This window comes from Pseudovibrio exalbescens, from assembly GCF_028737195.1.
In the GTDB taxonomy this organism is placed as follows: domain Bacteria; phylum Pseudomonadota; class Alphaproteobacteria; order Rhizobiales; family Stappiaceae; genus Pseudovibrio; species Pseudovibrio zosterae.
Window position 1 is genome coordinate 286103 of the sequence record NZ_JAQZAJ010000005.1, and the last position, 57671, is coordinate 343773.

Genomic DNA, 57671 nt, shown 5'->3' on the forward strand with positions numbered 1-57671 from the left:
CCGGGCGTCTTGCGCGGGATCTGGATGAGGCACACGCCCTCGTTCTCAGGGCCATAAACGAGCTTGAAGCCCTGGGATACCTAAAGGCAAGCCAGCAGGATGAGCGCTCGGCGAGAAAAACCATCGCACTCGCGGCACCCCTGCCGGCAGATGCCGGTTAAACGCCCACTAGAAACTTGGGTTCGCTGGCACCGCCGTGCTTCCTCATGCGCTCCACGGTTTCTTCCGACATGATGATCTCGTTCAACGCCGCCTGATCAGTGACGGTCATTGACAGGCCGACCTGGTTGCCGCCCGCTGGGTCGAGATAGCTGGAAATGTCGGTTGCCACGCTTTTGAAGCGCTCAACACGGGTGTCATGAGCCTCTACCCAGGCCTTGGGGTCTTCAGCCTGCATGGTCACAATCAGTTTCAACATGGTCTTTCCTCCGCGCTTGGTCCTGCGCGCACGGCACAGGGCACATGGAAATTGAAGCTGGCCAATCGTAACGCAACGGAGCTTAAACTCAACTCCACAATGCCGCTAGGGCGCACATTGGGTTGCGCGCAGGCTTAGCGCCGTCCCTCAAAGAAGCGCGTCAGTAACAGCGCGGCGTCCTGTTCCGCAAGGCCGCTGTAGACCTCCGGCGCATGGTGGCATGTGGCTTGTGTAAAGAATCGAGCCCCGTGATCGACCCCGCCGCCTTTCTCATCTGCGGCCCCATAGTACAAGCGGCGGATGCGGGCAAACGAGATGGCCCCGGCGCACATTGTACAGGGCTCCAACGTCACGTAGAGATCACAGCCTTCCAAGCGCTGAGACTCCAGCTTTGTGCCCGCTTCGCGAATGGCCAGCACCTCCGCGTGGGCGGTTGGGTCGTTGAGTTCCAGCGTGCGGTTTCCAGCGCGGGCAATCACCTCGCCATCCTTGACGATGACACAGCCTATGGGCACTTCACCACGCGCTTCTGCTGCGCGGGCTTCATCCAGGGCCAAATCCATGTAGCCGGAATATCGCGGGCTGTTCATCATGGCCGCAAGCTAGCCTGTGTTGAAACCGCTGTCATCAGACACAAATGTTGCAGAACCGCTTACCCCCGTGCATTTTTTGCTTAAATTTGGCCTGTGGCCTTGTGCAACAGTTGCCTTATTTCTTGCGTCTGCTATGACGCGGCGACCACAATTTAAATTCAGGGCACACAGAGCGCAAAGTGGCAGGTTTTATCCTCAGCCAGCGCGGACCCTCTTCGGCCACGGCGGCCAACATTCTAGACAGGCCAGAAAATGACCAAGCGCTTTGACAAGCCAAAAGACAAAGCCAATCGTAAGTCCGACAAACCAGCGGCAGCGAAAAAAGACAACAAGACGAAGGCTGGGAAGCCTGCGGAAACACCTGTAATTTCTGGAGAGCGTATCGCCAAGGCGATTGCGCGCGCTGGTCTGTGTTCCCGCCGTGAAGCAGAAACCTGGATTGAAGCCGGACGCGTCAGTGTCAACGGCACCACTCTGGAAACGCCTGCTTTTACCGTGACCTCCAAGGACAAGGTGCTGGTGGATGGCGAGCCTTTGCCAACCCGCGAGCGCACGCGCCTTTGGCTCTTCCACAAGCCACGCGGCACGGTGACCACCAACAGCGACCCAGAGGGCCGTCAGACCGTTTTTGACGTTCTGCCCAAGGACTTGCCACGGGTTGTGACCGTTGGACGCCTCGACATCAACACCGAAGGCCTTCTGCTGCTGACCAATGACGGCGGTCTGTCTCGTGTTATCGAACTGCCTCAGACCGGATGGCTGCGCCGTTACCGCGTGCGCGCATTCGGCAAGGTCACTCAGGAACAGCTTGATTCCATCAAGGATGGTGTGGCCATTGACGGCGTACTTTACGGTGCCATCGAAGCCACCCTCGACACCGTTCGCAAGGACAACGTCTGGCTGACACTGGGTCTGCGGGAAGGCAAAAACCGCGAGGTGAAAAAGATCCTCGAGCATCTCGGCCTCTCCGTGAACCGCCTGATCCGTATCTCCTTTGGTCCGTTCCAGCTCGGCGACATTGCCGAAGGTGAAGCGCGTGAAATTCGCGGCCGCGTTCTTCGTGATCAGTTGGGCGAGCGACTCATTTCCGAGGCAGATCTGGATTTCGATGCACCGATCATCCATCAGGCCGATCCGAACAAGGCACAGGACGACAAGTCGAAGCTGGCCAAGAAGAAAAAAGGCGGCACTGGCGGTGGCTGGATGTCCGCTAAAGAAGCAGAGGCCGCCCTTACTGCGCAAAAACGCAAGTCTGAGAAGAAAGCAGCCATGCGCTCCACCCCGGACACGTCCAACAGGGAAGACAATCCGTTTGGGCAGCGTAAGGGTGTATTCAAAGATCGCGCCGAAGGCGGGCGCTCTGAGCGCCATGAAGGTGGCGAACGCAGAGAAAGAAGCGAAGGACAGCGCTTTGAACGCCGCGACGGCGGAGAGCGCGGTGGCAGGTTCGAGCGCGGCCCACGTGATGACCGCCGCGACGGCGGGGGTCGTGGTGGCAGGTTTGAGCGTGGCGGACGTGATGACCGCCGCTCCGCGCCAAGCCGTTATGGCAGCAATGAGCGGGGCAGCGCCCCAGCCAAGCCGATGCGTGTCTGGTCTTCAGATGGTGCCGAAGCCGAGTACGTATCACCCAAGAAGGAACGTGACCGCCCGACTGATGAGCCGCGCAAGAACAACGAACGCCGTAGCGGTGTTCGCGCCCAGCGCGGGGGGTTCGATCGTTTGAGCCCAGTGGCTCGCAAAGCCGCAGAAAACGAGGAAGGAACGCAGGAGCGTCGCTCTTTCTCTTCTCCGGCAAGAAAGCGCGGCCCTTCCGGTGACGGACCTAAGACTTATGGCGACCGCGGTGACTCCAGACCACGTGGTCCAGGCGGCCCACGCGGATCTGGCAAGCCGTTTTCCGGAAACCGCTCCGAAGGAGCGCGTTTCGGTGAAGACCGTCCTCGTGGCTCCGGTCGCCCGCAAGGTGGAGATCGCCCTGACGCGCGCTCCGGCGGAGACCGTCCTGGCGGTGGACGGCCCGGAGGCAGTCGCCCCGGCGGCGCTCGTTCTGACGGCGGACGTCCGGGTGGCGCACGCTCTGACAAGCCTTCCTCTGGTCGCAGTGGCCCGGGCCGCTCAGGTCCTAACCGTTCTGGTCCCAATCGTTCTGGCCCGAACCGCTCTGGCCCGAACCGTTCTGGTCCGCCAAAAGGCAGGAGGTAAGCCTTGCGCGTAGTAGGGGGACGTTTCCGGGGCACGGCTCTTGCCACCCCGAAGACGCAGGAAACACGCCCAACAAGCGACCGCCTGCGTGAAACGATTTTCAACGTACTGGCTCATGCCTTTGACAATCCGGTTCAGGACGCCCGCGTTCTGGACCTTTATGCCGGCACGGGTGCTCTGGGCATTGAGGCCATGAGCCGCGGTGCCCGGTTTTGTACGTTTGTTGAAATGGGCGTTGAAGGACGGGGCCTGATACGCCGTAACGTTGAGGCGACCGGACTGATGGGTGCAACCAAGATCTTGCGCCGAGACGCTACCGATCTGGGCATTGTTGGCACCATGGAGCCATTCACTCTGGTCTTCATGGATCCGCCCTACCTTAAAGAGCTGGGCGAGGCCGCCTTGGCCAGCGCCATTCCTGGTGGCTGGCTGGCAAAAAACGCCATTATTGTTTGGGAGGAAGATGTGAAAGCAACACTCCTTCCCCCGGAAGGCTGCGAACTTCTGGACCAGCGCAAACAGGGCGACAGCCAGATAGCGATCTTGCGCTACAACGGCTGAGCCGCCTAATAAATCAGAGTGTTAGAAGCGCGCTGTGTGCACAGTGCGCTTTTTTCATAGCGATTCACAGCCCCCAAAATATAAAACACACCCTGACACTAGTTATTATCTACTATAACAATAATATTTATGAATTTTATACATATAACACCCAAAGTAGTTATTATATGTATTTCGCTAGTTTATGACACTAATGTAAATCATTGAAATTATTTCTTATCTTAATCACCCAAGAAGCTCTTTTATATTTACAAGACCCTCATCTCCGACAGAACTAAAGCTGTTTGCAGCGTGAGTAGCGCGCTCCTTGGGGCATGCCTCGCGTCGCTGAACCTTTGGTGAGTTCTGAACCTCACATTTGAGATCGGAGAATATAGATGCGCCATATTGCTTCAGGCGTCGCTGCGCTAGCTCTCGTTCCCATGAGCGCCCAAGCGGCAGACCTGCCTATTGCAGACCCTGTAGAGTATGTACAGATCTGTGATGCATACGGAACCGGCTACTTCTTCATTCCGGGCACTGAAACGTGCCTGCGTATCCGTGGCCGGGTTCGTGCAGAGTATCGCTTCAACAACTTCGGCGATGCACCGAATGACTGGGATCGCCGCAGCGAGAACGACACTTCCACCCGTGCCCGTGGGTATTTGCGCCTCGATGCGCGCACACAAACGGAGTACGGCATGCTGCGAACCTACATTGACATGTTCGCGACGGTGGATACGCCGGGTTTCGAGAGCGGCGACGGGACAGTTGTTGACCGTCCATCCAACGACGACGATGAAGGTTCATTCGGGTCTGAAGGCGATACCGAACTGGACCTCGACTACGCCTTTATTCAGTTTGGCGGCCTTACAGTGGGTAAAGCCCAGTCCTTCTATGATTTCTGGACGGGCTATACCTACGGTGCGATTACGGCGGTTGCCTATTCCGATGAGAAGCCATGGATTGCCGGGTACACAGCGGATTTTGGCAATGGCTTTTCCGCAAGCATCTCCGTTGAGGAACGCACCTACAGAGACCAGGACCTGTTTGTGGGCTCTTATCTGAATGAGGACCCGGACTACTCTCAAAACTATGGCGGCCATCGCTTCCCTGAACTGGTTGGTAACTTCCGGGTTGATCAAGGCTGGGGTAGCGCTCAGATCATGGGTGCCGTTCGCGAGGTTCGCTATCTTTCCTCCATTCCTGATGGCGAAGTCGGCTTTGCCATCGGCGGTGGTGTTGAGGTCAACATTCCTTACCTTGGCGAAAGCCAGGCAGCGCTGCAGGCAACCTATGCCGACGGGGCTCTTGGTTATGTACACAGTGACTGGGGTGGAGATGTTTTTGATGCCAGCTCCGTCTTCCCGACAGGCGGCGTCGGCTCGACGCTTCGCGGCGACGGTACGGGTGAAGGCTGGTCTGTTGCCGGGGGCATCATCACCGAGTGGAGCCCGCAGTTCTATTCCGCTCTGGAACTGTCTTACGCAGAAGCCGACAACAAGCTCTACTGGGATGTGGATCAGTTCGACATTCAAGGTGTGATCGGCTGGACCCCCGTCTCAGGTTTCGAAATTGGGACGGAAGTGGGCTATCGGAACATCGAGTACAGCAGCGCAACCGCTCCCAATGGCGTGGATCCAATTTCCTCGCCGCGAGATCAGGACATTTGGACCTGGCTCATTCGCGTACAGAGGGACTTCTAGTCGTCCCTCTGGTTAGTATTTGGCGCAAGAGAAGGGTCATGGCTTGCCGTGGCCCTTCTTTCTGTATCTCAGCCTTCATTTCAGAGCATGAGGGAGGGGCGAGCATTGACGCCTCTCCCGCCACAGCGCGCCAGAAGGCCCAGCGCATCCAAACACCGATGCCGCCTCAGAACGCCCTCCTGCGCCCCTTTGCGCTGAAACCCGCCCCGACAACGCTCGCAATGTCAGTTTCGTGCAAACCAACGCAAACCAACGCAGCGCATAACGCAGCGCATAACGCAGCCAACAGCGGTCACTTACCCCCCTTCGCCCCCTCTCCCACACCCAACTGGCATCGACAAAACAGAACTCACATCATTAGATTATTACTTACCATCTACTTTTGACTAGTTACTTTTTACATGAAGAATCAACGCCGACCGATTCACCGGAGCGACTCACCATCATCGAATGATTCTGAATTTTGGAGCTGAAGCTCTGCTGAGCAGGCCAAATCGGATGGGTGACCTACTCCCTACTGTTTTCATTTAATAACAACAGGTTAATGCAAACATGGGGCACCCCTAATCATCCTATTAGGTAGTATTTACAGTTTAGCCAAAAAACCGTTGCAGGAATGAAACAGCACCCCACTCAACATCACTTACCCTGCGTTATTTTTGGCGCGGTTATTGATGATTAAGAGCTCAAGTGCAATCAATTGGCGCAGGGAATTCGCGTATTACAATAAAAATATGGTTTGCTTAGGCAGCAATTCGGCAGCTCTAAGTATAACGTGATTTTTACCTAGTAAAAGGAGTGGGTAAGAACCCAAACCAGGAGTCGAATAATGCGCCAACTTACACTCACTACAGCTGCACTCGTCATGGGTGCCGTTCCGGCTTTTGCGGCGGATTTGCCCGTCGCTCCCGAGCCAATCGACTATGTCCAGATCTGTGATGCTTACGGAACTGGCTATTTCTTCATCCCGGGCACGGAAACATGTTTGCGTATCCGCGGTCGTGTTCGTGCGGAATATCGTTGGAATGACTTCGGTGACGAGCCCAATAACTGGGATCGCCGTACGGAGAACGATACTTCTACACGTGCTCGTGGTTACTTGCGTATGGATGCTCGCACTCAGACGGAATATGGTCTGCTTCGTGCTTACATTGATATGTTTGCAACCGTTGACACACCAGGCTTTACCGGGAACGACGATGACGTCGTTGACCGTCCATCCAATGACAACGCAGACGGTTCCTTTGGTTCCGAAGGCGACACGTCGCTCACTCTGGACTACGCGTTTGTTCAGTTTGGCGGCCTGACAGTTGGTAAAGCGAAGTCGTTCTTCGACTTCTGGACCGGTTATGCCTACGGTGCCATCACAACAGTTGCCTACTCCGATGAAAACCCATGGGTTGCCGGTTACACGGCAGACTTCGGAAACGGCTTCTCCGCATCTATCGCGGTTGAAGATCGCGCCTTCCGCGAGCAGGGTCTCTATGTGGGTTCCTACCTGTTCCCGCAGCCTGCAGGTGCTGACATCTACAGTCAGGGCTACGGTGGTCACCGCTGGCCTAGCTTCGTTGGTAACTTGCGGGTTGACCAAGGCTGGGGTAGCGCGCAGTTGATGGGTGCCGTACAGGAAATCCGCTACCTCTCGTCCGTTGCTGACGGTGAAGTGGGCTGGGCAATTGGTGCCGGTGTGGAGTTTGATCTCTCCGACTTCCTGTCTGGCTCCTTCTTCGCCTTGCAGGGTGCCTACGCTGACGGCGCACTGGGTTACATCCACAGTGACTGGGGCGGAACGGTGTTTGACGCTACGGACGTGTTCCCAACCGGGCTTGGTGGCGAATCTGACCGTCGTCGCGCTGATACGTCTGAGGGCTGGTCCATTGCAGGTGGTATCTTCACCGAGTGGACTCCAGAGTGGAACTCCGCACTGCAGCTTTCCTATGCTGAAGCTGACAACGCAAACTTCTACGACTTCGAGCAGTTCGACTTGAACGCGAAGATCGGTTGGACGCCGGTCAGCGGCTTCGAAATCGGTACGGAGCTTGGATATCGTAACGTTTCCTTCGATAACGCGGTATCTCCACGCGGATCTGACCTGGAAACACCGGATGACAACGACATCATTACAGTACTCATCCGAGTTCAAAGGGACTTCTGAGGCCACTTAGCAGAACCCGTCAGCCGCGCAGCAACCGTTGCGCGGCTGAAAACGTTTGTACCCTGAGGATGCCACTCGCTAGCGAAACCACTCGCCAGGGGTCTATTCTCAGCAGCTCCCTTCCCAGTTGCGCCTACCCGTCCACTTCGCCCCTTGATGCGCATATGAATCTCCTGTGTATCTGGATGCACGAGCGTGTGTTTTTCATGACTTTCCTCTCCCGCTTGCCCGCTCCTGGTAGGTTTAAACTCTGCGAAGAAGTCTGCTCGCTCTTTCCGCAAGGGGGATTAGTTTTTCGCGGGAACCGGCCACAACTCGGGGGCTACTGTTAAAGTGCAGGGAGCAACACCCGTGCACGCTGGCATTCAGGATGAGCCAGTTTCCTTATGGTAAACCATTGAGACTGAACTTCTCTCTGCGCTTTTCACAACCTGATTGCGTTCTTCCCGCATCCACGCCCCGCCGCTGGCATCGCTTCTTGTGCATCTCCGGTTCAACTGCCCTTCCCACGCAACGAAATCAGCGCACAGGAACAAGTCTACTGACAATACCTGTCAGTTGGGCCATGATAGGTCTTTGTCATCACCAGCCCAGCAGGAGGATTAGAGATGACAAAGCAGGCATTGGAAGTTGTTGAGTTCAAACTGAAAGAGGGGGCCAACCGAGATGCTTTTATGGCGGCAGCACACAAAACAGAAGCGTTCGTTCGCGGCCTTGATGGTTTTGTGAACCGCACGCTATCGTGTAGCGCGGATAACACTTGGCTGGATGTTGTTGAGTGGCGAGACATGGCTGCGGCAAAGGAAGCTGGAAAGAAGTTCATGGCCTCCGAACATGTGGTGGAATTCTGCTCTTTCATCGATATGGATAGCACCCGAATGCAGCACCTCAGCACGCACATGAAGATGTAGAATGCGCAAAGTTGATCGCCTTTTTGAAATCATTCAGCTTTTGCGCGGTCAACGCTTGCGAACAGCCGAGTTCATCGCCGGTGAGCTCGGCGTTTCTGTCCGTACGGTTTATCGAGACATTCAGGCGCTCATAGCCTCCGGCATTCCAATTGAAGGGGCAAGAGGCGTTGGCTACCTCATCCAGCAGCCCATTGAACTCCCACCCCTCCATTTTACGGCTTTGGAGCTGAAAGCTATAAAGCTTGGACTTGATATGGCACGCGCTGCTGCAGATGCCGAAATTGCCAAGGCTGCGCAGGAAGCTGCCATCAAGGTTGCCGATACCCTTCCCGCTTCCTCCGGCCGGCGACAATTGCCGCGGGCCGGCAGTGTCTATTTTCTCACCGCCGAGGAGACGAAAACAACGCTGCGGCTGCTTCGCAACGCCATCGAACGCAAAGAGTGTATAGAGGTCACATACTCTGATGCTGCGGGCGGTTTGACACAACGCCGGATCAGACCACTTGGGCTCGAATACTGGGGAAGCGTCTGGACCGTGACCGCATGGTGTGAGCTACGCGATGATTTTCGCGTGTTTCGCGTCGATCGCATCATGAACTCTACTGAAACAGGTGAGGTCTTCCGAGATGAAAAAGGTAAGACCTACCGAGACTACACTGCTTTGATGGAAGCCCGTTTACATGCTCGATGAGAAGTTCCATTTCACGGCACCTCTATGGATTGCCAGCACGCAGAAAGCCACTTGGCATTTCATCACCCTGCCGAAGGACCGTGCCGATCAAATAAGGTTCATGGCCGGGGATAACGCACGCGGCTGGGGCTCAGTCCCTGTGACAGTCACCATTGGCGGAACATCTTGGAAAACCTCAATCTTTCCCGACAAGAAGCAGGAAAGCTACATACTTCCCATCAAAGCCGAGGTCCGAAAAGTGGAAGGCATCACCACAGGTGACGAAGTGAGGGTCCACATTGCCCTGCATTTGGACGCTTGACTACGAGCGACCAAACAGCCGCTCGATGTCACTAAGCTTCAACTCAATCCAAGTGGGACGGCCATGGTTGCATTGCCCAGATTTTGGCGTGACCTCCATCTCGCGGAGCAAAGCGTCCATTTCTTCGGGACGCATTCGACGACCCGCGCGCACCGACCCATGACAGGCCATTGTGGCAGCCACCAAGTCCAGCTTCTCACGCAAGCGAGATGAGGCTTCCCATTCAGCAAAGTCGTCCGCCAAATCCTTGACCAAAGCCTTGATGTTAAGGCGCTTCAGCATGGCAGGCGTTTCGCGTACGGCGATGGCACCCGGTCCAAAGCGCTCAAGCACAAGGCCAACCTCTTCCAGTTCAGGTGCCCGCTCTTCCAGAAGGGAGACCTCATCTTCAGGCAGCTCGACAATTTCAGGAATGAGCAGCAGCTGGCGCGCCACAGCATCTTTGGCTAGGTCTGCTTTCAGGCGTTCATAGACGAGCCTCTCGTGGGCCGCATGCTGATCCACAATCACCAAGCCGTCTTTGGTCTGCGAAATGATATAGGTCTCATGCAGCTGGGCACGGGGGGCTCCAAGCGGGAAGGCTTCGCGGTCTACTGGCAATTCGTGCTCATTGGCCCGAGCATCTGCAGAGGGTTGGGTGACCGCGTCAAACCGGGCCTGCTCTTCCTGCAAACCCGGCGCAACCTGGGTGTTGCCGCCGTTCTCAACAGAGAAGAAAGAAGATTGCGTGCCCGCTGCCTCAGCTGGCATCACGTCTGCTGCGGGGCCGGACGCTGGCTCTGCAGGCCTGAAATCAGACTGCTGCCATGTGTAGTCGCGAGGGGCAAAGTTTTCCCGTGGAGGACGATAGGTACTGGCCCCGGAATGAGAGCGCATGGATGCGGTACCCGCACCGCCGCCCATGGGACGAATGGCATCAACAGCTGACTGGGTGTTGGCCGAAGACGCACGGTGTCCAGAGGCCAGAAACGCATGGCGTAATGCGCCCACCAGAAGACCACGCACCAGCTGACCATCCCGAAAACGTACATCTGCCTTCGCTGGATGCACGTTCACATCAACATGGTGAGGGTCGAGGTCAATATTGAGCACAACAACGGGATGACGGTCACGTGCGAGCACATCCGAATAGCCCGCTCGCAATGCCCCGAGCAACAACTTGTCTCGCACAGGACGCCCATTCACAAAGAAGAACTGATGCTGCGCGTTGGCTCGGTGAAAGGTGGGCAGGCCTGCAAACCCGTAGAGATGCACACCCTCGCGTTCGGCGTCAATTTCCAGCGCGTTCTTGGTAAAGTCTGCGCCTAGAATCTGCCCGATCCGCGCAAGGTGCGCGTTTTCACCCTGACAGGCTGGATATTCAACGGCCCGGCGGTCTGGCCCGGCCAAAGAGAACCGAATGCCGGGATTGGCAAGCGCCACTCGCTTGACTACCTCCGTTATGGCCATGGCCTCAGCACGATCAGTCTTCAGGAACTTCAGGCGAGCTGGGACGGAAAAGAACAGGTCTTTCACTTCAACCCGCGTTCCCTGATTCAGCGCTGCAGGCGTCACCTCGCTGTTTTTGCCGCCGTTCACCTCAATCTTCCAGCCATGCGGCTCACTTTGATGCCGGGTGGAAATCTCAAGTTTGGCCACGGAGCCTATGGAGGGCAACGCCTCTCCCCTGAACCCCATGGTCTTGATCAGCATGAGATCGTCTTCCGGCAGCTTTGAGGTGCAGTGACGCTGAACGGCAAGTGAGAGATCTTCCTGCGTCATACCGGAACCGTTATCGGTGATCCGCATAAGGCTCTTGCCCCCCGCAGCGGTAACCACCTCGATACGGGTTGCGCCCGCATCGACCGCGTTTTCAACCAGCTCCTTGATCACGCTGGCAGGGCGCTCGATCACCTCCCCTGCAGCAATTTTATTGATCACAGTATCACTGAGCTGTCTAACGGCCATTCTCACTCCGGATGCTTCACTTGGGTTCGCTGCGGGCTGGACATTAGCTTGTGTCTCGGTTACCGCAGGTGTGCTGTTGCTCAAAACTCCCGGGCTGACCATTCGGGCAAGGTTCGGGATATCTCAAAAAAGTTCAAGTCCAGATGACGTCTGGCTCAGGAGCGTGTACATGTCCCCAATCCCTTTGATTAACGGTTTCTCCGAGATCTGTGAAGCGTATGACGGCGTTCTTTGCGATGTGTGGGGCGTTCTGCACAACGGACAGCGGCCACGTCGCGGGGTGGTTGAAGCGCTGACCCGATATCGGGAGGAAAAGGGCGGCAAAGTGGTGCTGATTACCAACGCACCGCGCCCGGACAAGCACATTGCGGAGCACCTGGCTGAAATGGGTATTCCGGACAGCGTTTATGACGACATCACAAGCTCAGGCGATGTGGTCCGCCAGCACCTGATCGACAGCGCGCCGAAGAAAGTGTTTCACATTGGCCGCGACGACAACCTCGCCCACTATACCGATCTGCCAATAACCTTCACGGAACAGGACGAAGCTGAGCTGATCCTTTGCACGAGTCTCTACGACCGGCGCGTGGAAGAGCCTGAGCACTACCGCCCTCTGTTTGAAGAGCTGTTAAAGTCCGAGCTGCCCTTTTTGTGCGCCAACCCGGATGTGGTTGCCGAGCAGGGAGACACGCTGGTGTGGTGCGCAGGCGCTCTGGCACAGCTTTACAGCCAAATGGGCGGCACCTCGATCATCATGGGCAAACCTTATGCCCCAATCTATGATCTTGCCAAGCGCAAGCTGAATGCGGTGGCGGGCAAGCAAATCGCGCAGGATCGCATTCTGGCCATTGGCGACGGCATGCCAACGGACATCAAGGGCGCCAATGCTCAAAATCTGGATGTGCTGTTTGTGAGCCTCGGTATCCATGCAGAGGAACTGGGTGAGGAGCACTCGGCTGATGATGTGATGGAGCTGCTTGGCAACAGCGGCTTGACAGCCAAGGCCGCCATACCGCGCTTGGTGTGGTGAGGCTTCCACAGTGAGCTGAAACGAACAACGGCGCCAAAGGGCGCCGATTTTCGTCTATCAAAATGATCGATGAACCTTTAGGGAAAGAGCTTGTCGATATCGTCCTGACTGGTTCCATCAGTAGATTTTTCTGTCGCCCCTGACGCATCCCCATTCAGCAGGGCGTCAATGTCATCCTGCGAAACCCCCTCACCCTCGTGCTGAGGTCCATGAAGAATGAGCTCTCGGGCGCGGCGCTCTTCCGCGGTTTCTTCAATGAGGTGCTCTTCCTGTTCAGCGGCAAGACGCATTTCCTCAATGAACTTGGACACACGCTGCTCAATGAAGTTGAGTGTGCTCACCACCTTCGAAATGCGCTGACCGGTTATGTCCTGAAATGCGCAAGCTTCAAAGATGTCCATGACCTGCTTGGTCACCAGCTCTTGATAGGCGTCATGGTCGGACGGGTCGGCGGCCATGATTGATTCCGCCGCCTCCATGATGGAGTTGGTTGCCTCTTCTGTAGAAGTGACAATAGCGTCCAATTCGCGGCCGGCTTCGGGAATGCGATTATGCTTCATGTCGGAAACACGAAGGCGGCCGATTTCGTCCTTCATCCGCTTGATTTCGGTACTGATCGCCGAAAATTCATTGGTGATGGACGGTCTGGATGTATGGACGGCCTCTCTGATGGAGGATGCCATGATTTCCGCCAAATGGATCACGTCATTTAGCGTGATCTCGGCATTGCGCATCCGTGTATCTTCCAGAAAATTGATTACACTTTGCACATCGGCTTTTTTTAGTGCCATGCCACTGGTTCCCGGTATTGCAGCGCTCATCAGGACGCACGTGTCCTGTTCTGTTTCCATCCTTCCCCACCCACATGGGATCAAAGATGGTTGCAGCACAGCTGTGTCATCTTAAAGTCACCGCGGCTAGGTCACGCATCAACCGCGCCACTACGCCGGCGCGTGACCTCTCATTTAAACCACTTGTGAAACGAGAGGTCGCCTATTCGGCGAACACTGCCTCGATCTTGCCTTTCAAGGTCTGAGCGTTAAACGGCTTAACGATGTAGTTGTTCACGCCAGCCTTTTTGGCCGCGATCACGTTCTCAGTCTTGGATTCGGCAGTTACCATGATGAATGGCGTTTTGCTCAGATTTGCGTCTTGACGCACCTGCTTGAGCAACTCGTAGCCGGTTACTGGCTCCATGTTCCAGTCAGAAATCACCAGGCCATACCGACGCTGCTTCATCTTTTCAAATGCTTCAGCTCCATCCGCCGCATCATCGATATCGCTGAAGCCAAGCTGCTTCAGCAAGTTACGGATGATCCGAATCATGGTCTTGTAATCATCAACAACCAAAATTGGCATCTGAAGATCAAGTGCCATGTATCTCTCCATGTTGTCAGCTGGGCCTGCTTGCCCGTCGCACTACCACTCGGCTAGTCGGCGGTGCAGCTCTGGTCCTTCTACGTAGGTTCTACGTAATTTCAAGGACAGATCCGCCGACCTGCTCTCTTGTCAACTATCACCCGCCTCTGAAGGTTAGGTTAATATTACAATTGCAGCCATTCCACGGTTTAAAGCAATTGCAGTTTATTAACAGGCGGCGTAAGGTACTCATGCTGCACTGCAACATATTGCATTTCCCCAACCGAACCCAGAGGTTCCCCGATGCTAAATCTACGCGCTTTGTCCTTCGAGGATTTGTATGTCGGCATGTCAGAGGAGCTGGTAAAAACCGTTAGCTCACAAGACATTGTCGGATTTGCTCAGGTCTCAGGTGATCGTAATCCTATTCATCTATCTCAACATTTTGCGGCCAAAACCCCATTTAAAACGCGTATTGCGCATGGGCTTTACACCGCGAGCCTTATCTCAGCCATACTTGGCACACGCCTTCCGGGGCCCGGTGCTATTTATTTATCTCAAACTCTAAATTTTAAGGCACCTGTCCACATTGGAGATGAGATTCACGTGGTCGTGACCGTAGCTGAGCTCATCGAAAAGGGGCACCGGGCGCGACTCAATTGTACCTGTACAGTTGGCGATACTGTGGTGCTCGAGGGCGAAGCGCTTGTAAAAGTGCCGCTTGCGGAACACACCCCGGAAAAGCATGAGGACCACTAGGGCCTCGATTCCGGTTCTTGATGGTCTGGACTTGCTCTTTTGAGAGCATCTTGGCATTTGGTGATGCTTGACGGATGAACGCCCATCCGTCATGTGTCGCCAGTAACAAACATTGTAGAACCGGGACCCGTTCTTCATGAATGATGCGCTCGCAACGTCGAAGCCCTTTCATCACATTACAGACCTCAACGCCTTTCCGCAGGGCCTGAAGGGTGGCGTAGTCGCCATAGGAAATTTTGATGGCGTACACCGAGGCCACCGGTCCGTGCTGCAAATGGCGTTGGATGAAGCCGCGCGGCGTGGGGTACCAGCCTTGGTGATGACCTTTGAGCCGCATCCTCGAACATTCTTCAAGCCATCCGCACCTGTTTTCCGGCTAACGCCAAGTCACGCGAAGGCCGAGATACTGAAATCGCTCGGCTTTGATGGCATGATTGAGCTGCCTTTCACCCAGGAATTTGCCAGTATGAGTGCAGATGCGTTTGTATCCGACATTCTGGTGGACGCGCTTGGCATCAGCGAAAGCATTACCGGATACGACTTCCACTTCGGCAAGGCCCGTCAGGGAACACCGGAATTTTTGCGCTCTGCGGGCGAGGCCAATGGCTTTTCCGTTCGCATTGTAAGTGCGCAGGAAGATGAAGGCGGCGAGGCTATTTCCTCTTCTCGCGTGCGCGCGGCTCTAGCGGAAGGTGACCTGGCGCTTGCCAATGGTCTGCTTGGTTATCGCTACTTTGCTGAGGCTGTAGTTCAACACGGGGCCAAGCGCGGACGAGAACTGGGCTATCCGACTGCCAACCTGCCTCTTGCGGAAAACTCAGAGCTCAAACAAGGCATTTACGCGGTTCAGGTCAAAATCGACGGAAAGATCCATCCGGGTGTCGCTTCGTTTGGCCGCCGTCCCACCTTCGATGATGGTGCCCCGCTTTGCGAGGTGCATGTCTTTGACTTTTCCGGCGACCTTTATGGCCAGACGCTAACCGTCTACTTCATTGGTTTCATTCGCTCCGAAATGAAGTTTGATGGAGTAGATGCGCTCATTGCGCAAATGCACAAGGACAGTGCTGAGGCACGCGCCATGATTGAAAGCATGCGCACCCTCTCTGATCTGGATACAACGCTTCATTTCCAAGACACCCCCTAGCCCTCTCAGGAAACCCGATGGCCGCAAACCAATCCCACAATCAGCAGGCAGGCCATCTGAATCCGTCCCTTGAGGGGGTGTTGCTCATGCTGGCTGGGCTCTTTGTCCTTTCTGTCTCAGACGGCATGGTGAAGTATCTTGCACAAACTTTCTCGCCGTTGACCATTGCAGCCTGCCGATTTTCCATGCAGGTGTTGATCGTATGGGCCATCGCCTCTTTCAAGGGGTCTGACCTGCGCGGTCTGATCAAAGAATTTTCCTGGCCGCAAGTCCTTCGGGGCGTGTTTCTTGTGCTGGCCTCCTTGCAGATAATCGTTGCTTTCAAGGTGATGCCACTCACAGACGTGATTGCAATTTTCTTCATTCAACCCATGGTGCTGACCATCCTTTCAGCGGTGGTTCTGAAGGAAGACGTTGGACCAAGGCGCTGGATCGCTGTTCTGATGGGGTTTGTGGGCATTATGGTCATTGTTCGTCCCGGCTCTGGCATCTTTGGCGCCTATGCGCTGCTGCCAATTGGAGCGGCCACGTGTTTTGCGCTCTACCTGATGGTGACACGCAAGCTCTCCGGGCAAGCATCCCTGATGGGCGCGCAGTTTGTCATTGGCGTCACCGGGTCTGTCATCGTGATCCCCCTTTTGATCTTGGGTTCGCTTTTTGGGATAACAGAAACTCCGATACTCTCCAGCGCCGCCGGCATTGAAGAACTCTGGCTACCACTCACGCTTCTCGGCTTGCTGGCTTTCGTTGGCATGTTTGGTCAGGGCCTGATTATCACGGCTTTCGAGCGGGCTCCGGCTTCATTGCTGGCGCCGCTCAACTATGCCGAGATCATTTCTGCATCGCTGATCGGCTACGTTTTCTTCAACGAAGTCCCAGATGCCATGGTGTGGCTCGGCGTTTCCATCCTTGTCGCCAGCGGCATTTATCTGGCGCACCGTGAACGCGCCGCTGCAAACGCCGCTCGCAGAGCACTTGATAAGTCATAGCAGATCAGATCCCCCAAACGCACAGCTCCTTTTCGGGGCACCAGCTCTGATATTTCAACAGAGCTGCTATGCGCTTTTCTTCTTCTCTTGCTTTCACCGTGGATCTTAGGCACATGCTAAGGCATTGCTGAGTTCATGCAGTGCTGTCTAAGAAGGGTGCTGTATCACTTTCAGGTTGCCCCATGACACTTTCAAGTTCCGCTCCTGCAAAGGGGGCACCGACCGCGTCTGCATTTACAGGCATGCTGCTGATGACTGGGGGCATGATGATCCTGCCTGCCATGGATGGCACGGCCAAATATCTGGCACACTATGTCTCCCCCGTTCAGGTGTCCTTCATACGCTTCTTGTTGCAGGGGGTGTTTGCGCTGGCCATCGCTCTGATCATGGGCCGCAGCTTCGGTTCCATGATGAAAGAGTTTGACCGCGGCCAAATGCTGCGCGGATTGTTCCTTGCGATTGGTTCCTTGTTTTTTTTCAGCGCCGTTAAATACATGCCGCTTGCTGATGCCATCGCGATCTTTTTTGTTCAGCCCATGATCCTGACCATGCTCTCTGCCGTGTTCTTAAAAGAACAGGTTGGCGTTCGCCGCTGGTCAGCGGTGGGCATTGGCCTGATTGGTGCGCTGATCATCATAAGACCGGGGTCAAATGCCATTGGCCTTTACTCCCTCTTACCGCTGATCGCAGCAACCTCTTTTGCCATCTACCTGATGTTGACCCGCAAGTTGTCGGGCACAGCCAGCCTGCTTGGCACGCAGTTCACAACCGGTTTTACAGGTGCCTTTGTCCTTGGCCCGCTGGTCCTTGTCTCAACACTGTTCGGCTTTGAGCCGGCAGCGTGGACCACGCCTGCCTTGGAACTTGTACCGCTGTTCCTGCTTGTCGGCGCAATTTCACTGGTATCCCATGGGCTCATTGTGATGGCCTTTGAACGGGCCCCCGCCTCCGTGCTTGCCCCGCTCAACTATGTTGAGATTGTAAGCGCGACCCTGATTGGCTTCATTGTCTTTGGGGATGTCCCAGAACCAATTGTTTGGTGCGGTGTCGCGCTGATCGCTGGCGGAGGCATTTACATTGCGCACCGAGAGCGGGTGACCGCAAATCGGGAAGCGGGTAAGCAGTAGCTCGGATTAGCGATCCTGTAGTTGATGTTTCCTTGGCAAGCCTTTGAGATCTGCGATGGAGGAAATCTTTGGCTTGGGGAAGTCAGCCCTTTATTCTGGCCAAAATCACTGCTAAATGCTCTGGTCATGTTGCGTGAACTGGTAAATCACATGAGTTCCTGTCTGCCCATTGATGTTGGAGCCGCATTTCGAATTATCGGCCCGGCCTTCCGTGGCTGCGCTTACTGACGCGCCCAGAAGGACCGGGACACAATGGGCTCAACGCACTTTCCATGCGACAGCCCTTCTCTATGAGTTGATGCGCGAGCACTGCGCATTACTGCCCAATTGCTAGAGGGCTTGAAGCCCTGAACTGCGGATCCTAAAGATGACCGAGACCGTGAGCCGAGACTATTCCGAGACGCTCAATCTACCTAAAACCGATTTCCCAATGCGTGCCGGGCTGCCAAAGAATGAGCCCAATATTCTGAAGCGCTGGGAAGATCAGGACCTTTACCGCGTGATGCGTCAGCAATCCGCTGGCAAGCCAAAATTTCTGCTTCACGATGGCCCTCCTTATGCAAACGGCAACATCCACATCGGCCACTCCCTGAACAAGGTGCTAAAGGACATCGTTACCCGCTCCATGCAGATGCAGGGCTACGATTCCAACTACGTGCCTGGCTGGGACTGTCACGGCCTTCCAATTGAATGGAAGATCGAAGAGCAGTACCGCAAAAAGGGCAAGAACAAAGACGCTGTCCCAATCAACGAGTTCCGCAAGGAATGCCGCGATTTCGCAGCCAAGTGGATTGACGTGCAGCGCGAAGAGTTCAAGCGCCTTGGCATTGAGGGTGACTGGGACAATCCATACCTGACCATGAACTTCGACAGTGAAGCGGTGATCGCCGAAGAACTGATGAAGTTCGCCATGTCCGGTCAGCTTTATCGTGGCTCCAAGCCGGTCATGTGGTCCATCGTAGAAAAGACCGCACTTGCAGAAGCTGAGGTTGAGTACCAGGACCACGAATCTCACACCATCTGGGTTCGTTTCCCGGTGCTTACCGGGGATGACGCGCTGGTTGGCAAGAGCGTGGTAATCTGGACCACAACGCCATGGACGATCCCAGCAAACCGCGCAATCTCCTTCTCCAAGGCGATTGAGTATGGCCTTTACAAGGTCACCGAGGCTGCGGAAGACAACTGGGCCAAAGTCGGCGATGAACTGATCATCGCTGACAAGTTGGCTGAGGACGTGTTCAAGTCCGCCCGCGTCGCGGCGTTTGAGCGTGTTTCTGATGTTGACCCATCCAAGATCGAATATTGCGGCCATCCATTCCGCGGCGTTGACGGCACCGATGGGTACTTCGACTTTTTCGTGCCAGTTCTGGCGGGCGACCATGTTACGGACGACGCCGGTACGGGCTTCGTGCACACAGCACCAGGTCACGGCGCGGAGGACTTTCAGATGTTCCTCGACAACCGTGAAGCCTTTGCCAAGGCTGGTACGGAGCAGGTTCCGCTGACCGTTCAGGAAGATGGCTCTTATTACCCGCATGTGCCGCTGTTCCAGGGCGAATACATCCTGAACCGCAAGGGCGGTGAAGGCTCCACCAACAAGGCTGTGATTGCAAAGCTGACGGACATTGGCGCTCTGATCGCAAGAGGTAAGGTAAAGCACTCCTATCCGCATTCTTGGCGCTCCAAGGCTCCACTGATCTTCCGCAACACACCTCAGTGGTTTGTCTACATGGACAAGAAGCTGGAAAGTGAAACGGACACATTGCGCGGCCGCGCCCTGAAGGCGATTTCCGAGACCCGCTTTGTGCCTGCAAGTGGCCAAAACCGCATTCACAACATGATCGAGACGCGCCCGGACTGGGTATTGTCTCGTCAGCGTGCATGGGGCGTGCCCATCTCCATCTTCGTCAACAAGGCGACCGGCGACGTTCTCAAAGACGAAGCAGTGAACGCCCGCATCAGCGCGGCTTTCCGCGAAGAAGGTGCCGATGCATGGTTTGCAGAAGGCGCAAAGGAGCGTTTCCTCGGTAACGAGTACAACGCGGAAGAGTTCGAGAAGGTTGACGACATTCTTGATGTTTGGTTCGATTCCGGCTCCACCCATGCCTTCTGCATGGAGCGCCGCGAAGACCTGAACCCAAACCGCAAGGGACTGGGCGGTGAAGACTATGTTCTTTACCTCGAAGGCACAGACCAACACCGCGGTTGGTTCCACTCTTCCCTGCTTGAAAGCTGCGGCACTCGAGGCCACGCACCTTATGACGCGGTTTTGACCCATGGTTTCACCATGGATGAACATGGCCGCAAGATGTCCAAGTCTCTGGGCAACACCGTCGCCCCTCAGGATGTGATCAAGCAGTACGGCGCAGATATCCTGCGTCTTTGGGTTGGTTCTGTTGACTATGCTGAAGATCAACGCATCGGCCCTGCGATCATCAAGACCAACGTGGACGCCTACCGCAAGCTGCGCAACACCCTGCGCTTCATGCTGGGCTCACTTGCTCACTTCAAAGGCGAGGAAATTGCGGTTACGGACATGCCGGAACTGGAACAACTAATGCTGCACCGTCTGGCCGAGCTGGACACCGTGGTTCGCGATGCCTACCACGCTTTTGATTTCAAACGTGTGTTCTCTGTGCTGTTCAACTTTATGACTGTTGAGCTTTCCGCGTTCTATTTCGATGTCCGCAAGGATACGCTTTACTGTGACCCGATCTCTTCGGTAAAGCGCAAGGGCTCGCTCTATGTCATCGAACAGCTGTTCCGTCATCTTGTGACCTGGATGGCACCAATTCTGCCATTCACCACTGAAGAGTGCTGGGGCTATCGCTACGGTCAGGATGCACAGTCCGTGCACCTGCAGCAGTTCCCTGCAGTTCCGGCGGCATGGCGCAATGATGAGCTGGCCTCTAAATGGGTCAAGGTACGCAAGGTTCGCCGCGTGATCACGGGTGCGCTTGAAATCGAACGCCGTGAAAAGCGCATTGGCTCCTCTTTGGAAGCACATCCGGTGGTTCACATCACCGATGCAGAGCTGCTTTCTTCCTTGGAGGGTCTGGATCTTGCTGAGATCTCCATTACATCTCAGCTAACCGTTTCAACTGAAGCCGCACCAGCGGACGCTTTCACCTTGGAAGACGTTGCAGGTGTTGGCGTGGTTCCGGGTCTTGCAGTGGGACAGAAATGCGCCCGTTCCTGGAAGATCCTGCCGGAAGTTGGCACGGATGCAGATTATCCTGAGCTGACATTGCGCGACGCTCAGGCAATGCGTGAGTTGGAAGGTGCTGCGTAACGCAGCACTTTTTCATCCTCGCAAAAGCACTTGAGGGATAGAGCTCTGAAAGACCGATTCTTATGGGGACGCTTTAGTTCCTTGATCGCGACACTTGCAGTTATCGGCCTGGTCCTAGATCAGGCCGTTAAGATATGGGTCGTCCACATCTATCGGATGGCTGAAAACCCGCCCATCTCCCTGTTGCCGTTTCTCGACATCATCTTGGTTTGGAACCGGGGCGTCTCCTATGGTTTGTTTCAGCAGGACAGCGACTTTGGCCGCTGGGCACTTGCGATTTTCACGGTACTGGCCTCCGTGTTCATTTGGATTTGGGGTGCCAAAACAAAGGATAAGCTGCTCGCGGTGAGCCTTGGCCTCATTCTTGCCGGGGCGCTTGGCAACGGCGTTGACCGCATCTACTACGGGATGGTGGTGGATTACGTGCATTTCCACGTGGGCACTTTTTCTTGGTACGTCTTCAACATTGCGGACGTTTTCATTGTATTCGGCGCCATTGGCCTCATCTATGACAGCTTTTTCGTAAAGAAATCCGAGAAGTCATAGCCCTAATGCTGCCTCAAAATGTGGTATACATGATACCAGAGGTATTCAGGGCAATCAGTTTTATCGGAAGAGCGCTTGACGTCGTGCAAGAGTCTGGTGCATGCCTTTGTGAACTATTTCAGTGCGCTGTGGGTTTTGGGGCACTTGAACGGTCGGGCACCGTTGCTGCAATCAGGGATTTTTAAAAGTGCAGAACACAACGAGACAATTCATTCTTCGAAGCTCTGTTCTGTGCGCCATCGGGCTGGGACTCGCCGGCTGCATGAGCGCCGACAACTTCAGCGATGGAACGGAAGATCCAGATGCAGGTTTGAGCGGCATCATTCAGAAGACGCTCATCGGCACGAGCGGTAGTTCAGCACCAATTGAATATAAGGAGCGCGGTTCTCTGGTGATGCCACCAAACATGGAGAACCTGCCGACCCCTGAGCAGATCAACCTGACCGCACAGGCAGAAAACTGGCCTGAAGATCGTCGCGCAGCGGAAATCGCTAAGCTGCGTGAGTTCTACAAGACCGGTGACGACGGCCGACTGACGCCAGAGCAGATGCAAGGCCACCTCGCCTTGCGTGAGCAGTATGGCGATCCAAGGCAGCGCAAAGAGCGCGACTATGCGGCAGAGCGCCGAGAGGAAGAGCTTCTGGATGGTGAAAAACTCACTCCGGAAGAAATGCGCGCCCTTCACGAGCGCTACCGCTCCGCCAAGGGCGAAAAAGTTGCTGAGACAACAAACTACTGCATTGAAAACCCAGAAGAGTGTAAGCCACAGCGCCGGTACCTGACCGAGCCGCCACTTGCTTACAGCACTCCAGCTGAGGGTTTCGAAGTGGTTGCGCCTGAAATCGACCAAGGCGAAGAAATTCGCGCCCGCCGCGAGAAAGACGCGATCGAGTCTGGCAAACCGATAGATCTGAGCCGTTACGACTGACCACTTACGGCTTATCAAGTTTTATTGAGGCGTGGAGCATGCTCCGCGCCTTTTTTATGTGCCAGTTTCCCGAAGGCGTAACAAGATTACGAAAATTTCACGGTGCCTAAACGGGTTTTCGGTCTATATCGAAGGCATGCAGTGAATTGCAGAAACAATGAAGGAGACCCTTTCGTGGTTGGCACTCGTAAAGCAATAAAAACCGCTGCCCTCCTCATCCTTTCACTCGGATTAGCCATGCCGGCCTCGGCAGAGCCCGTTCAGTTGCTGAATGCGAAGGATTTCAGCGAAATTCGCATTGGGGGCGATGTCTTTGAAAGCGAATTGGAAAACGGCATGAAGGTTGTCGTTGTTCCAGATCATCGCGCACCCGTCGTGACCCATATGGTGTGGTACAAGGTCGGCGCGGCAGATGAGCCACCGGGCGAGTCTGGCATTGCTCATTTTCTTGAACACCTGATGTTCAAAGGCACCAAGAATGCGCCCGAGGGAGAGTTCTCCCGCGTGATCTCTGAGGTCGGTGGGCGCGAAAACGCTTTTACCTCCCAAGATTACACCGCCTATTTCCAACGCGTGGCCAAAGAGCATCTAGAAACCATGATGCGCTATGAGGCGGACCGTATGGAAAATCTCGTCCTGACCGACGAGCAAGTTGCGCCTGAGAGAGATGTGGTCTTGCAAGAACGTGCGCAGCGTACCGACCGTCGCCCGAGCGCCCGCCTTGGAGAAACTCTTGACCAGATGCTCTACCCCAACCACCCCTATGGTGTTCCGGTTATCGGCTGGGAGAGCGAAATCAAGCAGCTCAACCTTGAGGACGCAATCGCGTTCTACGACAGGTATTACACGCCAAACAACGCCATATTAATCGTGGCTGGCGATGTTAGCCCAGAAGAAGTGATGGGCGCTGCGGAACGGACTTACGGCAAAGTAGCGCGCCGAGCCGAACCCGGCGAACGTGTCAGACCTGCAGTTCAGATCCTCCCGGGCAACCGAACCGTTACGATGGAAGACCCTCAGGTCGCTCAACCAACGCTTCAAGAGGCGTGGCTAGTACCGAGTTACAACTCCGACACCGAAGCTGAGGCGGCGGCAATTGATGTGCTCGCTGACATTTTGGGCGGAGGCACCAACAGCCGCCTTTACAGGAAGCTTGCGGTTGAAGACCAGCTTGCCACTGAGGTGGGGAGTTACTATCGATCTACCGCTTTGGATTCCGGTGAGTTTCGCATCTATGGCATCCCGAAGGATCCTGCCAATTTTGAGCTGTTGGAACGCGAGATCCGGGCAGTGATTGCAGACTTGATTACCAACGGCGTGACTGAAGAGGAAGTGGCACGCAGTCAGCGTTCCATGCTCGCTTCAACCATCTACGCTCAAGATGATCAGGGAACCATGGCCCGTATTTTCGGGACAGCCCTGACGACTGGCTCAAGCGTTGCAGAAGTTCAGGAATGGCCTCAATCAATCGCCGCTGTGACACCTGAAGACGTGCAGCGTGTGGCCGCGAAGTATCTGGAAGGCCCATCCATTCGCGCTTATCTGCTGCCGCCACAGCGCGAGACAGCAGAAAACACCGTGACCCAGTAGACCGGAGATCCCATGTATCACAACAGCAAAAATGTATGGAAGTCTCTGCGCGCAGGTGCGGTTGGGACGATCGTTGGCCTTGGTTTCCTTGCAGGCGTGTCAGCAACACCTGCTGCGGCCATTGAGATTCAGGAAGTCGAAAGCCCCGGCGGGATCAAGGCATGGCTTGTAGAGGACTATACAGTTCCGATCATTGCTATGGATTTCGCCTTTGAGGGCGGCACTTCGCAAGACCCCGAGGACAAGCTTGGTCTGACCTCCCTCCTTACCACAATGCTGGATGAGGGTGCCGGAGAGATGGACTCGCAGGCATTTCAGCAAAAGCTGGAAGACCTGACCATGGAACTGTCGTTCTCGGCGGGCCGAGATTACTTTTATGGGTCTTACAAGACGCTTGCGGCAAACAAAGACGAGACCAGTGCCCTCGTCCATGCCGCACTGACAAGCCCTCGATTTGACCAGCAGCCTCTTGAACGGATGAAGGCTAAGGCTCTTGCTGGAATTGAGCGCTCTCTAAAGCGCCCGGACTCCGTAGCCGGACTGGCCTTTTCCAAAGCCCTGTTCCCTGACCATCCTTACGGCTGGCCCAGCAGCGGTACCTTGGAAACAGTGACAACTCTGACAGCAGATGATCTTGCGGACCAGCACAAAAAGATCTTTGCCCGTGATGGTCTGACCGTGGGCGTTGTTGGGGCCATCAGTGCAGAAGACCTTGCACCGCTTCTAGACAAGGTGTTCGGTGGCTTGCCTGAGACTGGCAATCTGACGACCATTGAGGATGTGGGGCCCCAAACCGGCGTTGTCGAGCACATTGCTTTTGACACCCCGCAAACCTCCATCATGTTCGCGCTGCCGGGCTTGAAGCGCAGCGACCCTGACTTCGTAAATGCCTTTATCGCCAATCACATAATGGGCGGCGGCACGTTTTCCTCTTGGCTTTATGAAGAAATCCGGGAAAAGCGCGGCCTTGCGTATGGGGTTGGCTCATATCTGGTACCACGCCAGCATACCGCTCTTTGGATGGGCTCAACGGGTACCGCAGGCGACAAGGCACCCCTCGCTGTCGATCTGATCAAACAGCAGTTGGTGCGTCTTGCGGAAGAAGGACCAACAGAGGATGAGCTGAGCAAGGCCAAGGCATTCCTCACCGGCTCCTATGCGCTGCGTTTCGACAGTTCCAGCGCCATCGCAAACCAGTTGGTTGGAATTCAGACCGAGGAGCTAGGCATCGACTACATCAACACGCGCAACGACTTGATCAACGAAGTTACGCTTGACGATGTAAAGGCTGTCTCGAAAAAGCTTCTGAGTGGGGTTGAGCCCGCCATTGTGACCGTTGGTCCCTTCGGCGATGAGGCAAACGCAGCGGGCCAGTAAGCGCCTCTTTTTGACGAACTGAACAATGCCAGACCGGGTAACTTTCTGCGTTATCCGGCCTGAGCGCGTTTTATAGGGCGTGGATTTGGCGCCCCCTGCAAAATGTCTGCTCGCACAGGACGAGGCGGCGAAAACAGGAAGCCTTGAGCGCAGCGGATGTCCATATCCAGCAGCTCGGTCACTTCACCCTCTTGCTCCACATGGTCCGCGATCAGCTCGATGCCATAACGCTGCAACAAGCTGCCGAAGTCTGCTGGGTGGATATTGCCTTGGGCCAAACTGTCATCCCGTTGCAGCAAGCGCGCCGCGTTGAGTTTGGCAAAGCGGAACCCCTTGTCCGCAAGCCCACGGAAGTCCATGCGAAGGTCCGTGATCTGGTCCACGGAAAAACGGAAACCAAGATCAGCCAGCGCGGCAAGGCTCTCGTTCTCAAGGAGACCCATGGACGCAACATGCGCCTGAGAAAACTCAAAGATCAGCAGGTCAGAGTAGCTCTCGTTGGCACGTACAAACTCTAGGAAGCCGGGGAAGAAGTCCTCATCCACCAAGGTTGCTGGCGAAAGATTGCAGAAAAGACCGGCCTCTCGGCTGCGTGAGGATAGGCGCTTCAAAATCTGCAAGGAGCGGAACAGCAGCAGGTTGTCGATGGCAGGCATCTGACCAGTGCGTTCTGCCTCTGCAAGAAACTCGACAGGTTCCAGTGTTTCGCCATCCAGACGGCGCAGGCGACTTAAAGCTTCGTAGTAGCGAACCCTGCGCTGCGGCAGCGTCACGATGGGTTGCAGATACAGATCAACGCGGCCAGCATCCAGCGCGGCGCTGATTTCTGCCGCCATGGCGGGATCCGGGCGTGGAATACGCGGGTCTGGTCGGCGAGGAGCGGATTGTACTGCTTCCGGAGCAGGTTGAGACTGCGCAGCTTGGGCTTGGGCGTGCACCTGTGCTTCGGCAACCGCTTCCGCAACACCACCTCCAGCCATTGCTGGCTGCTGCTGATAGGCTGCAGGCTGTGGCTGAACTGCTGCCGGATGTTGAGCAATCTGGGCCTGCGCATTTGGCAAGGCCTGTTGCGCGGGATAGGCGCCAGCCAATGCCGCTGTTGCTGCCGATTGATCTTCAACACGCGTCTCGATGTCGGCCATGGCTTCCGCCATCTGCTTTACCAGCGTGCCGATCACCTCCACCTCAGCAAACAACGGGTCGATTTCCTGACGGGTGCGGTGTGGCAGGTTTGTCTCCATACCGCTCATGCGACCTTCGAGGTTAACCACATCATCATCAATTTCTGAAAGGCGGTCTTCCAGTCGCTCAACCGTATCAGCGATATCGTCTTTCTCTTGCGTGCGAGACATGACCAGATGAATGACCATCATGGTGCACATCAAGGCCAGAGATACCGCAGCAGCCTCCCCAAAAGGACGCTGAAATTGGAATACCAGGACCAGTCCACATGAGACGGCCACAATCATCATGCATCCAAAAATAAAGAGTGTCGCTGACCTGGTCATACCGTTTTTTAATACCCTGCGTCGAATCGCGCCCAATGTGCAGGGATTTTGCCGCATTTGCACGACACGTTCGAATCCCAAGCGCTTTAATTGGGGGGAAAACCAGCGTTGTCCCCCGTAACATCCCTAGTATTTCAAGGTTTAAAATTTAACGGGGAAAGCTGACGGAGAGTTCATCACTTTTTTTCCGCAATTTTGCGTAAATTTCATCTACTTAAATGATAAAGACATAAAATGTGGTGATGATGCACAGGGTGGTTTAGGATCGCTGCAAGTCTACATCATGCAAATATAAGAATGAAAACAGGCCACTTGTATGGACCAAACTAATGGTTTTGCGGAATTAAATGAGTTACCGCATGGGCAGAGTGCCGATGCGAAGCCCGCTGAACCTGCGGAAATCTTGGAAAAAGAAATTCGCGATGCTTTAGAGCGCATTCTTGGCAGTGATGAATTCAACTCAGTTAGTCAACTTCGTCAGTTTCTCCGATTTATTGTTGAGGCCAAACTGGGTGGCGAAGGTCACCTGATCAAAGGCTACACGATTGCGACCACAGCTTTGGGGCGCCCTTCCTCGTTCAATCCGGCAAACGATCCGATCGTCCGAGTGGAAGCATCCCGGCTTCGAAAACGGCTTGAGGAATACTACAATGGCAGTGGGCGCAATGATCCCATTCACATCGCCATGCCGGTTGGAACGTATTCGCCCCTGTTCACGAGGCGTGATGACCCCGCGCCCAGTCAGACACACGAAGTCCAGCAAGCGGTGCATTCGCCCGTGTCCAACTTGCCCGGAGGCGGCGGCCACGACACGGTCGCCTATCTTTTGGGCAAGCAGCAAAAACTCTACAAGCAACGGCTGGCTCTAAGTATCGGCTTGTCCATGCTGGTGCTGATGTTGCTGGTTGTAGCTGCGGTTCTCAGCAAGCCCGGCCAGGCGTTGTTCAGCTATCTTTACGGCGAAAGCCACGAAACCATTGTTTTCACGCCGGGCGCGATCTCCATGCCCAGCCTTTTTGTTGATCAAATTGCTTCCGGCTCAACGCGCACCGAAATGGTTCAGTCCGCTCAAGAGATCAAAGGCCTGCTAAAGTCTACAGTTCAACGGATGCCGATGGCAAAAGAAGCCTTTTCCGCAGAAGAGGAAGGAGCGCAGATTATCTCCGGTGCCATCTACTATGCGCATAACGGGACCACGGCATTTTCGTTTCGCGTAGATGAGCCAGAAAGCAGCATCCCGTTTATCCGTCGGCGGTTCAACTCGAAGGGCTCCATAGCGATATCACCGTGGCAAACGCGCGCCCAACTTGTGCGCTCTGCAGTGCAGGCCATGATGAGCCCGGACATGTTGCGCCCGCAGGTTAACCGCAACTCCAGCGCCTACAGCCTGACCCCCTATCGCGGGCGCAGCTGCGTTGTTGACGCCGAGTATGTGGTGGCCAACCGGTTTGCATATCCCCATGAGATCCGGGACATTGAAGATTGCCTGACCAAGCTTACGAGAGACCATCCAGACTTTGACCCGGCCCTACTTGCTTCGGCAAACATCTTGCTTTTGCGCGCTATTCTTGAGGGCAGCAGCAGCGGCGAGGAGATAAAACGCGCTGAGATTCTGATCGACCGGATACAGCCAGCAAGCAAGCTCACCTCCCAATACCAGTCAACACAGATGCTACATGCACTTGCTCAAGGCGAACTTGAGGAAGCCCGCGTGCGCGGTCAGAACGCGATGCAGCTCAACCAGTTCGATCCAACAGTGCTTTCCGACTACGGCCAGCAGCTCTTGATCCTTAACGACTGGGAAGAGGCAATTACAGTCCTCAACTCCATCACCACGCCAAACATCACTTACCCAGACCGGTTTGATGCGCTTCTGGCATTGGCATATTACTCTCGAGGGCGCAGCGATGAGGCCTACACAACAGGTCTGCGCTTAAGGCCAGAGAGCTACCCTCTGGCTTGGCTGGTGAAAATTCTTGTGGCAGATGCAAAAGGCGAGGACGACGAAGTGGAGCAGCTCGCAAATGCGCTGCGGGCCACAGAGCCGGAGATTTTTGCGCATCCGCAATGTATCTTGCGACAACAACTCGGCCAAACAGCCTTCACTCAGCAGCTTTATGTTTCACTCAATGAGCTTGGCGTTGGCATTGAACGCAATGGCGGCAGCGACGTTTACGCAAATTGTGCCGCCGCATCCCCCTAGCTTCCTTCATTTTTTCGCTGTATCGGGAGTTTTCAAGCCAAAACAGGAGTCTAGACTTGTTCTGGCAACACTTTGTTTACCCTGTTTTTAGAAACTTAGCCCATGCAATAGGCACCTAATGAATTTCAAATGGCCAAAGCATGGAGGTCCCCCGCGTTATGGGAAGCTACACAAGTGGTATGCATGGGTTTTCCGCATGTGTGCTGGACCAAAACCTCGCCAGTGCCGCGCAAACGGCAAAACTGTTGCAAGGTACGGGGTTCATCGACGAGACGCCGCTCCTGTTTCAAGAAGGCAATGCGCTGATTGATCAGCTGAGCGTTGCCGCCGTTGACGTTGTTCTGGTGGATCTTGAAAAGCTAGGCGGGGAAGAAGCACTCGTGGACATCACGATGGCCTGTCCTGAGGCTATCCTGCTGGCCATGAGCAGCAAGGGCTCCGTGTCCCGTGCACTAGGCTCCATGAGCGCTGGCGCTCACGATTTCATCATCAAGCCGTTTTCGCAAAAGGCGCTTTCCGACAAGCTGGAGGCGCACCTGTCCACCAGGCGGCGACGCAAGTCCGCGCCGGCGAAACGCCCTGCTCCACCGGTTTCCAAGGTACCACAAGTCTCAGAATGTCGTTTTGAGCGCTTTGTTGGCTCCTGTGACACCATGAAAGCGGTCTACGACCAGATTACTAAAATGGCTGGCTCCTCAGCGCCTGTGTTCATTACCGGAGAGTCCGGTACGGGCAAAGAGCTGGCAGCCCAAGCCCTTCACAACCGATCCCCGCGCAGCTCCAAGCCTTTCATCGCCATCAATTGCGCTGCCATTCCTCACGAGCTTATGGAAAGCGAAATTTTCGGCCATGTTCGCGGCGCTTTCACCGGCGCGACTGAAAATCGCCAAGGTGCAGCTGAACTGGCCGATGGCGGCACTCTATTTCTGGATGAAATCGGTGAGCTGGATCTGAAGCTCCAAACCAAGCTGTTGCGCTTCCTGCAAACCGGGACTTATCAGCGCGTTGGAGAAACCTCTCTTCGCAAGGTGGATGTGCGCATTATCTGCGCAACCAACCGCAACCCGCTTGTTGAAGTTCATGAAGGCCGTTTCCGGGAAGATCTGTTCTATCGCCTCCATGTCTTGCCGATCCACCTTCCGCCTCTCCGTGAGCGCCAGGACGATGTGATTGAGCTTGCAAAAACCTTCCTGCTCCGCTCTGCAGGCGAAGAAAACAAGCGCTTTCAAGGCTTCACGGCCGATGCGGAGGCACTGATGCGGGCCTATAACTGGCCGGGGAATGTACGCGAGCTGGAAAACACGATCCGCCAGATTACCGTCATGCACGACAGTCTGGCAGTTACGGCGGACATGCTGCCCGCGCACCTTCGCCCTGCTGAAAAGGTTGGTTTTACGCCGCTGGATGACCCGCTCGACATGCGCAAAACCATATCTGAGCGGTTCAGCTCAGTTGAGCCGCTCTGGTCGCAGGAAAAGCGCATCATTGAAAACGCACTCGCCGTTTTTGAAGGCAACATCGCACAGGCTGCCGCAGCTCTGGAAATCAGCCCTTCAACCATTTATCGCAAAAAACAATCGTGGGCTGAACGTCAGGCCTGTTAACCACCCCTCCCACCTAAGCCCTTCAAATTGTCCTAGGTTATTGTGCTGTCTAGGTTTAAGCGGTATATGCACCGCCCAAGACTATTCAAAACCGACGCCGTTGGTTTTAAGGGGGCTTAGGGATGCCACGCGACCTGGTAGCAAAAAAGAACACTGTGAAGTATGCGGCTGTGCCCGCACTGTTGGCCATGCTTGCCTTGAGTCCGGCTCAAGCTTCCGAGACCGCAGGCACTGAGCCATCTAACAGCTTAGCGAGCGCGCAGCAGGTGTTCCAAAACGCGTGGGACCAATCTCCCCTCAGCTTTACTGAAAAGACCTTTGCAAAGGCCCCGGCGCAAGGATACGGCGATTTTGATCCCGTTGACGCAGCGGTCTTCGATCAGAATGAGCCAATCATCGTTTACGCTGAACCTGTCGGCTACGCATTTCGCGAGGCAGATGGCGCCTATAACATCAACCTTAGCGTTGATTTTGAGCTGCGCAACATGACCGGTCAAATCCTCGCTTCTCAGAAAGATTTCGCGCAACTGCAAAACAGCAGCCGCAAACGGGTACACGAGTTCCAGACGTCACTCCAATTCGGCCTGCAGGGTCTGCAAGAAGGTGACTACACACTCATGGTTCGAATCAACGACCTGAACTCCGACAAAACCGGGTCCTTCGAACTGCCATTCTCCATGAATGGCCCTGTAGAATAACCCAAACCGTCCCCCGTTGAATCTAAGGTGGTGCATCTACGCAATTTTCGTGATGCATCACGGTTTTGTCACGTTTGAAGCGCACATTCCCTCAACCTCGGTGTCCATTCCGGCCCGCGCACTTGCGCGATTATTTTAAAAATTTTCCGGAAGCGTTCTTGACACTGACGTGCCCTAAAACTACATCCGCATTGGCTGTTAGCACTCTGCATGAGGGAGTGCTAATTGCTGCGGAGCTCGCTCCGCGAACTCTCAAAACACAAGTTTCACAGTTGCGTTCCGGCGTTGCCTAAGAGGGACGCCCCGCATGAGAGGAAGAACCAAGATGAAGTTTCGTCCGCTACACGACCGCGTAGTCGTTCGCCGCATCGAGTCTGAAGAAAAGACTGCTGGTGGCATCATCATCCCAGACACCGCTAAGGAAAAGCCTCAGGAAGGCGAGATTCTTGCAGTAGGCCCAGGCGCACGCAAGGATAACGGTGAGCTGATCGCTCTCGACGTTAAGGCTGGTGATCGCGTTCTGTTCGGCAAGTGGTCCGGCACCGAAGTCAAGATCGACGGTGAAGATCTGCTGATCATGAAGGAATCCGACATCATGGGCGTAGTGGCGTAATTCGCCCCCCATTTGTCCGATCCAAATCCTTCAATTTCAACGAATTTTAGAGTGAGACAAGACTGATGGCTGCTAAAGAAGTCAAGTTTGGTTCCGAAGCCCGCGACAAGATGCTCAAGGGCGTAGACATCCTCGCAAACGCTGTAAAGGTAACGCTCGGTCCTAAGGGCCGTAACGTTGTTCTGGACAAGTCCTTCGGCGCACCACGCATCACCAAGGATGGTGTTTCCGTGGCGAAGGAAATCGAACTGGAAGACAAGTTCGAAAACATGGGCGCACAGATGGTGCGTGAAGTTGCTTCCAAGACCAACGACATCGCTGGTGATGGTACAACAACTGCAACCGTTCTGGCTCAGGCAATCGTTAAGGAAGGTGCCAAGGCTGTTGCTGCTGGCATGAATCCAATGGACCTGAAGCGCGGCGTTGATCTGGCTGCTGCTGCAGCTGTTGCAGATCTGGAAGCACGCTCCAAGGCGATCTCCACTTCTGATGAAGTTGCTCAGGTTGGCACCATCTCCGCTAACGGCGACGAGCAGGTTGGTAAAGACATTGCAGAAGCAATGCAGCGCGTTGGCAACGAAGGTGTTATCACCGTAGAAGAAGCCAAGTCTTTGGAAACCGAACTGGAAGTCGTAGAAGGCATGCAGTTCGACCGTGGTTACCTGTCTCCATACTTCGTAACCAACGCTGAAAAGATGATCGCTGACCTGGAAAAGCCACTGATCCTTCTCCATGAGAAGAAGCTTTCCAACCTTCAGCCTCTGCTTCCAATCCTTGAAAGCGCTGTTCAGTCTTCTCGTCCTCTGCTCATCATTGCAGAAGACGTTGAAGGTGAAGCTCTGGCAACTCTGGTTGTCAACAAGCTGCGCGGCGGCCTGAAGATTGCTGCTGTAAAGGCTCCTGGCTTCGGCGACCGCCGCAAGGCAATGCTCGAAGACATCGCGATCCTGACCGGTGGTACCGTGATCTCTGAAGATCTGGGCATCAAGCTGGAAAACGTCACCATCGACATGCTGGGCACTGCGGAGAAGGTAAACATCTCCAAGGAAAACACCACCATCGTTGACGGCGCTGGCGACAAGGGCGACATCGAAGCACGCGTTGCTCAGATCAAGGCTCAGATCGAAGAAACCACTTCCGATTACGACCGCGAAAAGCTGCAGGAGCGTCTTGCAAAGCTTGCTGGCGGTGTTGCAGTTATCCGCGTTGGCGGTGCAACCGAAATCGAAGTTAAGGAGCGCAAGGACCGCATCGACGATGCTCTGAACGCAACCCGCGCAGCGGTTGAAGAAGGCATCGTACCAGGTGGTGGTACCGCTCTTCTGCGTGCGAAGGATGCTGTTGCAAAGCTGCATTCCGACAACGCTGACATTGAAGCTGGTATCAAGATCGTTCTGCGCGCTCTGGAAGCTCCAATCCGTCAGATCGCTGAAAACGCTGGTGTTGAAGGCTCCATCGTAGTTGGCAAGGTTATGGAAAACACCGACGGCAACTTCGGCTTCAATGCTCAGACCGAAGAGTACGTGAACATGGTTGAGGCCGGCATCATCGACCCAACCAAGGTTGTTCGTACAGCTCTGCAGGATGCAGCATCCGTTTCCGGTCTGCTGATCACCACAGAAGCAATGGTTGGCGAACTTCCTAAGAAGGACTCCCCAATGCCTCCAATGGGTGGCGGCGACATGGGCGGCATGGGCGGCATGGGCTTCTAAGGAAGCCTCAGCTCAGCTGACTGATTAAGGGCGTCCCTCGGGGCGCCCTTTTTCGTGGCCCGCCGCCCTGCCTTTGCAGGTTTGACTTGTCCAAGGACAAGATCAGGGGGCGGCATGGGCTTCTAAGGAAGTCTCAGCTCAGCTGACTGATTAAGGGCGTCCCTCGGGGCGCCCTTTTTCGTGGCTTGCCGCCATGCCTTTGAAGGCGCGACTGGTCCAAGGACAAGATCAGGGGGCGGCATGGGCTTCTAAGGAAGCCTCAGCTCGCTGATTTAGGGCGTCCCTCGGGGCGCCCTTTTTCGTGGGTCGCAGGCCATACTTTTTCGTTGCAGGAACCCAGCCTAAACCCCAAGTTTAGAACAGACATCCTCACCCGCCGTTGAGATGCCCCTTTATGAAGGAGCCGATATGACTGAGAGAACCGCCATTGTGTTTGGCGCAAGTGGATTGATTGGCTCAAACCTGGTGCGCCATTTGTTGGCAAATGAGAGCTACCACAAGGTAACGGTGCTTGTGCGCCGCTCCCTTGGCATCGAACATTCCAAGCTGGACGAACATCTCGTAGATTTTGCCGATACAAATGCTCTAAATGCGCTCATCAGGGGCGATGACGCGTTTTCATGCCTTGGCACCACCCACAAGAAGGCAGGCTCACGGGAAGCGTTTCAGGCCGTTGACTTCACCTTGGTCCATACCTTGGCACAGATTGCGCACGGCAATAGGGTGACGCACTTACTCCTGGTGTCTTCTCTCGGCGCAAACCCGGGAAGCCCTAGCGCTTATCTACGTACCAAAGGGGAAGTTGAGCAGGCGGTCGCCGACCTTGGATTTCCGCGGACAAGCATTTTTCGGCCCTCGATTCTGATCGGGGAGCGCAATGAGTACCGCCTGAAGGAGAGCCTTGCGGCAGCGATCTTGAGCCCTTTGAGCTTGTTCCTCTTAGGCCCGCTCAAACGCTACCGCCCGATTGCGGCAGAACAAGTCGCCAAAGCGATGATCGAAGTCGCAGCGCACCCGGCTGAGGGCCTTGCGATCTATCAAAACGAGGAAATTGCCGCTCTTTAACCTAGTGGTTTGGGGGCAACCCTGATTACCGTCAGTTGTTCACAAAACCTCCGATCAGCGAACAAATGTACTGTCGCTGTGTCGTTGACATGGTCGCTGTGTCAATATTGCGGTTATAGCTTGGGTAGTAGCGGAACATGCTTAAGGGGAAGGTTTGGGACCCAGGTACAATTTCCGTTCTCGATACCTGCCCGTTATTGGCATAGAGCGAGTGAAACTGCTGGTACTGTCCCAACCGAAACAGGTTGTTCCAAATCTCTGTGCCCGTGATGTTACCCGTGCCCGCTGGATCAGCCTGTGCAATGTAGTAGGCACGCAGCTTCTCCGGATCAATCAAGGAATGGCCTGAGTGCACATTAGCGCTGTCGGTGGGAATGAGGTTTAAACTGTTCGCGTACTGATCCCCTACACCTTGAGCTTGCGCCACATCTCCCCCCTGAATCGAGAAATCCATCAGTTCCATGGGTCGATAGAGTTTGTTTGCGCTGGAACCCATAAGGCCGCTCTCCCAACCAGAATGCTTATGCGCCCAGAACGTGCCTGCCAAAGTCCCTTCGTTCACATAGACCGTTCGAGTTGCCCCGGTCACGTTCTTCGCTGCGTTGGCTTCCTGCAACTCCTGCGTGGACATTTGGGTTGAGGATGTTTGTAGGGCAGCAATCGCTGCTATGAAATCAGTCTGCGAGACACCGAGCTTTATAAAAACATAATACTTGCTCTTGTAGATGCTCCCCGTCACCTGCTCCAGATTGGTGCTTAAAGCATTGCGAGGATTCTCCATCTGCAAACCAGCAACTGCAAAATACATACGCGTACCGCCGTTAGTGGGACAGAAGCCATGCTCATGTAAAGGGCGCAAACGCATTGAGTAGTTTGACACGGTCGGGTTGGCAGCAAAATAGATGCTGGGCAACTGACCGTCCTCAAATTCCAGATTGTAGCGAAACTGGCTGACATACGCCTGCGGTTGAAGCCGGATGGTGCCGAAGCCAATGTTGTTTACATTGATGATCTGGAGGCTTGCATTGTTTTGCACTGGCATCCCATCACTCTCCTTCTTCTCGCGAGATGAAAAATCTCGCATCAGGACGTCTCACAGTATGGGCGTTGACGTTTCTCGCCCGAAGTTGTGAGAACCTCGGCCCAGTTGCGAGCGTCACCCATTTGTGAACCGAGGTGTTTAGGCGGTCGTACCCCCAGCGAGTAGTATCCAGTTCATCTTCATCAAGTAATGGGAGCTTGCCTTGAACTTTCGCCGCGCTGTCACTTTTTCCTTGATCGCCGCATCTTTTTTTGCCGCCTCGCCAGCAAGCGCCGCTTCGCAAACCGCCATTTTCGCTGGCGGATGCTTCTGGTGTGTTGAATCAGACTTTGACAAGCTGCCGGGCGTTTTGGACACGACGTCGGGTTACATCGGCGGCTCCGTGCAGAACCCAACTTACCAGCAGGTTACCGCGGGTGGGACAGGGCACCGGGAGGCGGTGCGGATCACCTACGACCCGGAAAGGGTGAGCTACGACACACTGTTGGACGTGTTCTGGCACAGCGTTGACCCGACAGATGCAGGAGGGCAGTTCTGTGACCGTGGCTTCAGCTATTCCACTGCCATCTACGCCACAAGCGCAGAACAATTGCGCGCAGCCCAAGCTTCCAAGCAGGCCCTTAACGCCTCCGGCAAAGCAGAGGGGCAAATCGTAACCCCGATTGAACGCGCCGCGATGTTTTATCCCGCAGAGGACTATCATCAGGACTACTACAAAAAGAGCCCGATAAAGTACAAATTTTACCGCTTCCGCTGTGGACGTGATCAGCGTGTCAACCAGCTTTGGGGTGACGAGGCCTACAAACACATCAACTAGGCTTGGTGTGCGCGGCCTCCCCTTTGAGAAAATCCAGAAAGGCCCGGATTTTGGGCGGCATGAACCGCCGTTCCTGATAAACCGCGTATACAGCGCTGTTGTCACTCTCGTAAGGTGAAAATCGGTAGGATGTGAGAAGCGGGACAAGGCGGCCCGACGCCACATCCTCCGACACCATCCACGTTGGCAGCGCGGAAATGCCGCCCGCATTTCTGACGACCTGATGAATGGAGGCTGGCGTGTTCAGCTCGATGCGCTGCGGTAGAACCAAATCCATGTCCTTTTGACCAAGCACGCGGAAGTTCGACCACCTGGGGTAGGCAAGCCAGACGCCATGGAGCTTTGCCAAATCAGCCAGCGTTTGTGGCGTCCCGTGCCGCTCCAAATAGTCCGGCGACGCCACCAAAAGAAACTCATTTTCCAAAATTCGCAGTGCGATCAAGCCACTGTCGGTAAGAACGCCAATGCGAATGGCAAGATCAACCCCTTCTGAACTCAGGTCTATGACGCGATCGTCAAACTGAAGCGCTAGCTGCACATGGGGAAAGGCCTCCATGAATTTCGGCAGGCGCGCGGCAAGCCAATATTCGCCAAAAGCACGGGTGCAGCTGATGGTCAGTTCACCTGTTGGGGCTGTTTGCAGCCCGTTGACCGCTTCTCTTGCACGCCTCTCCTCCTCCAAGATCCGCTTGGCAAACGGCAGGAACAAGCCACCTGCCTCAGTCAACGTGATGCGTTTGCGTGATCGGTTGAAAAAGCGCGCGCCCAGCTCCTCTTCCAGTGCCGTGACATGACGCGTCACCGACGACACTTGCATGTTCAACGTTGTGGCCGTTGCCGAGAAGCTGCCAAGCTCTGCGGCCTTGATGAAACAGAGTAACCGGGTAGATTTCACTTTTGCACTTTCTGCAAATTTAGCTTTCCAAATCGACTATAGAGATAACTTTTTGCAAATGGCAATGTGTATGCAGATACACCTATAGGAGGCATAGATGCAAAACCAACGCATTCTCTTGGCTGCACGCCCAATCGGCGACATTAAGCCAACGGACTTTGAAGCTCGCACCGAAACGCTGGAGGCGCTGGAAGAGGGCAAGGCCCGCATTCGTGTTGTTTACCTCTCTCTTGATCCGGCAATGCGCGGCTGGATGAGTGCGGATGAAAACAGCTATGTGCCGCCAATTCCGCTTGGCAGCACCATGCGCGGCATTGCCACTGGCATCGTGGCGCAGAGCAAGACCGACAAGCTGAAGGAAGGCGACTGGGTTTCAGGCTTTCTGGGGTGGACACAGTATGCTGATGTAGCACCGGAGGAAGTGAACGTGCTTCCACAGGCCGTTCCGATGGATGCCTATATGGGCGTTTTGGGGCTCGCCGGTGCCACAGCCTACTGTGGCTACAAGGAGATTCTGGAGCCTCAGGCGGGCCAGACCCTATGCGTTACCGGGGCGGCCGGCTCGGTAGGCTCTCTGGTGGGGCAGATGGCAAAAGCCGACGGCCTGAAGGTTATCGGCATTGCAGGCAGCGAAGAGAAGTGTAAATGGCTGACGGACGAGCTCGGCTTTGATGCGGCGCTGAACTACAAGACCGACAACCTGATGAAGGGCATTCACGACTTTGCCCCAGACGGTCTGGACATCCATTTTGAAAACGTCGGCGGCGCTCCGTTTCAGGCGGCGCTCTACAACATGAAGGCCCACGGCAAGATCGCGCTTTGTGGATTGATTTCGACCTACAATTCCACAGAGGCACCCGCTGGTCCTGAGCTAAGCGCTATGATCAAGAAAAGGCTTACCATGAAAGGCTTTGTAATGACTGATCACTGGCATCGCTTTGGGGAAATCCTGGGTAAAGTCGGTGAGTATCTTGGGAAAGGTCAGTTGAAATACCGCCTTGATGTGGTGGAAGGTCTGGAGAACGCCCCAACTGCCATCAACAAACTGTTTGACGGCAGCAACAAGGGAAAGCTCACCATAAAGGTTAGCGAGCTGTAAGGCTTGGCCGAGTAAGAACGATCCAGGCGGTTCTGCAGGACCGCCTTTTATGTTTGCCTGCGACTTGGCTCTGAATAGGGGCGACAGCTCTATCCGGCACCCGCTTTCGCGCTGTCTGGAACCGTCTTGCCGCAAAGGCCCGATTGCAGTGCGCAACGCGTATCTATGAAGAACTCTTGGGGAAGAACCACAAAACCTGCGGAGAGAGGCGGCTTCAACCGGCCAATGCCCCTAAGTTGCCCAGTTTTAACGAGACTCTGACGTTTGGCTGCTAAAGTCGCCTGAGATGGCACTGACGCTATACACAGACCATAGAAAACCGCCGACGCGAGGTCTTGATTTATTCAAGTTCCAGTGGCATACCGAATGCATCATCAAGAGAAGGGCTGGCGCCCTCGCCAACCTGCCTTACCGGGCAAGGTGGTTTCCGCAATCGGGATGCGGCTGAAACTTGAAGGCAACTTCGAGAGATCGGCAACAAAGCGGTACTGAAATGGAATTTGCGCCAGTCCTCCTCGGGAAACCGATGGAGGATTATTTGTTAGATCTTACAGGACAGCCCCACTCCCAGTGGCAAACTCGCATTCACGACCATGTGCCGTCTGCACTGCGTGAAGCGGTGGCGCATCTTTGCGGTGAGTTCACAGCCGCCTATCTGCTCGATTGCCTTGTGCTGCACAAGGGCATCGTAAGCCGCCTTCCCAAACCAGCCGAGAACGATGCAATCCCTCTCCTGTCAGCAGAGGAACGCGCTGAGCGCTATGGCACCTTGGTCAATCTGTGGAGCAAGGGATGCTCGACCGTGATCGATGAGGGATTGTTCGCGGAGACAGTGCTGCGCCGACCGCGTGAGTATGACGCCCTGCGAAGCAAATTTCGTCGCAAGCCACTCAGCCTGCCCGCCCTCTAAGCGCGCAGGCTCTTCCGTTTATAGCCCAACCGCCGTTCAAACTAGTCCGGAAAGGCTTTGCGCTGTTCTTCGCTGATCTCGCGCGGACGTCCCTCGTCATCCACTGCCACAAAGGTGAACTTGGCGCGTGTCACGCGTTCGCGAAGGCCAAAGCGGTGGCGCAAGGCCCAGGCTTCGATGTTCAGCTCCATTGAGCTACGGCCTACCTTGGTCACCTCAGTGTAGACACATAAAACGTCACCAACTTTTACTGGTCGGATGAAGGTCATGCTGTCGATGGCAACTGTAACAACGCGGCCCTGTGCAAACTGTCCTGCACAAATACCCCCGGCAATATCCATCTGAGACACAACCCAGCCGCCGAAAATGTCGCCGGAGGCATTGGTGTCTGCTGGCATTGCCATCGTGCGCGTGGTCAACTCGCCCACCGGCAGCTCGACCTCTGCTTGTTTAGCAGCATCTGTCATTCGATCAGTATTCCTCTCATTCCAGCAGCGTTGGTCTGGATGATACCGACCGTTAAGCTGCCATCGTCCGTGGAGTACCGAACATAGCTTGACTGAGGCTATCTGCAACAGTGTCTGCAACCTTGACCACAGCCGCTTGAGCCGGCAGGGGAATGGTCTTGGCGCATGCCGTGCGGAACAAAGCCTTGTACTGATCCAGATCATCCTGCTGGAACAAATGCGCCTTGTTTGAAAACAGATATGCGGGCCGGCCAGTGTAGCTCTGGCAGCGTAACAGCGCCGTCTTCCAGAACTGGGTCATCCGATAGACATGGTCTGACCAGTCGCCACCAGATACCTCAGCAAGTCTTTCCTTTAGGGAAGAGTGATCTTCTAAAAGCTCTACCAGAGAAGAAACCAGAGCGTTGACGTGTTCATGCTCCAAAGAAGCGTGAACCGGGCTACGTTCCGCCAACGGGCGGATGTCGTAGAGTTCAGTGTGCATAGCGATTACTCACTTTGATTTTGTTTGTAGCAACAACAGGTACTACTATAGTACTATTATTGTGCGCTGCGTCATAGCAGTTTCACTTATCAAAGTTTGGCTTGTGCCCGTAACACACCTAGTTTTTCCAGAGCATAGTAACCAGAGAGCCTGCTTATTGTGCCTTCTCTCTTCCAGCTGTTCAGAACTCGGGAAACGTTTTCGCGAGCGCCGCCTGCCATATTCGCGATTTCTGCCTGGCTAAGCTTATAATGTATAAGGATTCTGTCATCGCCAAGGTCCTTGCCGAAGGTTTCAGCAAGCTGCAACAAAGTCTGCGCCACCCGACCGGTCAGCGGCAGAAATGAGCGTGCTGCCAGCGCATCATTTGAGTTCCGGAGGCGACCTGCGACAATTGATAGCATATGTCGATAAACGACCGGATTGTCGTCCGCGAACCGATAGAAGGCATTTTTCGAGATAAATCCAAGCCGGCAGTTTTTCAGCGCCGTGACCGTCGCGGAGCGTGGACGATCATCAAGAAGGGCGACCTCACCGACCACACTGCCCGGACCCAGAACCGCAAGCAACTGCTCACTGCCGTCAACAGACAGCACCGACACTTTGACCGTACCCTCAATAAGTGCGTAACACCCGTTGCCAGGATCCCCTGCCTCAAAAAGCACGGTGCCTGACTTGACGTTCATCGGCTGCACAATCTTTGAGAGCTCTTCGGAGAAAGCGTCTGGTAGAACAGAAAGATCAGGCTCCTGTTTCAGAAGCTCTATGAATTCTTGCATGTCACACTGTGTCCTATGTCGCCCTGCAAAAGGACTACCGTCAACTGCGAAGAACGCGAGAATTGCCCAAGTCTACGATTGCCTGTCGGTTATACCCAAACATGTGGCGAAATTTGGTAGATTGCACATCTGTGACGGCTGTCACTGCATCAGCCGGATATTGTTTATTTCAGCTATGCTAGTCAACCCAAGCCGTCTGTTTTTTGTCGGGCTTCGCTTCACAAACACATGAATGCCGCACAGCAACCTGCCCCTCTGATAAATAGCCCAATTAAAACAAGAAGATATCTTTTTCGTTGAGCAAGTAAGGAAACTCTTCGCTGCTTAAGAAGCGCAGTTGGCGCTCGCGGGCATTTTCATCTTTGATCGCTTTCTTGTCGCCCTTGTTCTCGGAGTAAGCCGGCTGACAAAAAACCATTGAGTGGTCAAAGGGAACGTCCAGCCCATGCCAGAAAAACTCGCGCAGATCGGTTTCGTCTCCGTCAACTGGCACAGTTGGTCCAGAGAAAATAGTCTCCAGCCCGGCTTTCTTGGCGGCCCGATGGAAACGTGAATTCTTGTCATGATCCCCTGCTGGCCCCACCAGAGCGGGCTTTGGCACTTTCATCAAGGATGCAACGTTGAGCACACGCTGCGCAACGGCGCTGAAGGCCATCAAATCCTCATCAAGCGCGATGAATGCGGGCGCACGGAGGTAGATTTGTTGAAACAGCTCAATTTGGGCAGCGATCTCTGCTTCCAAGATCTCATCGGGCAACAGATTTAATGGTGCCCGCATATAGTACCAGAGTTTTGAGGGGAACTGAGCGCCGAAGGCACTTTCTCCCATCGGCGTGAGAGGAGCTGCGCCTTTCGACAGCCGAATGGTGACACCGACCTTGGTGTTTTGCTCGGCCCAAGAGACAACATCACGCAGCTGATAGAACTCTTTTTGCCACAAGTCGCCTGTCACAACGCATCCTACTGCGGACAAGCGGCCTGCGATGATCAGATCACAGATCGCCCGATCCACACCGAAGCTTGTACCAAACTCCAAGCTGGTGAGCAGTATGCGTTTCATGGGGCCCCGCCTTTGCGGACTCACCTTGTCCGAGCATTTCAATTAAAACGCACGGAGGAGATAACGCAAGGTGATAGCTCCCATATCACTCGTTTTTGAGGGGTGGCGGCACAAAACCACCAGTATCCTCAGGATGTTCGAGAAGATAAATGCGGATTCCCTCTATGCGAGCACTGCCCGTTTTGCGGGGTATCTCGGTGAGTCGCTCCACTTTCTCGAAATATTTCTCCAGCTCCGATGAACGATCCCGGCGCTCCTCTACGACATAGAGCAGGCGCTCGCCCTTGGGCTCTTGTAGGCCCTCAGGGATCATTGCATAGCGCAAGCGCTCGTTGAACTGATAGACGCCAAGTCCGGAGCGTTTCAGAGCGTTGCTCAATTGCCCCGTCATACCGTAGCTGGACGTGATTACCCATTCAGCATCTGATGCAAGGGCCAGTTCTTCTACTGCCGCGCCAATCTCCTGCCAACCGCGCAACTGGTGCGTTGGGTCTTTTCGACCCAAACCATCATAGAGCGGATAGAGGGCGTGGATGTACACCAGGAATGCAGCGATGAAGCCGAGCCCCAGCGCACCGAACGCCAGCTTTTCATGCCATGCTGCGCGCTTGGCGGAAGCACGCGCTATGGCAAAGGCGGCAAACAACGCAAAGGTTGGGTATAGGGGCGCTGGCCAATTGCCTTGGACGCGCGAATGAAAAGAGTGAAGCGTCAGGTAGACGAGGAACGGAAGAATTGTGAGCAGCAAGAGGCTGCCCACACTGTCTTTTCGCATAAACCCTTTGAACAGAGGCACCGCGCCCGCAACAGCCAGAATGAAAATCAGCGGGTTTAAAAGACCAGCAACCGCACCAACGTACTCACCGATATACTTCAGGGTGTACTCTCGCGCGACGACCCGGCCAAACTGCTTGGTGAAGGAGATCCATTCGTGGTTAGCGTTCCAGATCAACACGGGAGAAAAGACAAGAACAGCCAGCGCGCCTCCAGCCCAGAGCTGCCATGTGAGGAAGTGGCGCCGGTTTTGAGGAACCCAGAGCAGCCACAGCACGATACCCACGCCGAGAAAGAGTACGGAGTATTTGGAGAGCAGTCCGAAGCCCGCACATACACCGACAACAAGCCACCAGTATGGGTTTTGCGAGTGGTGGAGTTCAGCCAGCGCCCACAACGCCATGCCCCAGAACAACACGGAAGGGGCATCTGGTGTAGAGATCAGCGAGCCCACTCCGACCAGAATGCTGGCGTTGAGAAGCAAGACCGACCATCCGGCAACGCGTTCATCGAAGAGCAGAACTGCAGTGCGCCAAAGAAAAACGGACCCGATAGCCGCACTCAAGATGCTGATCAGCCGCACACCAAGGGCGGTGTCGCCCACGAGGGATTGCCCCAGCCAAATCCACCAGCCGACCATGGGCGGGTGATCATAATAGCCAAGAGCAGGGTATAGCCCCCAGAGCCGATAATAGGCCTCATCTTCTACAAGGCCGATGTTCATGCCCGTTGCAAGGCGGGCGACACTCAGAGCGGCAACAACCAACATCAGGTTGAATGGTTGCAGATACCAAGGCAAAGGCGTGCGTTCAGTCACCCGGTCATCCCCCAAAACGATACGGTGGTTTTAACTCTGGCGCCAAGTGAGCGTTTTGCTTGCCACGTAGTTCCACACAGCCCCCATAAGCGCACCGGCGGCCCCCGCCAGCCACCACAATGGCTGTTGAGCGTAGATCAGCTCCGCGACACCCACATTGGCGAGAACGCCGAAGCTACAGACAAGATAGAAGGTCAATAGCCCCCTGAACCATGCTGCGCCCTTGAGCCGGCGGTCTCGATAGGTCAGGCGATTATTGAGAAAGAAGTTGGAGGTCATGGCCACGAAAGTGGCCACAAGCTGGGCTGCGCTGAACTCTGCGATCTGTGTCGCAAGCAGTGTTTTTAGAACGATAAGGTGAACGATAACACCGGTTGCACCAACAAAAGAGAACATGAGGAAGCGGATGGACAGACGATCATGGAACAACTTGGCCATAAGCAGGCCGAGATAGTCCATGGTCACCAGCGTATCCAGCTTGCTCTCTCCATGAAGGCGCTCTCTGAAAACAAATGGGAGTTCCTTGATGCGAAGCGACCCATTGGAGGTGGCCACGATATCCAACATGATCTTGAAGCCCTGAGAAGACAGCGAAGGGACCAACTCCTCAAAAGCCTCACGGCGCAGCATGAAGAACCCACTCATGGGATCAGAGAGTTCAACTTTCAGGAAACGGCGGGCCAGTGAGTTGGCAAGATTTGATCCCCATTCACGGAATGCCGACAGACCGTCGCCAACCTCCCCGCCTTCCACATGGCGAGAGGCAATCACAATATCATGCTGGTCGCTTCGAAGCTCTTCGAGCATACGCGGCAGCAGCGTCTCATCGTGTTGAAGGTCGGCATCCATGACCGCCACAAACTTGGCTGAAGAGGCAAGCATGCCCTCAATGCAAGCGCCTGACAGGCCACGACGGCCAACGCGCCTGATCACTCGCATTCGGCTGTCTTGCTGACCGATCTTCTTGGCAACTTCCGCGCTTCCATCTGGGGAATTGTCATCAACAACAATTACTTCCCAAGCAACGCCCTTCAGGCACTGCTTCAGCGCCTCAAAAACGAGTGGAATGTTCTTGCTCTCATTATATGTGGGAAGAACAATGGACACCTCAGCAATGGCATTATGACCAGTGAGGTTGCTGGAAGTCGCTTCTGCGGTCAGGGTCGAGCCGGACACGTGAATTCTCCAGTTGGAAATCGTCAGGTTCTCAGCGGAACGCGGAGCACTTGTTGGGCGGGACGTTAGCTGTAAATATCGATAATGCAAGCACTGTTTAATAAAATCACTCGGGATTCCAGCGCGCTCTTGCCTTGCCCTTGATACCTGTATGGTCTAGGAGACATTTAACGAGTGGCTTTACAGTCGCCGCCTAAAACAGTCCGCACAGTTCCTAGGGATGAGTAACCCTCATGGCAAAGAAAAAGAGTGCAAAGCTAAAGGCAAGATTGCCCCGCGGCTTTGTGGACCGGGGGCCTGCTGAGCTTCTGGCAATGGATCGCATGCTCAAGGTCATCAAGGAGACCTATGAGCTCTACGGTTTTGAACCTGTTGAAACCCCACAGTTCGAATATACGGATGCGCTTGGAAAATTCCTGCCTGATCAGGACCGCCCGAACGCAGGCGTTTTCTCGCTGCAGGATGACGATGAGCAATGGATGAGCCTGCGGTATGACCTGACCGCGCCCCTCGCCCGTCATGTGGCTGAAAACTTTGACCATCTTCCAAAGCCATATCGCAGCTACCGCGCTGGATATGTATTCCGCAATGAAAAGCCGGGGCCGGGCCGCTTCCGCCAGTTCATGCAGTTTGACGCGGACACCATCGGCGCGCCCTCCGTTTCTGCGGACGCGGAAATCTGCATGATGGCTTCCGATACAATGGAACGCCTGGGGATCGCGCGGGGCGATTACATCATTCGCGTCAACAACCGCAAGGTGCTTGATGGTGTGATGGAAGTTATCGGCCTTGCTGGTGACGAACATGCAGAGCGCCGTCTGACGGTTCTGCGCGCCGTCGACAAACTCGACCGACTTGGCGTCCAAGGCGTTCGCTTGCTGCTCGGTGAAGGCCGCAAAGATGAGAGCGGCGACTTTACCAAGGGCGCAGGCCTTGATGAGAAAGCGGCAGATGTTGTGCTGGCGTTTGTGGAGGCAGGTGCCGATACGGCCTCTGGCACAATCGACAACCTGCGCAAGCTGATTGCAGACAGCGCCGTTGGCGCAGAAGGCGTTGAAGAACTGGCCACGATGGCAGCTCTATTCGATGCCTCTGGCTACTCTGATGGCCGTGTTCTGATCGACCCTTCCGTGGTTCGCGGTCTCGAATACTACACAGGTCCGGTCTATGAAGCGGAGCTGACTTTCGAGGTGAAAGACGAAAAGGGCAATCCGGTCCGCTTTGGTTCCGTTGGTGGCGGCGGCCGGTATGATGGCCTGGTCTCTCGCTTCATGAGCCAGCCTGTACCTTCCACCGGCTTCTCCGTCGGTGTTTCCCGCCTGATGGCTGCGCTCAAGGTGCTGGGCAAGCTGGGTGACGAGCAAATCGTGGGCCCAGTTGTTGTATGCGTCATGGATCGCGATACGGAAAGTCTCGCCCACTATATGCGCATGGTGCAGGAGCTGCGGGACGCAGGCATTCGTGCCGAAATGTTCCAAGGCAACCCCAAGCAGTTCGGCAAGCAGCTGCAGTATGCAGACAAACGCAACTCCCCTTGCGCCATCATCCAAGGCTCTCAGGAGCGCGAAACCGGCGAAGTTCAGATCAAGGATCTGATCGAAGGCAAGCGTCTTTCTGAAGAAATTGAAGACAACAAGACCTGGCGGGAGAGCCGTCCGGCACAGTTCGCTGTTAAGACGGAAAACCTGGTCGAGGAAGTCCTGAAGCTTTTGAAGTCTCAGGAAGAAGACCGACAAAAAGAACGCGAGAGCTGAGCACATGACTTCGGGCGACGCACGCATCACGGCATTGAGCCGACTGTTCACATCGACAGGCTATGAGGAGGTGTCCCCTCCTCTGTTGCAGCCTGCTGAAACGTTCCTTGATCTGGTCGGCGAAGACCTGCGTCGACGCCTGTTCCTCACACATGGTGAGGATGGTCATGAACTATGTTTGCGGCCCGATTTCACCATACCCGTTGCACGACATTACCTGCAGAGCGGAGCGTCAGATCGCGTTGCCGCCTACTCCTATGCCGGTCCGGTGTTCCGTCAGCGCGCTGGCACAAGCGGTGAAACCTTGCAAGCAGGGGTGGAGTCCATTGGCCGCACCGATGAAGAGCAGGCTGACGCGGACATGCTGAGCCTCGCTCTGGAAGCAGCAGAGCTTCTGAATGCGGAAGACTACCGGGTGCGCATTGGTGATGAGGGTCTGTTTGTCGCGGTTCTTAAAGCACTCGAAATTCCAACGGTTTGGCAACGCCGATTGCGAGATGTGTTTGGCACCCGCCCAAGCCTTGATGCGGTGATCGAACGCATGACGGGCGATGAAACCGCGCCTGAAGGCAAGCTTGGCCTGCTGGCCGCCATGGAAGGACAGGATCCGGAAGCGGCTGTGGCCGTGGTGGAAGATCTGCTCTCCATCGCAGGCGTTGCTGCTGTTGGGGGGCGCACGGCTCACGAAATCGCCGAGCGTTTCATGGAACAGGCCGCGCTCCGTTCTGGGTCCGGTGTCGACAAGGATGCGCTCGGACGCCTGAAGGCCTATCTCGACATCTCCGGCCCACCGCCGGACCGCGCTGTTGAAACGCTGCATGCCTTCTCTCGGGAAACTGGCTTGGAACTTGATGCCTCCATTCAGCGGCTCGCGAAACGTACGGACCTGATGGCCGAGCGTGGCATTGATATCTCCCAGCTGGAGTATTCCGGCGATTTCGGTCGTCGGCTTGACTACTACACCGGCTTCGTCTTCGAAATGCACGCCAAGCGCACCGCACATCTTGGCCAGTTCATGGGCGGAGGCCGCTATGACAAGCTGGTGGAGTTGCTCGGCGCGCCAAAGCCGGTGCCAGCGGTTGGCTTCACCACCTGGCTGGATCGCATCTGAGAGAGGGCAAATCGATGAGTGAGAATTTGATCGTTGCACTGCCCTCCAAAGGGCGGCTTCAAGAAAAGACAGAGGCCTTTTTCGCCAAAGCAGGCCTGAAAATCGAACGTCCGGGCGGTGAACGCAACTACCGGGGGAACATCAAAGGCATCGACGGTCTCGAGATCGCTTTCCTTTCCGCCTCCGAAATTGCGCGTGAGATCGCCGCTGGGACCGTGCACTTTGGCATTACCGGGACAGATCTTGTTCGCGAGAACATCGACCGCCCGGAAGAAAAAACGCATATCGTCACACCGCTTGGCTTCGGCCATGCTGATGTTGTGATCGCCGTGCCAAAAGCATGGATTGATGTAACGACCATCGCCGATTTGGCAGATGTGGCGTCTGACTTCCGCGCCCGCCACGGTTCCCGCATGCGCATTGCAACCAAGTATGTGAACATCACGCGGCAGTTTTTTGCCAGCCACGGCATTCTGGATTACCGGATTGTCGAGAGTGCAGGCGCAACGGAAGGGGCTCCGGCTGCAGGCTCAGCCGAGATGATCGTGGACATTACCTCCACTGGCTCAACGTTGGAGGCAAATGCGCTGAAGGTGCCCGAGGACGGCGTGATGATGCAGTCACAGGCCCACCTTGTTGCGTCTCTGACAGCGCGTTGGTCTTCGCAAAACCTTGAGGTTGCCCGGCAGGTCCTTGACCAAATCGCCGCACAAGATGAAGCGCAGAAGCTCAAGGAAGTACGCTGCACCGTGAAAGATGCAGAAAGCGTTGCCAAGCAAGCCGTTGAGAAGTTCGGCTGCAGCGCTCCTTTTGAAAGCGCGAAGGATGCCGTTCTTACCCTACATTGCCCGTCAAAGGCTGTGGCCGAGGTGGCTGGCTGGCTGCGTGCCAAGGGTGCGCCATTGGTCAGCGTTGCTGGGCTGGATTATGTCTTTACCACCGAAAATCCGCTGTTCGACCCACTTAAAAAGCGGGTCTCCAGTTAGCTGCGGACCTTCATCTGAGGTCGAGGTTTAGTTGGATACCAGTAGAAGCCGCCTCGGGGCGGCTTTTGCTTGAGCGATAGCTGGAGCGCAGCGTCATTATGGGCGCTCGGCTGCAGACCGCGCCGCCTCAACCACTTCACGAAAGGCACACCCTTCCACATGGTCATTGACCATGCCCATGGCCTGCATGAACGCATAAACGGTGGTCGGGCCTACGAAGCTCCAGCCACGCTTTTTCAAGTCCTTGGACAGCTTTGTGGAGGTGACTGTCTTGCCGAGTGCTGAGAGGGCTTCATAGTCAGCTTTTTCAGGCCGCTCATCGGCACCGGGCTCCCATGACCAGAAGTACTTGGCCAGCGAACCAAATTCTTCCCGCAGCTCCAGAGCACGCTTGGCGTTATTGATGGTGGAGTTGATCTTGCCGCGATGGCGGACGATCCCCGCATCGTGAACGAGACGCTCGACATCGTTTTCATCGAACAGGGCAACTTTCTCAAAGTCGAAGGCAGCGAATGCAGAGCGAAAGTTCTCCCGCTTTCTTAGGATCGTGATCCACGAGAGACCTGACTGGAATCCTTCGAGACAAATCTTCTCAAAAAGGCGTTGATCGTTGAAGACAGGCCGCCCCCACTCCTTGTCGTGGTAGTCCTTGTAAAATGGATCGCCCCCATGCCACCAGCAGGTGCACACACCATCTTCACCGCGCAGCAATCCCTTCGGTGCCTCTTCAATCTCAGACATCCTCTTGCTCCCCCGCCTTTTGTTCATTTTTTGTTCTAACACAAAAAGGAAAGGCTTCAACAACAATGAGCATCTCATCCCTGTTGAAGCCTCAAATCGTGCTTAATTAAGCAAACAGTGCGTCGATATCGTCCTGAGAGACAACACCTTCTTCGCCATCCAAAGATGGACCATGAAGCAGGGCCTCATTTTCATCCTTTGGCGGCTCTTCCGGCACCTCAACATCCTTGAAGCTCTCCAGCCCACCCCAGATTTCCATCATACGGATGATGCGCTCTTCCACGAAGGAGAGCGTTGCCACCACCTTGGTGATGCGCTGGCCGGTGAGATCCTGAAAGTTACAGGCCTCGAAAATGGTGATCACTCGTTCCTGAATGTCATTCACCATCCCCTGATGCTCGTCAGGAATGAAACCTCCCAACGTCGCAGCAATTTCATCAATGTGTTCCGCAGAACCCAGAATTTGCTCGGTCGCCCCTTCAGTGCCCCGCACGATAGCGTCGAGCTCATTGGCTACGTGGCTGCGGGCTGGCTCGTTTTGAGCCGCTTTGCGATGCAACGCCGCGATTTCGGTTTTCGTCTTCGCAATCGCATCGTGGATGGCATCCAGCTCCACCTTCAACTTCGCGGCTTCGCCAAGTTCTTGACGAAGTGCACTCGTGAGGTGTTCAGAGATGGTGCCCGCATCCGGCTGCGGCTGAATTAACGTCTTCAGTTCAGCCAGCTCACGCATGACTTCGCGGTGCCGCAAAGTATCGCCTACACCAATGTCAGCGTCATCGCCCATGCTGCGATCGAAATGGGCTTCAGCGCGATACGCCCGTCTTGCAACTACCATTCCCACTCCAGACTTCCCTTCAGTCTCAGCAATAGCGCTTAGTGCACCACACTTTTTCCGAGGATATCTTTGGCCTACAACTCAATCGAGTCGCCCCAGGACCACCAAAACCTCGAATCACACCAGTTTTCTGAAGGCTAATCAGCGCCCCCTTAAGAATTGATTTCTTCACGGAGGGACCGCCGATTTGCCTGTTGATGCGCACAAGAATTACGCCTCAATTGCGCACTTCATATAACATGGAGCTAAACTATTCAATAAAGGCTAAACTATTAATAGTTTACCTCTTATTTACCATGGCTAAATATCTGCGGAGATATACTTGCGCTCTTAACCCATGGTTTCTAGTTGGCGTTTAGCTTATGGGTAGTTGCTGCAGCTTTGGGGAACACTGATGATCCGCTTTGGACAAATCTGTTTGGCGTTTTCTGCGGGTTTTACCGCGCTGACATTGGGGTTTTCAGCTCATGCTGAGTTCACACCGCGCGCTTCTGCTCCGCCACCAGTTCTAAGCCCAAACCTATCTGATCCGTGGGTCATGCAAATCGCGCCACAGAGCAATCGCGTTTTCAACCAGAGGCAGCGCCAAATCGTTGCGACCCCGCCGCCGACGCAGCAGCGAAGCTTTGCGCAACCGCAGCGCCGCCAAATTCCCTCTAAGTATCTGCCAACGACGGTTAACTATACCGGAAATTACAAGCCGGGAACGATCATCATCGATACGAACGCCCGTTACCTCTACCATGTGTTGCCGAACAAAAAAGCGCGCCGCTATGGGGTTGGCGTTGGTCGTCCAGGCTTCGAATGGGCTGGAACACACAAGGTGACACGGAAAGCGGAGTGGCCAGACTGGCGGCCGCCGGAGTCCATGCTGCAGCGCCGCCCTGATCTGCCCCGTTTTGTTCCCGGCGGCCCTAAGAACCCACTGGGTGCGCGCGCGCTTTACCTAGGCTCAACCCTCTACCGAATCCATGGGTCAAACGAACCTTGGACCATCGGTCAGGCCGTTTCTTCCGGCTGCATCCGCATGCGCAATGAAGATGTCATGGAGCTCTACACCCAGATACCGGTCGGCGCGACTGTCATCGTTCAGTAGATTAACTGCGGGATGGCAAGAGACGCTGCTTCAAACAAAGTTCAGCGTCTCATGTATCGTCAGGTGTTTGCGGAACACCTCAGCCCATTGGCGTTTATCTCCGGTCCATTCGCTTGAATCTGGCTCAAGGATGTGCAGGTGGTCATACTCCACATCCACGACCTTTTCCTCGTGTGACACCACAAGCAGGTCGTAGTCTTTAGCAAAAAAGGCGCGCAGGCTCGCTTTCAGCTCTTCAAGATGTCGCTGCTCGAAATGAAACGGGCCAAGTTCCGTTTCTTCCGCGACCTCATCCAGATTGTTCTGAGAGTTTGAAAGCACGAACAGCAGATGCTGCGCGTTCCGCAATTCCAGAAAACGTTTCTTTAAATAGCTGAACCGGGAGGTCTCGTTCTCAAAGTACCGATCGACGTCTGCGATGCCATCTTCACCGCGAAAATGATGAAAGAAGCGAATGCCATACGGGTGCCAGGTTGGGTGGCCGGGCCCCTCTTCAATCTGCTCTCGGGTAAAGAGCGGAAAGCCATCGTCGAGCAACTTTGCCAGACCTTCCGGCGGCGTGATCAAGCCGTCAAAAAAGTGGGATACGTGCTGCACGGGCTCGCCAATGAGGCTCGAAATCAGCTCGACGTGTGTTCTTATCTGTCGTGCGCTTTGGCATGAAATGCCTAAACTGACAACGGCAGTGTTTTGTCCGGCAGCTGACATGATGGGCGCCTTGTTATCCGAATAAACACGATTGTTATTCGTTTAAAGTTAGTGCGCGCTACCCAGAACCACAAGTCAGGCCTCCAGTCCTTCGGGTGCTGGACCTCCATAAATCCAGTCCAACAACTCGACGGTGTGAACGACCGGAACGCCTGCCTTAACGCCAAGTTGAGTGATGCAGCCAATATTACCGGTCGCAATAAGGTCTGGATCTGTGCGTGCAATATTTGCCAGCTTGCGATCTCGCAGTTTCACGGCGATTTCTGGCTGCAGAATGTTGTAGGTCCCCGCAGAGCCACAGCACAAATGCCCTTCTGGTACATCCTGGACCGTGAACCCAGCGGCTCTGAGCAGATCCTTTGGTTCTCGGGTTATTTTCTGGCCATGTTGCATTGAGCATGCGGAGTGGTAGGCAACAGTCAGCGCAGGCTGTCGCTCTGGCGGGCCAAGCTCCTTGTCTTTGAGAAACTCAGTAATGTCCTTGGCAGCTGCAGACACCCGGTCTGCTTTGGCACGATACGCCGGATCTTCTCGAAGCATAAATCCGTAGTCCTTGATGGTGGTGCCGCACCCTGACGCTGTAATGATGATCGCATCCAGCCCATCGCCGTCCATCTCGCCTATCCATGCGTCCACGTTGCGGCGCGCATTTTCTAGGGATGCCTGTTCCTTGCCCATGTGATGCACCAATGCCCCGCAGCACACCTCATTTTTGGGGAACACAATGTCGTATCCCATGCGCGTGAGCAGCCGCACGGTGGCATCGTTGATGGAAGGCTTTAGCACCGGCTGCGCGCAGCCTTGCAAAATCGCCACACGCCCCCTTCTGACGGTGGTGGCAGGGACTTTCTCTGCACCAGCAAACGCTGAAGGCTTCGGCGCTTTCGAGGGAGCCAAAGACAACATGGCCGCAAGGCGGAGGAACGGTCCGCCTAGCTTGCTGAACAGTCCACCCAGCGGCTTCATGTAGGAGGCAGCAATCAACGCCCAGCGAAAGCGGCTTGGAAAAGGCAGAATCAGCGCCAGAATTGCCCGCAACAACCGGTCGTGAAACGGACGCTTGTAGGTTTTTTCGATGTGCATCCGCGCATGATCGACCAGATGCATGTAATGAACACCCGAGGGACACGTGGTCATGCACGCCAGACAAGACAGGCACCGGTCAATGTGCTTGACCACTTTCGTATCCGCTGGGCGATCGTTCTCCAGCATGTCTTTGATGAGATAAATTCGTCCGCGCGGACTGTCCAACTCATCCCCCAGCAAGGTGAAGGTGGGACAGGTTGCGGTGCAAAATCCGCAGTGAACGCATTTGCGCAAGATCTTCTCAGATTCCGCTAGATGAGGGTCTTGCAGCTGCTCGGGGGTAAAGTTGGTTTGCATGACCTAGACTCCCGGATACATGCGCCCGGGATTCAGTATCCCATGCGGATCAAATTGTTGCTTCAAGCGACGGGTCAGGGCCGCAAGACCGGGATCGAGCGGTTGGAAAACTTCCGCACTAGCCCTCAAGGTTGGACTGCCGCGCACCAGAGTGGCATGCCCTCCGCCGCATTTTCTTAAGGCCTCACGCAACGCAGTACCGTCGTTTTCGGCGGGGTCACTGACCCAAAGCAAGCCTCCAGCCCAATCGCGAAGCACCACAGCATCCTGAGACAGGCCGGAGATGAAACTCTCGGCGTTTGTAGGCGCAACCGAGACACGCCAAAGGGTCGTCTGGCTTCCCGTGAACGCATCCAGCTGACGTAGTGAGCGCCATAGCTTTCTCGAGCCATCCGCTTCCAGCACATCGATGGCCCCAAAGCCAGAGAGTTCTCGCTTCAAGGTACCAATGCGATATTCGACGGAAGCAGGAATGCCCTCAAGTCGGAGAGCTGTGACGCTTTGGGTCCCCGCAAACTCGCCTTTCACAGAGGCTGCCAGCGCTGGTGGAATGTAGGCCGCAGAGGAAACCTCAGCAGAAGACCCCATGGCCGCCGACATGGCGTTTGTGGCCTGCTGGCCATCCAGCCCAAACAGGCAGAGTGTTTTTTCTTGCGCGGCCTTTGGGGCCACTTTGACGGTGATTTCAGAGGCGACGGCAAGCGTGCCCCAGGAAGAACAAAATGCTCGGGCCAGATCGTAGCCCGTTACATTTTTGACCACGCGCCCGCCTGCCTTGAACAGCTCTCCGCGACCGGCCACCGCTTGCAAGCCAAGCACATGATCGCGCGCGGCACCAGCCTTGAGGCGGCGCGGGCCCGCGAGGTTGGCCGCCAGAGCACCGCCGAAGGTGCCCTTTCCCACTTCCCCGCCCAGCACTGGACCATAATCTACGGGTTCAAAGGCAAGTTCCTGGCCTTCGCTTTCAAGAAGGCTCTCAATCTCCGCGAGAGGCGTGCCCGCCTTTGCGGTCAAAACGAGTTCGGAGGGCTCATAGTCGACAATGCCTTTCAACTCCGAAAGCGCCAGTGTATGTGCGCCCTGCACCTGCCTTCCCAGCGCTGTTTTCGTGCCGGTACCCACCACTTCGAGCGGTTCGCGTTCGGCAGCTGCCCACTTCACCAGTTCTTCCAGCTCGGCCGCGTTCTTGGGCCTGAAGCTTTCTCCCATTGTCGACCTCCCAAAGCCGATTTTCTGTTTTTCAGCTGATTAGAACCGAGGTATGTCGGGGAACGGCAGCTGCCCTTTGTGAACATGCATGCGGCCCAACTCTGCGCAGCGATGCAGCACAGGAAACACCTTTCCTGGGTTCAAAAGCTGCTTTTCATCAAAAGCGCACTTCACCCGTTGTTGCTGTTTGAGATCATCTTCCGTGAACATTTCTGGCATCAGATCACGTTTCTCAATGCCAACGCCATGTTCACCGGTCAGCACCCCCCCGACCTCCACGCATAGACGCAGGATATCCGCCCCAAAGGCTTCTGCTGCTTCAAGCTCTCCCGGCTTGTTTGCATCATACAGGATCAAAGGGTGCAGGTTGCCGTCTCCGGCATGAAAGACGTTGGCGCAGCGCAGATCGTGCTTCACACTCAGATCCTGCATACGGCGCAAAACTTCGGGCAAAGCCTTCCGTGGAATGGTGCCATCCATGCAAAGGTAATCTGGTGAAATGCGGCCCACTGCGGGGAAAGCGGCCTTCCGACCCGCCCAGAAGGTGTTGCGCTCCTCTTCACTCTGCGAAACACGCAGGTAGGTGGAGTTGTTGGCTGTGGCGATGGCGCTGACCCGATCAAGCAGGTAATCTACCTCCGCCTCCGGCCCATCCAACTCAACAATCATTAGGGCTTCCACATCTAGAGGATAGCCTGCATGAACAAAGTCCTCTGCCGCATCGATGGCGAGCTTGTCCATCAACTCCATACCACCTGGAATGATGCCTTCACCGATGATCTCCGCTACGCACTGCCCCGCTTCTTCTGAGGTCGGAAACCCGATCAGTGCGGCACGAGCAGTCTCCGGCTTCTGCAGGATGCGAACGGTGACTTCGGTCACAACGCCCAGCAACCCTTCCGAGCCGGTCATCAGCGCCAGAAAATCGTAGCCTTCGCTATCCAGATGCTTGCCGCCAAGGCGAATGATCTCGCCAGTCATAAGCACCATTTCCAGCCCCAGCACGTTGTTGGTCGTGAGGCCATACTTCAGCGAATGCACGCCTCCAGAGTTCTCGGCAATGTTGCCACCGATGGAACAAGCTATCTGAGAGGACGGGTCTGGTGCGTAGTAGAACCCTTCATGTTGGACCGCATGCGTAATACCCAGATTGGTCACACCGGGCTGGACCACAACGGCGCGGTTCTCGAAGTCGATATCGAGCACCTGATTAAACTTCATCATGGACATCAGGATGCCATCAGCCAACGGCAGTGCGCCGCCAGAAAGCGAAGTCCCTGCGCCACGAGGAACCACTTTCACATCGTTATCATAGCAATACTTGAGAACTCTGGAGACCTGATCAACAGTCTCTGGCAGGACCACGGCCAGCGGCAGCTGACGGTACGCTGTCAGCGCATCAGTTTCATATGGCCGAAGTTCAACTTCCTCCGAAATCACCCCCTCTCCCGGGATGATCTGCTGCAAGTCCTGCACAATTTTCATCTTGTTTCGGAGCAGCTTTTCAGAGGGCTTTGGCATGGCAATGCCGGACATGGGCTTCCTCCCAGTGCGCGTGTCTTTGTCCCCTGTGGCTCTTAAATGGCCCTTCGTTTTCGTTTTGGTAGTTTCCCGTAAATGTGGCACAAAGCAATACATGCCGATATAGCAATAATGTCGAACTACTCTTTCCCTGAGAGAATTAGTGAGCCCGTAAGAGAGAATGAGCACTATTTCTGAAATGGAGATTTTCACGCACGTGGTTGCAAGCGGCGGCATGTCGGCAGCAGCGCGTGAACTCGGGCTTTCGCCAGCGGTTGTTTCAAAAAAGCTCAGCAAGCTTGAACAGCGGCTCGGCACTCGTCTGTTGCAACGAACAACGCGGCAGATCGCTCTCACGGAGGCTGGGCAAGGCTACTATGAGCGGGTACTCGAGATTCTGGCTTCCATAGATGAAGCGGAGGCGTATGTCTCCCGCCGGTCGTCAGCTGTTCAAGGCCTGCTGCGCGTCTCGGCACCCACATCATTTGGGCGCATGCACATTGCCCCGCATCTGAACCAGTTCTTGTTGAACCACCCGGAAGTTACCCTGCAGCTCGATCTCTCAGACACCTTCGTGGACATTGTTGGGGAGGGGTATGATGTGGCGATCCGTATCGGGCATTTGGAAGATTCCAGCCTCGTTGCCAGGCGGCTAGCTCCGATACACCGGATTCTCTGTGCAGCGCCGGGATATCTGGAGCGTCATGGACCGGTGTATTCTCTCGAAGATCTTCTGGAAAACCATGTGTGTCTGGCTGCGACCCAGCAGGAGCTTTGGCGGCTGGAAGGACCAGAAGGAGATGTTACCGTTCACTCCCGTGGTCCGCTGCGCACCAACTCAAGTGAAGTAGTTCGCGAGGCGGTATTGGCGGGGGTTGGCGTTGCCCTTCGCTCCACGTGGGATGTGGGAGAAGAGCTCCGGCAGGGAAAACTGGTCGCCATACTGCCGGTTTATCGCGCTTCTCGGCACATTGCCCTTCAGGCTGTCTACCC

The 57671-nt window shown here is 55.2% G+C and carries 52 protein-coding genes and 1 riboswitch (2 of these 53 running past the window's edge); of the genes, 32 read left to right on the plus strand and 20 right to left on the minus strand.

What is annotated here, in order from left to right:
* Positions 1-161, plus strand: the 3' portion of a protein-coding gene (locus PUV47_RS15460) for a hypothetical protein (protein WP_274219482.1). It extends 133 nt beyond the left edge of the window; 161 of the gene's 294 nt are visible here — the last part of the coding sequence; the start codon falls outside the window, past its left edge; it ends in the stop codon at positions 159-161.
* Here PUV47_RS15460 and PUV47_RS15465 read toward each other — a convergent pair.
* Complete coding sequence (locus tag PUV47_RS15465; protein WP_274219483.1) at positions 158-418, minus strand: hypothetical protein; 261 nt, start codon at positions 416-418, stop codon at positions 158-160. The genes PUV47_RS15460 and PUV47_RS15465 overlap by 4 nt on opposite strands.
* A 134-nt stretch (positions 419-552) precedes the next feature.
* On the minus strand, positions 553-1011 hold the full coding sequence (locus tag PUV47_RS15470) for a nucleoside deaminase (protein WP_413697785.1): 459 nt from the start codon (positions 1009-1011) through the stop codon (positions 553-555).
* A gap of 252 nt (positions 1012-1263) precedes the next feature.
* Between PUV47_RS15470 and PUV47_RS15475 the strand changes: the two genes are divergently transcribed.
* The 7 genes from PUV47_RS15475 to PUV47_RS15505 all read left to right on the plus strand — a co-directional run bounded on the left by PUV47_RS15475 (position 1264) and on the right by PUV47_RS15505 (position 9520).
* Entirely contained in the window at positions 1264-3216 is a 1953-nt protein-coding gene (locus PUV47_RS15475; RefSeq protein ID WP_274219484.1) for a pseudouridine synthase, read from the plus strand.
* A 3-nt stretch (positions 3217-3219) separates the two neighbouring features.
* Positions 3220-3777: a 16S rRNA (guanine(966)-N(2))-methyltransferase RsmD gene (gene rsmD, locus PUV47_RS15480; protein ID WP_274219485.1), complete on the plus strand. Its 558-nt coding sequence runs from the start codon at positions 3220-3222 to the stop codon at positions 3775-3777.
* 377 nt (positions 3778-4154) lie between these two features.
* Complete coding sequence (locus PUV47_RS15485; protein ID WP_274219486.1) at positions 4155-5462, plus strand: porin; 1308 nt, start codon at positions 4155-4157, stop codon at positions 5460-5462.
* 829 nt (positions 5463-6291) lie between these two features.
* A complete protein-coding gene (locus PUV47_RS15490; RefSeq protein ID WP_274219487.1) occupies positions 6292-7617 on the plus strand; it encodes a porin in 1326 nt (441 codons plus the stop codon).
* Between the two features lie 608 nt (positions 7618-8225).
* Entirely contained in the window at positions 8226-8528 is a 303-nt protein-coding gene (locus tag PUV47_RS15495) for an antibiotic biosynthesis monooxygenase family protein (protein ID WP_274219488.1), read from the plus strand.
* Position 8529: 1 nt separating this feature from the next.
* On the plus strand, positions 8530-9219 hold the full coding sequence (locus PUV47_RS15500; protein WP_274219489.1) for a helix-turn-helix transcriptional regulator: 690 nt from the start codon (positions 8530-8532) through the stop codon (positions 9217-9219).
* Entirely contained in the window at positions 9209-9520 is a 312-nt protein-coding gene (locus PUV47_RS15505; protein WP_274219490.1) for a DUF1905 domain-containing protein, read from the plus strand. The genes PUV47_RS15500 and PUV47_RS15505 overlap by 11 nt, the downstream gene beginning before the upstream one ends.
* Here the strand turns inward: PUV47_RS15505 and mutL are convergent, their stop codons facing one another.
* A complete protein-coding gene (mutL, locus tag PUV47_RS15510; protein ID WP_274219491.1) occupies positions 9521-11467 on the minus strand; it encodes a DNA mismatch repair endonuclease MutL in 1947 nt (648 codons plus the stop codon). It abuts the gene before it with no gap.
* A gap of 169 nt (positions 11468-11636) precedes the next feature.
* On the opposite strand from mutL, the gene PUV47_RS15515 reads away from it, so the two are divergent.
* A complete protein-coding gene (locus PUV47_RS15515) occupies positions 11637-12497 on the plus strand; it encodes a TIGR01459 family HAD-type hydrolase (RefSeq protein WP_274219492.1) in 861 nt (286 codons plus the stop codon).
* A gap of 77 nt (positions 12498-12574) precedes the next feature.
* On the opposite strand, the gene PUV47_RS15520 is transcribed toward PUV47_RS15515, so the two are convergent.
* Both PUV47_RS15520 and PUV47_RS15525 read right to left on the minus strand, forming a co-directional pair.
* On the minus strand, positions 12575-13348 hold the full coding sequence (locus tag PUV47_RS15520) for a protein phosphatase CheZ (RefSeq protein ID WP_274219493.1): 774 nt from the start codon (positions 13346-13348) through the stop codon (positions 12575-12577).
* 142 nt (positions 13349-13490) lie between these two features.
* Positions 13491-13874 (minus strand): response regulator, encoded by a 384-nt coding sequence (locus tag PUV47_RS15525; protein WP_028482492.1) that lies wholly within the window; start codon positions 13872-13874, stop codon positions 13491-13493.
* A gap of 285 nt (positions 13875-14159) precedes the next feature.
* On the opposite strand from PUV47_RS15525, the gene PUV47_RS15530 reads away from it, so the two are divergent.
* The 9 genes from PUV47_RS15530 to PUV47_RS15570 all read left to right on the plus strand — a co-directional run bounded on the left by PUV47_RS15530 (position 14160) and on the right by PUV47_RS15570 (position 25608).
* Positions 14160-14615: a MaoC family dehydratase gene (locus PUV47_RS15530; protein ID WP_274219494.1), complete on the plus strand. Its 456-nt coding sequence runs from the start codon at positions 14160-14162 to the stop codon at positions 14613-14615.
* 136 nt (positions 14616-14751) lie between these two features.
* Entirely contained in the window at positions 14752-15759 is a 1008-nt protein-coding gene (locus PUV47_RS15535; RefSeq protein ID WP_274219495.1) for a bifunctional riboflavin kinase/FAD synthetase, read from the plus strand.
* 17 nt (positions 15760-15776) lie between these two features.
* Positions 15777-16748 carry a DMT family transporter gene (locus tag PUV47_RS15540; RefSeq protein ID WP_274219496.1) on the plus strand — a complete coding sequence of 324 codons (972 nt, stop codon included), beginning with the start codon at positions 15777-15779 and terminating at the stop codon, positions 16746-16748.
* Positions 16749-16930: 182 nt separating this feature from the next.
* A complete protein-coding gene (locus tag PUV47_RS15545; RefSeq protein ID WP_274219497.1) occupies positions 16931-17875 on the plus strand; it encodes a DMT family transporter in 945 nt (314 codons plus the stop codon).
* Positions 17876-18242: 367 nt separating this feature from the next.
* Entirely contained in the window at positions 18243-21167 is a 2925-nt protein-coding gene (ileS, locus tag PUV47_RS15550; RefSeq protein WP_274219498.1) for an isoleucine--tRNA ligase, read from the plus strand.
* A gap of 81 nt (positions 21168-21248) precedes the next feature.
* Complete coding sequence (gene lspA, locus PUV47_RS15555; RefSeq protein ID WP_274219499.1) at positions 21249-21713, plus strand: signal peptidase II; 465 nt, start codon at positions 21249-21251, stop codon at positions 21711-21713.
* 262 nt (positions 21714-21975) lie between these two features.
* Positions 21976-22641 carry a hypothetical protein gene (locus PUV47_RS15560; RefSeq protein WP_274219500.1) on the plus strand — a complete coding sequence of 222 codons (666 nt, stop codon included), beginning with the start codon at positions 21976-21978 and terminating at the stop codon, positions 22639-22641.
* Between the two features lie 174 nt (positions 22642-22815).
* Positions 22816-24231: a M16 family metallopeptidase gene (locus tag PUV47_RS15565; protein WP_274219501.1), complete on the plus strand. Its 1416-nt coding sequence runs from the start codon at positions 22816-22818 to the stop codon at positions 24229-24231.
* Positions 24232-24243: 12 nt separating this feature from the next.
* Positions 24244-25608, plus strand: coding sequence for a M16 family metallopeptidase (locus PUV47_RS15570; RefSeq protein WP_274219502.1), 1365 nt, complete (start codon positions 24244-24246; stop codon positions 25606-25608).
* A 50-nt stretch (positions 25609-25658) separates the two neighbouring features.
* Here the strand turns inward: PUV47_RS15570 and PUV47_RS15575 are convergent, their stop codons facing one another.
* Positions 25659-26981, minus strand: coding sequence for an EAL domain-containing protein (locus tag PUV47_RS15575; RefSeq protein ID WP_337994506.1), 1323 nt, complete (start codon positions 26979-26981; stop codon positions 25659-25661).
* A 451-nt stretch (positions 26982-27432) separates the two neighbouring features.
* Between PUV47_RS15575 and PUV47_RS15580 the strand changes: the two genes are divergently transcribed.
* The 6 genes from PUV47_RS15580 to PUV47_RS15605 all read left to right on the plus strand — a co-directional run bounded on the left by PUV47_RS15580 (position 27433) and on the right by PUV47_RS15605 (position 35011).
* Complete coding sequence (locus PUV47_RS15580) at positions 27433-29319, plus strand: tetratricopeptide repeat protein (RefSeq protein WP_274219504.1); 1887 nt, start codon at positions 27433-27435, stop codon at positions 29317-29319.
* 158 nt (positions 29320-29477) lie between these two features.
* Complete coding sequence (locus PUV47_RS15585) at positions 29478-30923, plus strand: sigma-54-dependent transcriptional regulator (RefSeq protein ID WP_274219505.1); 1446 nt, start codon at positions 29478-29480, stop codon at positions 30921-30923.
* A gap of 122 nt (positions 30924-31045) precedes the next feature.
* Complete coding sequence (locus PUV47_RS15590) at positions 31046-31621, plus strand: hypothetical protein (RefSeq protein ID WP_274219506.1); 576 nt, start codon at positions 31046-31048, stop codon at positions 31619-31621.
* A gap of 325 nt (positions 31622-31946) precedes the next feature.
* On the plus strand, positions 31947-32234 hold the full coding sequence (groES, locus tag PUV47_RS15595) for a co-chaperone GroES (protein WP_274219586.1): 288 nt from the start codon (positions 31947-31949) through the stop codon (positions 32232-32234).
* A 65-nt stretch (positions 32235-32299) separates the two neighbouring features.
* The gene (gene groL / locus PUV47_RS15600) at positions 32300-33946 is read left to right on the plus strand and encodes a chaperonin GroEL (RefSeq protein ID WP_274219507.1); all 1647 of its coding nucleotides are present in this window, start codon (positions 32300-32302) and stop codon (positions 33944-33946) included.
* A 408-nt stretch (positions 33947-34354) separates the two neighbouring features.
* The gene (locus PUV47_RS15605; RefSeq protein WP_274219508.1) at positions 34355-35011 is read left to right on the plus strand and encodes an NAD(P)H-binding protein; all 657 of its coding nucleotides are present in this window, start codon (positions 34355-34357) and stop codon (positions 35009-35011) included.
* A gap of 31 nt (positions 35012-35042) precedes the next feature.
* On the opposite strand, the gene PUV47_RS15610 is transcribed toward PUV47_RS15605, so the two are convergent.
* On the minus strand, positions 35043-36095 hold the full coding sequence (locus PUV47_RS15610) for a hypothetical protein (protein WP_274219509.1): 1053 nt from the start codon (positions 36093-36095) through the stop codon (positions 35043-35045).
* Between the two features lie 160 nt (positions 36096-36255).
* Between PUV47_RS15610 and msrA the strand changes: the two genes are divergently transcribed.
* A complete protein-coding gene (gene msrA, locus PUV47_RS15615) occupies positions 36256-36870 on the plus strand; it encodes a peptide-methionine (S)-S-oxide reductase MsrA (protein WP_274219510.1) in 615 nt (204 codons plus the stop codon).
* On the opposite strand, the gene PUV47_RS15620 is transcribed toward msrA, so the two are convergent.
* Positions 36863-37765 (minus strand): LysR family transcriptional regulator, encoded by a 903-nt coding sequence (locus PUV47_RS15620; protein ID WP_274219511.1) that lies wholly within the window; start codon positions 37763-37765, stop codon positions 36863-36865. The genes msrA and PUV47_RS15620 overlap by 8 nt on opposite strands.
* A 97-nt stretch (positions 37766-37862) precedes the next feature.
* On the opposite strand from PUV47_RS15620, the gene PUV47_RS15625 reads away from it, so the two are divergent.
* Positions 37863-38864 (plus strand): NADP-dependent oxidoreductase, encoded by a 1002-nt coding sequence (locus PUV47_RS15625; RefSeq protein WP_274219512.1) that lies wholly within the window; start codon positions 37863-37865, stop codon positions 38862-38864.
* A 366-nt stretch (positions 38865-39230) separates the two neighbouring features.
* Positions 39231-39356, plus strand: a riboswitch (SAM-I-IV-variant riboswitch).
* Positions 39357-39402: 46 nt separating this feature from the next.
* Complete coding sequence (locus tag PUV47_RS15630; protein ID WP_274219513.1) at positions 39403-39774, plus strand: hypothetical protein; 372 nt, start codon at positions 39403-39405, stop codon at positions 39772-39774.
* A 41-nt stretch (positions 39775-39815) separates the two neighbouring features.
* Here PUV47_RS15630 and PUV47_RS15635 read toward each other — a convergent pair whose 3' ends face one another.
* From PUV47_RS15635 to PUV47_RS15660, 6 genes are all read right to left on the minus strand, one after another.
* Positions 39816-40241: an acyl-CoA thioesterase gene (locus PUV47_RS15635; RefSeq protein ID WP_274219514.1), complete on the minus strand. Its 426-nt coding sequence runs from the start codon at positions 40239-40241 to the stop codon at positions 39816-39818.
* Positions 40242-40293: 52 nt separating this feature from the next.
* Positions 40294-40725 carry a hypothetical protein gene (locus tag PUV47_RS15640; RefSeq protein ID WP_274219515.1) on the minus strand — a complete coding sequence of 144 codons (432 nt, stop codon included), beginning with the start codon at positions 40723-40725 and terminating at the stop codon, positions 40294-40296.
* A gap of 89 nt (positions 40726-40814) precedes the next feature.
* Positions 40815-41504, minus strand: coding sequence for a Crp/Fnr family transcriptional regulator (locus PUV47_RS15645; RefSeq protein ID WP_274219516.1), 690 nt, complete (start codon positions 41502-41504; stop codon positions 40815-40817).
* A gap of 271 nt (positions 41505-41775) precedes the next feature.
* Positions 41776-42564, minus strand: a complete 789-nt coding sequence (locus PUV47_RS15650) for a ChbG/HpnK family deacetylase (RefSeq protein ID WP_274219517.1) — start codon at positions 42562-42564, stop codon at positions 41776-41778.
* Between the two features lie 85 nt (positions 42565-42649).
* Positions 42650-44155, minus strand: coding sequence for a glycosyltransferase family 39 protein (locus PUV47_RS15655; RefSeq protein ID WP_274219518.1), 1506 nt, complete (start codon positions 44153-44155; stop codon positions 42650-42652).
* Positions 44156-44185: 30 nt separating this feature from the next.
* Positions 44186-45316 (minus strand): glycosyltransferase, encoded by a 1131-nt coding sequence (locus tag PUV47_RS15660; protein WP_274219587.1) that lies wholly within the window; start codon positions 45314-45316, stop codon positions 44186-44188.
* 248 nt (positions 45317-45564) lie between these two features.
* Here PUV47_RS15660 and hisS point away from each other — a divergent pair, with 248 nt between their 5' ends.
* From hisS to hisG, 3 genes are read left to right on the plus strand one after another with little or no spacing between them, the layout of a single operon-like run.
* On the plus strand, positions 45565-47085 hold the full coding sequence (gene hisS / locus PUV47_RS15665; RefSeq protein ID WP_274219519.1) for a histidine--tRNA ligase: 1521 nt from the start codon (positions 45565-45567) through the stop codon (positions 47083-47085).
* A gap of 4 nt (positions 47086-47089) precedes the next feature.
* Entirely contained in the window at positions 47090-48196 is a 1107-nt protein-coding gene (locus tag PUV47_RS15670; RefSeq protein ID WP_274219520.1) for an ATP phosphoribosyltransferase regulatory subunit, read from the plus strand.
* Positions 48197-48210: 14 nt separating this feature from the next.
* The gene (gene hisG / locus PUV47_RS15675; RefSeq protein ID WP_274219521.1) at positions 48211-49182 is read left to right on the plus strand and encodes an ATP phosphoribosyltransferase; all 972 of its coding nucleotides are present in this window, start codon (positions 48211-48213) and stop codon (positions 49180-49182) included.
* Between the two features lie 96 nt (positions 49183-49278).
* On the opposite strand, the gene PUV47_RS15680 is transcribed toward hisG, so the two are convergent.
* Both PUV47_RS15680 and PUV47_RS15685 read right to left on the minus strand, forming a co-directional pair.
* Complete coding sequence (locus PUV47_RS15680; protein WP_274219522.1) at positions 49279-49923, minus strand: DNA-3-methyladenine glycosylase I; 645 nt, start codon at positions 49921-49923, stop codon at positions 49279-49281.
* Positions 49924-50029: 106 nt separating this feature from the next.
* Positions 50030-50761, minus strand: coding sequence for a protein phosphatase CheZ (locus PUV47_RS15685; RefSeq protein ID WP_274219523.1), 732 nt, complete (start codon positions 50759-50761; stop codon positions 50030-50032).
* A 394-nt stretch (positions 50762-51155) separates the two neighbouring features.
* Here PUV47_RS15685 and PUV47_RS15690 point away from each other — a divergent pair, with 394 nt between their 5' ends.
* Positions 51156-51857 (plus strand): L,D-transpeptidase, encoded by a 702-nt coding sequence (locus tag PUV47_RS15690; RefSeq protein WP_274219524.1) that lies wholly within the window; start codon positions 51156-51158, stop codon positions 51855-51857.
* Positions 51858-51887: 30 nt separating this feature from the next.
* On the opposite strand, the gene PUV47_RS15695 is transcribed toward PUV47_RS15690, so the two are convergent.
* The 4 genes from PUV47_RS15695 to PUV47_RS15710 all read right to left on the minus strand — a co-directional run bounded on the left by PUV47_RS15695 (position 51888) and on the right by PUV47_RS15710 (position 56693).
* Complete coding sequence (locus PUV47_RS15695; RefSeq protein WP_274219525.1) at positions 51888-52454, minus strand: hypothetical protein; 567 nt, start codon at positions 52452-52454, stop codon at positions 51888-51890.
* Between the two features lie 186 nt (positions 52455-52640).
* A complete protein-coding gene (glcF, locus tag PUV47_RS15700) occupies positions 52641-53948 on the minus strand; it encodes a glycolate oxidase subunit GlcF (RefSeq protein WP_274219526.1) in 1308 nt (435 codons plus the stop codon).
* Positions 53949-53951: 3 nt separating this feature from the next.
* Complete coding sequence (glcE, locus tag PUV47_RS15705) at positions 53952-55157, minus strand: glycolate oxidase subunit GlcE (protein WP_274219527.1); 1206 nt, start codon at positions 55155-55157, stop codon at positions 53952-53954.
* Positions 55158-55196: 39 nt separating this feature from the next.
* A complete protein-coding gene (locus PUV47_RS15710; RefSeq protein WP_274219528.1) occupies positions 55197-56693 on the minus strand; it encodes an FAD-linked oxidase C-terminal domain-containing protein in 1497 nt (498 codons plus the stop codon).
* A gap of 166 nt (positions 56694-56859) precedes the next feature.
* Between PUV47_RS15710 and PUV47_RS15715 the strand changes: the two genes are divergently transcribed.
* Positions 56860-57671 carry the 5' portion of a LysR family transcriptional regulator gene (locus tag PUV47_RS15715; protein ID WP_274219529.1) on the plus strand. The gene runs 118 nt beyond the window's last position, so only the first 812 of its 930 coding nucleotides appear in the window; it begins with the start codon at positions 56860-56862; its stop codon lies off the right edge, out of view.

What these genes read in the sequence shown, in the direction of transcription:
- PUV47_RS15465 (WP_274219483.1), bottom strand. Translation starts at nt 418, where the DNA reads ATGTTGAAACTGATTGTGACCATGCAGGCTGAAGACCCCAAGGCCTGG.
- PUV47_RS15470 (WP_413697785.1), bottom strand. Translation starts at nt 1,011, where the DNA reads ATGATGAACAGCCCGCGATATTCCGGCTACATGGATTTGGCCCTGGAT.
- PUV47_RS15475 (WP_274219484.1), top strand. Translation starts at nt 1,264, where the DNA reads ATGACCAAGCGCTTTGACAAGCCAAAAGACAAAGCCAATCGTAAGTCC.
- PUV47_RS15485 (WP_274219486.1), top strand. Translation starts at nt 4,155, where the DNA reads ATGCGCCATATTGCTTCAGGCGTCGCTGCGCTAGCTCTCGTTCCCATG.
- PUV47_RS15490 (WP_274219487.1), top strand. Translation starts at nt 6,292, where the DNA reads ATGCGCCAACTTACACTCACTACAGCTGCACTCGTCATGGGTGCCGTT.
- PUV47_RS15495 (WP_274219488.1), top strand. Translation starts at nt 8,226, where the DNA reads ATGACAAAGCAGGCATTGGAAGTTGTTGAGTTCAAACTGAAAGAGGGG.
- PUV47_RS15500 (WP_274219489.1), top strand. Translation starts at nt 8,530, where the DNA reads ATGCGCAAAGTTGATCGCCTTTTTGAAATCATTCAGCTTTTGCGCGGT.
- PUV47_RS15505 (WP_274219490.1), top strand. Translation starts at nt 9,209, where the DNA reads ATGCTCGATGAGAAGTTCCATTTCACGGCACCTCTATGGATTGCCAGC.
- mutL (WP_274219491.1), bottom strand. Translation starts at nt 11,467, where the DNA reads ATGGCCGTTAGACAGCTCAGTGATACTGTGATCAATAAAATTGCTGCA.
- PUV47_RS15515 (WP_274219492.1), top strand. Translation starts at nt 11,637, where the DNA reads ATGTCCCCAATCCCTTTGATTAACGGTTTCTCCGAGATCTGTGAAGCG.
- PUV47_RS15520 (WP_274219493.1), bottom strand. Translation starts at nt 13,348, where the DNA reads ATGGAAACAGAACAGGACACGTGCGTCCTGATGAGCGCTGCAATACCG.
- PUV47_RS15525 (WP_028482492.1), bottom strand. Translation starts at nt 13,874, where the DNA reads ATGGCACTTGATCTTCAGATGCCAATTTTGGTTGTTGATGATTACAAG.
- PUV47_RS15530 (WP_274219494.1), top strand. Translation starts at nt 14,160, where the DNA reads ATGCTAAATCTACGCGCTTTGTCCTTCGAGGATTTGTATGTCGGCATG.
- PUV47_RS15535 (WP_274219495.1), top strand. Translation starts at nt 14,752, where the DNA reads ATGAATGATGCGCTCGCAACGTCGAAGCCCTTTCATCACATTACAGAC.
- PUV47_RS15540 (WP_274219496.1), top strand. Translation starts at nt 15,777, where the DNA reads ATGGCCGCAAACCAATCCCACAATCAGCAGGCAGGCCATCTGAATCCG.
- PUV47_RS15545 (WP_274219497.1), top strand. Translation starts at nt 16,931, where the DNA reads ATGACACTTTCAAGTTCCGCTCCTGCAAAGGGGGCACCGACCGCGTCT.
- ileS (WP_274219498.1), top strand. Translation starts at nt 18,243, where the DNA reads ATGACCGAGACCGTGAGCCGAGACTATTCCGAGACGCTCAATCTACCT.
- PUV47_RS15560 (WP_274219500.1), top strand. Translation starts at nt 21,976, where the DNA reads ATGAGCGCCGACAACTTCAGCGATGGAACGGAAGATCCAGATGCAGGT.
- PUV47_RS15570 (WP_274219502.1), top strand. Translation starts at nt 24,244, where the DNA reads ATGTATCACAACAGCAAAAATGTATGGAAGTCTCTGCGCGCAGGTGCG.
- PUV47_RS15575 (WP_337994506.1), bottom strand. Translation starts at nt 26,981, where the DNA reads ATGATGGTCATTCATCTGGTCATGTCTCGCACGCAAGAGAAAGACGAT.
- PUV47_RS15580 (WP_274219504.1), top strand. Translation starts at nt 27,433, where the DNA reads ATGGACCAAACTAATGGTTTTGCGGAATTAAATGAGTTACCGCATGGG.
- PUV47_RS15585 (WP_274219505.1), top strand. Translation starts at nt 29,478, where the DNA reads ATGGGAAGCTACACAAGTGGTATGCATGGGTTTTCCGCATGTGTGCTG.
- PUV47_RS15590 (WP_274219506.1), top strand. Translation starts at nt 31,046, where the DNA reads ATGCCACGCGACCTGGTAGCAAAAAAGAACACTGTGAAGTATGCGGCT.
- groES (WP_274219586.1), top strand. Translation starts at nt 31,947, where the DNA reads ATGAAGTTTCGTCCGCTACACGACCGCGTAGTCGTTCGCCGCATCGAG.
- groL (WP_274219507.1), top strand. Translation starts at nt 32,300, where the DNA reads ATGGCTGCTAAAGAAGTCAAGTTTGGTTCCGAAGCCCGCGACAAGATG.
- PUV47_RS15605 (WP_274219508.1), top strand. Translation starts at nt 34,355, where the DNA reads ATGACTGAGAGAACCGCCATTGTGTTTGGCGCAAGTGGATTGATTGGC.
- PUV47_RS15610 (WP_274219509.1), bottom strand. Translation starts at nt 36,095, where the DNA reads ATGCGAGATTTTTCATCTCGCGAGAAGAAGGAGAGTGATGGGATGCCA.
- PUV47_RS15625 (WP_274219512.1), top strand. Translation starts at nt 37,863, where the DNA reads ATGCAAAACCAACGCATTCTCTTGGCTGCACGCCCAATCGGCGACATT.
- PUV47_RS15635 (WP_274219514.1), bottom strand. Translation starts at nt 40,241, where the DNA reads ATGACAGATGCTGCTAAACAAGCAGAGGTCGAGCTGCCGGTGGGCGAG.
- PUV47_RS15640 (WP_274219515.1), bottom strand. Translation starts at nt 40,725, where the DNA reads ATGCACACTGAACTCTACGACATCCGCCCGTTGGCGGAACGTAGCCCG.
- PUV47_RS15645 (WP_274219516.1), bottom strand. Translation starts at nt 41,504, where the DNA reads ATGCAAGAATTCATAGAGCTTCTGAAACAGGAGCCTGATCTTTCTGTT.
- PUV47_RS15650 (WP_274219517.1), bottom strand. Translation starts at nt 42,564, where the DNA reads ATGAAACGCATACTGCTCACCAGCTTGGAGTTTGGTACAAGCTTCGGT.
- hisS (WP_274219519.1), top strand. Translation starts at nt 45,565, where the DNA reads ATGGCAAAGAAAAAGAGTGCAAAGCTAAAGGCAAGATTGCCCCGCGGC.
- PUV47_RS15670 (WP_274219520.1), top strand. Translation starts at nt 47,090, where the DNA reads ATGACTTCGGGCGACGCACGCATCACGGCATTGAGCCGACTGTTCACA.
- hisG (WP_274219521.1), top strand. Translation starts at nt 48,211, where the DNA reads ATGAGTGAGAATTTGATCGTTGCACTGCCCTCCAAAGGGCGGCTTCAA.
- PUV47_RS15680 (WP_274219522.1), bottom strand. Translation starts at nt 49,923, where the DNA reads ATGTCTGAGATTGAAGAGGCACCGAAGGGATTGCTGCGCGGTGAAGAT.
- PUV47_RS15685 (WP_274219523.1), bottom strand. Translation starts at nt 50,761, where the DNA reads ATGGTAGTTGCAAGACGGGCGTATCGCGCTGAAGCCCATTTCGATCGC.
- PUV47_RS15690 (WP_274219524.1), top strand. Translation starts at nt 51,156, where the DNA reads ATGATCCGCTTTGGACAAATCTGTTTGGCGTTTTCTGCGGGTTTTACC.
- glcF (WP_274219526.1), bottom strand. Translation starts at nt 53,948, where the DNA reads ATGCAAACCAACTTTACCCCCGAGCAGCTGCAAGACCCTCATCTAGCG.
- glcE (WP_274219527.1), bottom strand. Translation starts at nt 55,157, where the DNA reads ATGGGAGAAAGCTTCAGGCCCAAGAACGCGGCCGAGCTGGAAGAACTG.
- PUV47_RS15710 (WP_274219528.1), bottom strand. Translation starts at nt 56,693, where the DNA reads ATGTCCGGCATTGCCATGCCAAAGCCCTCTGAAAAGCTGCTCCGAAAC.